Annotated in this window: 49 protein-coding genes and 2 tRNA genes (2 of these 51 only partly in view); 33 read left to right on the forward strand and 18 right to left on the reverse strand. The window is 62.9% G+C overall.

Going from position 1 to position 57,312, the window contains the following annotated elements:
- The 4 genes from ligA to AC07R0_RS08985 all read left to right on the forward strand — a co-directional run.
- Positions 1-244, forward strand: the end of a protein-coding gene (gene ligA, locus AC07R0_RS08970; protein ID WP_495104543.1) for an NAD-dependent DNA ligase LigA. It extends 1,847 nt beyond the left edge of the window; 244 of the gene's 2,091 nt are visible here — the last part of the coding sequence; the start codon falls outside the window, past its left edge; the stop codon is at positions 242-244.
- The gene (gene def, locus AC07R0_RS08975; RefSeq protein WP_495096800.1) at positions 241-780 is read left to right on the forward strand and encodes a peptide deformylase; all 540 of its coding nucleotides are present in this window, start codon (positions 241-243) and stop codon (positions 778-780) included. The genes ligA and def overlap by 4 nt, the downstream gene beginning before the upstream one ends.
- Before the next feature lie 95 nt (positions 781-875).
- Positions 876-1,367 carry a hypothetical protein gene (locus AC07R0_RS08980; protein ID WP_495104544.1) on the forward strand — a complete coding sequence of 164 codons (492 nt, stop codon included), beginning with the start codon at positions 876-878 and terminating at the stop codon, positions 1,365-1,367.
- A gap of 140 nt (positions 1,368-1,507) precedes the next feature.
- Positions 1,508-2,380 carry an NAD(P)-dependent oxidoreductase gene (locus AC07R0_RS08985; protein WP_495104545.1) on the forward strand — a complete coding sequence of 291 codons (873 nt, stop codon included), beginning with the start codon at positions 1,508-1,510 and terminating at the stop codon, positions 2,378-2,380.
- 77 nt (positions 2,381-2,457) lie between these two features.
- Here the strand turns inward: AC07R0_RS08985 and AC07R0_RS08990 are convergent, their stop codons facing one another.
- Entirely contained in the window at positions 2,458-3,348 is an 891-nt protein-coding gene (locus AC07R0_RS08990; RefSeq protein ID WP_495096797.1) for a dienelactone hydrolase family protein, read from the reverse strand.
- Between the two features lie 74 nt (positions 3,349-3,422).
- The gene (locus AC07R0_RS08995; RefSeq protein WP_495076173.1) at positions 3,423-3,980 is read right to left on the reverse strand and encodes a C40 family peptidase; all 558 of its coding nucleotides are present in this window, start codon (positions 3,978-3,980) and stop codon (positions 3,423-3,425) included.
- Positions 3,981-4,228: 248 nt separating this feature from the next.
- Here AC07R0_RS08995 and AC07R0_RS09000 point away from each other — a divergent pair, with 248 nt between their 5' ends.
- The 3 genes from AC07R0_RS09000 to AC07R0_RS09010 all read left to right on the forward strand — a co-directional run bounded on the left by AC07R0_RS09000 (position 4,229) and on the right by AC07R0_RS09010 (position 7,978).
- The gene (locus AC07R0_RS09000) at positions 4,229-5,227 is read left to right on the forward strand and encodes a S1/P1 nuclease (RefSeq protein WP_495104546.1); all 999 of its coding nucleotides are present in this window, start codon (positions 4,229-4,231) and stop codon (positions 5,225-5,227) included.
- A 153-nt stretch (positions 5,228-5,380) separates the two neighbouring features.
- Positions 5,381-6,730 (forward strand): glutamine synthetase family protein, encoded by a 1,350-nt coding sequence (locus AC07R0_RS09005; RefSeq protein WP_495076171.1) that lies wholly within the window; start codon positions 5,381-5,383, stop codon positions 6,728-6,730.
- Between the two features lie 75 nt (positions 6,731-6,805).
- Complete coding sequence (locus AC07R0_RS09010) at positions 6,806-7,978, forward strand: extracellular solute-binding protein (protein ID WP_495076170.1); 1,173 nt, start codon at positions 6,806-6,808, stop codon at positions 7,976-7,978.
- Positions 7,979-8,053: 75 nt separating this feature from the next.
- Here the strand turns inward: AC07R0_RS09010 and AC07R0_RS09015 are convergent, their stop codons facing one another.
- On the reverse strand, positions 8,054-8,608 hold the full coding sequence (locus AC07R0_RS09015; protein WP_495076169.1) for a LuxR C-terminal-related transcriptional regulator: 555 nt from the start codon (positions 8,606-8,608) through the stop codon (positions 8,054-8,056).
- A gap of 77 nt (positions 8,609-8,685) precedes the next feature.
- Here AC07R0_RS09015 and AC07R0_RS09020 point away from each other — a divergent pair, with 77 nt between their 5' ends.
- Both AC07R0_RS09020 and AC07R0_RS09025 read left to right on the forward strand, forming a co-directional pair.
- The gene (locus AC07R0_RS09020) at positions 8,686-9,393 is read left to right on the forward strand and encodes a CoA transferase subunit A (RefSeq protein WP_495076168.1); all 708 of its coding nucleotides are present in this window, start codon (positions 8,686-8,688) and stop codon (positions 9,391-9,393) included.
- Between the two features lie 2 nt (positions 9,394-9,395).
- Positions 9,396-10,034, forward strand: a complete 639-nt coding sequence (locus AC07R0_RS09025; protein WP_495104547.1) for a CoA transferase subunit B — start codon at positions 9,396-9,398, stop codon at positions 10,032-10,034.
- Between the two features lie 3 nt (positions 10,035-10,037).
- On the opposite strand, the gene AC07R0_RS09030 is transcribed toward AC07R0_RS09025, so the two are convergent.
- The 3 genes from AC07R0_RS09030 to AC07R0_RS09040 form a co-directional block, all read right to left on the reverse strand.
- Positions 10,038-11,213 (reverse strand): PQQ-dependent sugar dehydrogenase, encoded by a 1,176-nt coding sequence (locus tag AC07R0_RS09030; protein ID WP_495104548.1) that lies wholly within the window; start codon positions 11,211-11,213, stop codon positions 10,038-10,040.
- Between the two features lie 77 nt (positions 11,214-11,290).
- Positions 11,291-11,364: transfer RNA gene (locus AC07R0_RS09035), tRNA-Gly, on the reverse strand.
- Positions 11,365-11,392: 28 nt separating this feature from the next.
- Positions 11,393-12,838: a gamma-aminobutyraldehyde dehydrogenase gene (locus AC07R0_RS09040; protein ID WP_495104549.1), complete on the reverse strand. Its 1,446-nt coding sequence runs from the start codon at positions 12,836-12,838 to the stop codon at positions 11,393-11,395.
- A gap of 170 nt (positions 12,839-13,008) precedes the next feature.
- Here AC07R0_RS09040 and alaS point away from each other — a divergent pair, with 170 nt between their 5' ends.
- The 5 genes from alaS to AC07R0_RS09065 all read left to right on the forward strand — a co-directional run bounded on the left by alaS (position 13,009) and on the right by AC07R0_RS09065 (position 19,673).
- Positions 13,009-15,633: an alanine--tRNA ligase gene (alaS, locus tag AC07R0_RS09045; protein ID WP_495104550.1), complete on the forward strand. Its 2,625-nt coding sequence runs from the start codon at positions 13,009-13,011 to the stop codon at positions 15,631-15,633.
- Between the two features lie 42 nt (positions 15,634-15,675).
- A complete protein-coding gene (locus AC07R0_RS09050; RefSeq protein ID WP_495104551.1) occupies positions 15,676-16,779 on the forward strand; it encodes an ABC transporter substrate-binding protein in 1,104 nt (367 codons plus the stop codon).
- Positions 16,780-16,794: 15 nt separating this feature from the next.
- Positions 16,795-18,030: a sensor domain-containing diguanylate cyclase gene (locus AC07R0_RS09055; RefSeq protein WP_495104552.1), complete on the forward strand. Its 1,236-nt coding sequence runs from the start codon at positions 16,795-16,797 to the stop codon at positions 18,028-18,030.
- A 75-nt stretch (positions 18,031-18,105) separates the two neighbouring features.
- Entirely contained in the window at positions 18,106-18,738 is a 633-nt protein-coding gene (locus tag AC07R0_RS09060) for a class I SAM-dependent methyltransferase (protein ID WP_495104553.1), read from the forward strand.
- Between the two features lie 71 nt (positions 18,739-18,809).
- The gene (locus AC07R0_RS09065) at positions 18,810-19,673 is read left to right on the forward strand and encodes a dienelactone hydrolase family protein (protein ID WP_495104554.1); all 864 of its coding nucleotides are present in this window, start codon (positions 18,810-18,812) and stop codon (positions 19,671-19,673) included.
- Positions 19,674-19,731: 58 nt separating this feature from the next.
- Here the strand turns inward: AC07R0_RS09065 and AC07R0_RS09070 are convergent, their stop codons facing one another.
- Together AC07R0_RS09070 and AC07R0_RS09075 are read right to left on the reverse strand one after the other, a co-directional pair.
- Positions 19,732-21,246 (reverse strand): methyl-accepting chemotaxis protein, encoded by a 1,515-nt coding sequence (locus AC07R0_RS09070; protein WP_495104555.1) that lies wholly within the window; start codon positions 21,244-21,246, stop codon positions 19,732-19,734.
- A 245-nt stretch (positions 21,247-21,491) separates the two neighbouring features.
- Positions 21,492-23,996 (reverse strand): ATP-binding protein, encoded by a 2,505-nt coding sequence (locus tag AC07R0_RS09075; RefSeq protein ID WP_495104556.1) that lies wholly within the window; start codon positions 23,994-23,996, stop codon positions 21,492-21,494.
- A 254-nt stretch (positions 23,997-24,250) separates the two neighbouring features.
- On the opposite strand from AC07R0_RS09075, the gene AC07R0_RS09080 reads away from it, so the two are divergent.
- The 3 genes from AC07R0_RS09080 (at position 24,251) to AC07R0_RS09090 (ending at position 25,745) form a co-directional block, all read left to right on the forward strand.
- A complete protein-coding gene (locus AC07R0_RS09080; RefSeq protein ID WP_495104557.1) occupies positions 24,251-24,589 on the forward strand; it encodes a hypothetical protein in 339 nt (112 codons plus the stop codon).
- Between the two features lie 152 nt (positions 24,590-24,741).
- Positions 24,742-25,452 (forward strand): response regulator, encoded by a 711-nt coding sequence (locus AC07R0_RS09085; protein ID WP_495096783.1) that lies wholly within the window; start codon positions 24,742-24,744, stop codon positions 25,450-25,452.
- Positions 25,453-25,463: 11 nt separating this feature from the next.
- Positions 25,464-25,745, forward strand: coding sequence for a hypothetical protein (locus tag AC07R0_RS09090; protein ID WP_495096782.1), 282 nt, complete (start codon positions 25,464-25,466; stop codon positions 25,743-25,745).
- On the opposite strand, the gene AC07R0_RS09095 is transcribed toward AC07R0_RS09090, so the two are convergent.
- The 5 genes from AC07R0_RS09095 to AC07R0_RS09115 all read right to left on the reverse strand — a co-directional run bounded on the left by AC07R0_RS09095 (position 25,735) and on the right by AC07R0_RS09115 (position 30,414).
- Positions 25,735-26,622: a pseudouridine synthase gene (locus tag AC07R0_RS09095; protein WP_495096781.1), complete on the reverse strand. Its 888-nt coding sequence runs from the start codon at positions 26,620-26,622 to the stop codon at positions 25,735-25,737. The genes AC07R0_RS09090 and AC07R0_RS09095 overlap by 11 nt on opposite strands.
- The gene (gene trmB, locus AC07R0_RS09100; RefSeq protein ID WP_495096780.1) at positions 26,619-27,341 is read right to left on the reverse strand and encodes a tRNA (guanosine(46)-N7)-methyltransferase TrmB; all 723 of its coding nucleotides are present in this window, start codon (positions 27,339-27,341) and stop codon (positions 26,619-26,621) included. The genes AC07R0_RS09095 and trmB overlap by 4 nt, the downstream gene beginning before the upstream one ends.
- A complete protein-coding gene (gene gluQRS, locus AC07R0_RS09105; RefSeq protein ID WP_495104558.1) occupies positions 27,338-28,282 on the reverse strand; it encodes a tRNA glutamyl-Q(34) synthetase GluQRS in 945 nt (314 codons plus the stop codon). The genes trmB and gluQRS overlap by 4 nt, the downstream gene beginning before the upstream one ends.
- Positions 28,283-28,302: 20 nt before the next feature.
- Complete coding sequence (locus AC07R0_RS09110) at positions 28,303-29,373, reverse strand: NAD(P)/FAD-dependent oxidoreductase (protein ID WP_495076151.1); 1,071 nt, start codon at positions 29,371-29,373, stop codon at positions 28,303-28,305.
- A 99-nt stretch (positions 29,374-29,472) separates the two neighbouring features.
- The gene (locus AC07R0_RS09115; RefSeq protein WP_495076150.1) at positions 29,473-30,414 is read right to left on the reverse strand and encodes a LysR family transcriptional regulator; all 942 of its coding nucleotides are present in this window, start codon (positions 30,412-30,414) and stop codon (positions 29,473-29,475) included.
- 127 nt (positions 30,415-30,541) lie between these two features.
- Here AC07R0_RS09115 and AC07R0_RS09120 point away from each other — a divergent pair, with 127 nt between their 5' ends.
- From AC07R0_RS09120 to AC07R0_RS09135, 4 genes are all read left to right on the forward strand, one after another.
- Positions 30,542-31,243: a pirin family protein gene (locus tag AC07R0_RS09120; protein ID WP_495076149.1), complete on the forward strand. Its 702-nt coding sequence runs from the start codon at positions 30,542-30,544 to the stop codon at positions 31,241-31,243.
- A gap of 32 nt (positions 31,244-31,275) precedes the next feature.
- On the forward strand, positions 31,276-31,686 hold the full coding sequence (locus AC07R0_RS09125; RefSeq protein ID WP_495104559.1) for a DoxX family protein: 411 nt from the start codon (positions 31,276-31,278) through the stop codon (positions 31,684-31,686).
- Positions 31,687-31,744: 58 nt separating this feature from the next.
- Complete coding sequence (locus tag AC07R0_RS09130; RefSeq protein ID WP_495076147.1) at positions 31,745-32,299, forward strand: flavodoxin family protein; 555 nt, start codon at positions 31,745-31,747, stop codon at positions 32,297-32,299.
- 180 nt (positions 32,300-32,479) lie between these two features.
- Entirely contained in the window at positions 32,480-33,355 is an 876-nt protein-coding gene (locus AC07R0_RS09135; RefSeq protein WP_495076146.1) for a pirin family protein, read from the forward strand.
- On the opposite strand, the gene AC07R0_RS09140 is transcribed toward AC07R0_RS09135, so the two are convergent.
- Positions 33,352-34,272 carry a DMT family transporter gene (locus AC07R0_RS09140; RefSeq protein ID WP_495104560.1) on the reverse strand — a complete coding sequence of 307 codons (921 nt, stop codon included), beginning with the start codon at positions 34,270-34,272 and terminating at the stop codon, positions 33,352-33,354. The genes AC07R0_RS09135 and AC07R0_RS09140 overlap by 4 nt on opposite strands.
- Before the next feature lie 120 nt (positions 34,273-34,392).
- Between AC07R0_RS09140 and AC07R0_RS09145 the strand changes: the two genes are divergently transcribed.
- The 3 genes from AC07R0_RS09145 to AC07R0_RS09155 all read left to right on the forward strand — a co-directional run bounded on the left by AC07R0_RS09145 (position 34,393) and on the right by AC07R0_RS09155 (position 38,720).
- Entirely contained in the window at positions 34,393-35,304 is a 912-nt protein-coding gene (locus AC07R0_RS09145; RefSeq protein WP_495104561.1) for a LysR family transcriptional regulator, read from the forward strand.
- Positions 35,305-35,409: 105 nt separating this feature from the next.
- Positions 35,410-38,325: a tetratricopeptide repeat protein gene (locus AC07R0_RS09150; protein WP_495104562.1), complete on the forward strand. Its 2,916-nt coding sequence runs from the start codon at positions 35,410-35,412 to the stop codon at positions 38,323-38,325.
- Complete coding sequence (locus AC07R0_RS09155; protein WP_495104563.1) at positions 38,322-38,720, forward strand: hypothetical protein; 399 nt, start codon at positions 38,322-38,324, stop codon at positions 38,718-38,720. The genes AC07R0_RS09150 and AC07R0_RS09155 overlap by 4 nt, the downstream gene beginning before the upstream one ends.
- 71 nt (positions 38,721-38,791) lie before the next feature.
- Here AC07R0_RS09155 and AC07R0_RS09160 read toward each other — a convergent pair whose 3' ends face one another.
- On the reverse strand, positions 38,792-39,556 hold the full coding sequence (locus AC07R0_RS09160) for a sulfurtransferase (protein WP_495104564.1): 765 nt from the start codon (positions 39,554-39,556) through the stop codon (positions 38,792-38,794).
- 54 nt (positions 39,557-39,610) lie between these two features.
- On the opposite strand from AC07R0_RS09160, the gene dnaE reads away from it, so the two are divergent.
- On the forward strand, positions 39,611-43,150 hold the full coding sequence (gene dnaE / locus AC07R0_RS09165; RefSeq protein ID WP_495104565.1) for a DNA polymerase III subunit alpha: 3,540 nt from the start codon (positions 39,611-39,613) through the stop codon (positions 43,148-43,150).
- A 57-nt stretch (positions 43,151-43,207) separates the two neighbouring features.
- Here dnaE and AC07R0_RS09170 read toward each other — a convergent pair whose 3' ends face one another.
- Positions 43,208-44,860, reverse strand: coding sequence for a SulP family inorganic anion transporter (locus AC07R0_RS09170; protein ID WP_495104566.1), 1,653 nt, complete (start codon positions 44,858-44,860; stop codon positions 43,208-43,210).
- A 128-nt stretch (positions 44,861-44,988) separates the two neighbouring features.
- Between AC07R0_RS09170 and imuA the strand changes: the two genes are divergently transcribed.
- The 5 genes from imuA to sixA all read left to right on the forward strand — a co-directional run bounded on the left by imuA (position 44,989) and on the right by sixA (position 52,954).
- Positions 44,989-45,702 carry a translesion DNA synthesis-associated protein ImuA gene (gene imuA, locus AC07R0_RS09175; RefSeq protein WP_495104567.1) on the forward strand — a complete coding sequence of 238 codons (714 nt, stop codon included), beginning with the start codon at positions 44,989-44,991 and terminating at the stop codon, positions 45,700-45,702.
- Positions 45,662-47,011: a Y-family DNA polymerase gene (locus AC07R0_RS09180; protein ID WP_495104568.1), complete on the forward strand. Its 1,350-nt coding sequence runs from the start codon at positions 45,662-45,664 to the stop codon at positions 47,009-47,011. The genes imuA and AC07R0_RS09180 overlap by 41 nt, the downstream gene beginning before the upstream one ends.
- Positions 47,004-50,177, forward strand: a complete 3,174-nt coding sequence (locus AC07R0_RS09185) for an error-prone DNA polymerase (protein ID WP_495104569.1) — start codon at positions 47,004-47,006, stop codon at positions 50,175-50,177. Before AC07R0_RS09180 ends, AC07R0_RS09185 begins: the two co-directional genes overlap by 8 nt.
- A 216-nt stretch (positions 50,178-50,393) precedes the next feature.
- Positions 50,394-52,487: a polyphosphate kinase 1 gene (gene ppk1 / locus AC07R0_RS09190; protein WP_495104570.1), complete on the forward strand. Its 2,094-nt coding sequence runs from the start codon at positions 50,394-50,396 to the stop codon at positions 52,485-52,487.
- Between the two features lie 5 nt (positions 52,488-52,492).
- The gene (sixA, locus tag AC07R0_RS09195; protein ID WP_495076134.1) at positions 52,493-52,954 is read left to right on the forward strand and encodes a phosphohistidine phosphatase SixA; all 462 of its coding nucleotides are present in this window, start codon (positions 52,493-52,495) and stop codon (positions 52,952-52,954) included.
- A gap of 53 nt (positions 52,955-53,007) precedes the next feature.
- Here the strand turns inward: sixA and AC07R0_RS09200 are convergent, their stop codons facing one another.
- Positions 53,008-53,538 (reverse strand): hypothetical protein, encoded by a 531-nt coding sequence (locus AC07R0_RS09200; RefSeq protein WP_495104571.1) that lies wholly within the window; start codon positions 53,536-53,538, stop codon positions 53,008-53,010.
- Between the two features lie 140 nt (positions 53,539-53,678).
- Between AC07R0_RS09200 and AC07R0_RS09205 the strand changes: the two genes are divergently transcribed.
- Both AC07R0_RS09205 and AC07R0_RS09210 read left to right on the forward strand, forming a co-directional pair.
- Positions 53,679-55,562, forward strand: coding sequence for an EAL domain-containing protein (locus AC07R0_RS09205; protein WP_495104572.1), 1,884 nt, complete (start codon positions 53,679-53,681; stop codon positions 55,560-55,562).
- Positions 55,563-55,618: 56 nt separating this feature from the next.
- A tRNA-Pro gene (locus AC07R0_RS09210) sits at positions 55,619-55,695 on the forward strand.
- Positions 55,696-56,119: 424 nt separating this feature from the next.
- Here AC07R0_RS09210 and AC07R0_RS09215 read toward each other — a convergent pair.
- Positions 56,120-56,962 (reverse strand): hypothetical protein, encoded by an 843-nt coding sequence (locus AC07R0_RS09215; RefSeq protein ID WP_495104573.1) that lies wholly within the window; start codon positions 56,960-56,962, stop codon positions 56,120-56,122.
- Positions 56,963-56,998: 36 nt separating this feature from the next.
- Here AC07R0_RS09215 and AC07R0_RS09220 point away from each other — a divergent pair, with 36 nt between their 5' ends.
- On the forward strand, positions 56,999-57,312 hold the 5' portion of the coding sequence (locus AC07R0_RS09220; RefSeq protein ID WP_495096913.1) for a M15 family metallopeptidase. 532 nt of this gene lie beyond the right edge of the window; only the first 314 of its 846 coding nucleotides appear in the window; its start codon is at positions 56,999-57,001; its stop codon lies off the right edge, out of view.

Raw genomic sequence — 57,312 nt, forward strand, 5'->3', positions numbered from 1 at the left:
CAAGCCCCTGGCCGGCCAGACCTTTGTGCTGACCGGCACCTTCCCCACGCTGAGCCGTGACCAGGCCAAGGATCTGCTCGAAGCCGCCGGCGCCAAGGTGGCCGGTTCGGTGAGCAAGAAGACCCATTACGTGGTTGCCGGCGAGGAAGCTGGCAGCAAGCTGGACAAGGCACTGGCTTTGGGTGTGCCGGTATTGGATGAGGCGCAGATGCTGGCGCTGTTGAATGAAGGAGCTACGCCATGACCGTACACGCCATCTTGAAAATGGGCGATGCGCGCCTGCTGCGCGTGGCCCAGCCTGTGACCCATTTCGATACCGATGAGCTGCATCTGCTGGTCTCCGACATGCTGGACACCATGCGCGCGGCCAACGGCGCAGGGCTGGCGGCGCCGCAGATCGGCGTGGACCTGCAGCTGGTGGTGTTCGGCACGCGCGAGGCCAATCCGCGCTACCCGGACCGTCCGCTGGTGCCGCCTACGGTGCTGATCAACCCTGTGATCACGGCCCTGGGCGAGGTGGAAGACGACGATTGGGAAGGTTGTCTGTCTGTGCCCGGTCTGCGTGGCCTGGTGCCGCGCTGGTCCAAGATCCGCTATACCGGCTTTGACCAGTATGGCGACCCTATAGACCGTACGGTGGAGGGCTTCCACGCCCGCGTAGTGCAGCACGAGTGCGATCACCTCATTGGTCGGCTGTACCCCACGCGCATGCGCGATTTGACGCAGCTGGGTTATACCGAGGTGTTATTCCCTGGCCTGGCGCCTACAGACGACGATTGAGAACCAAACCTAACCGGTAGTTAGTGCCGGGAATCACCCGCTTTTCCGCGATTTACCGGGGCCCGCAGCCAAGCTGTGCAGCCTAAGATGCGCAGATGAAAGCAGTTCTTTGCACTCTCGTGGCTGCCCTGGCGCTGGGCGGCTGTGACACGGTCAGCAACAAGGCCGTTTCCTTTCTTTACTCCAGCACTCCCGCCCTGGCGGTGGTGGATGGCGTGCTGTACCAGGGCACGGCTACCGTGGGGCTAGACCGCACGGGCACGGTGCAGATGGCCTCAACCCAAGCGCCTGTACGGGTGTGTTCGGGCAATTTCCGGTATACCGCGACCACCACCGGTGTGTTGCAGTTGCATTGCGCGGGTGTGCCTACCTCCATGGCGTTCACCGCCATCAGCGATCTGAAGGCCTATGGCTGGGGCGGCAGCGATGCCAGTCCGGCGACTTTCACTTTTGGCATGGCGCCCGAGGACGCTGCTGCCTACTTGCGACTGCCACCTGCGGCACCCGTGCCAGCAGCACCAGTACCACCAGCAGCAGCTGTGCCTGCACAGCCGGCCGCATCGGTGGTCGCAACACCGGTATCCTGAACCCTGCGCAGTGGGTGTTCAGCCCTTGCATCTGGCGCGCGGGCGGGGGATAGTGGGCGCATGGCCGAAGCCTTGCACGGACACAGGCCCGGCAGACCCTAGCGGTCTTATTTTATAAACCTGATTTTCGGAGCAACTCCATGCAATTCAAGCACCTGGGCGTGGTCGGCTATGGCGAGGTGGGCAAGATTTTTGCGGCCGGCCTGGCCCCCCAAGTGGGCGCGGTCAGCACCTGGGATTTGCAGTTCAGTGACAACCGCGTGCGCGATGCCGTGCCGGCTGGCTTGCAGGCCTGTGCTTCGTTTCAGGAGCTATATGCGCAGGCGGACCTGGTGGTGTCGGCCGTGACCGCGTCGAGCGCGCTGGATGTGTCGGAAGACGCCGGCATGTGCATCCGCGAAGGCAGCATCTACCTGGACCTGAACTCGGTTTCGCCCAGCACCAAGAAGCGCTCGGCCAGCATGCTGGCTGCCGGTGGCGCACACTACGTGGATGCGGGGGTAATGGCGTCGGTACCGCCTTACGGCATACGTGTGCCCATGCTGCTGGGTGGCCCCAAGGCCGAGGAGCTGGCCGAGACCCTACGCGGCTGGGGCATGGATGCCAAGGCCGTGTCTGATGAGGTTGGCGTGGCCTCGGCCATCAAGATGTGCCGTAGCGTGGTGGTCAAGGGAATGGAGGCCTTGGTGATGGAGAGCTATGCCGCAGCCCGCCATTACGGCGTGGAGGAGCACATGCTGGCCACGTTGGCCGAGACCTTCCCCGGTATTGACTGGCAGCAGCAAGGTAGCTACTTCTTCCAGCGGGTGGCACAACATGGCAAGCGCCGTGCCGAGGAAATGTTTGAGGCCGCCCGTACGGTACGCGACGCAGGCCTGGACCCGACTATGGCGACCGCTACCGCCCACAAGCAGGATGCCATGGCCCGCCTAGCCCGTGCCAGGCTGTTCGCTGATCTGGGGCCGGATGCGCGCTGGCAGGGCTATGCGGATCGGTTGCTGGGCAAAGAGTGAGTTGCTCTCAAATTGAGAGCTGCTGGCGCAGATAAATCCTGCGCCAGAGCCTTTTTTGAATAGCTCTTTTTGCTGGCTTAGCTGCGCAGGTTTTGGTTGAAAAAGGCCAGCGTCCGCTCCCATGCCAGCTTGGCTGCTGCAGCGTCATAGCGGGGCGTGGTGTCGTTGTTGAAGCCGTGCTGTGTGCCGGGGTACTGGTAGGCGGTATAGGGTACGCTGGCGGCCTTCAGCGCGGCTTCGTAGGTGGGCCAGGATGCGTTGATACGTTCGTCTACCGCGGCGAAGTGCATCAGCAGCGGGGCTTTGACTTGCGCTGCGGCACTGGCGGCAGGTTGGTTGCCGTAAAAGGGAACTGCGGCTCCCAAATCGGGCAAGCGGGTAGACAGCATATGGGCTATGCCGCCGCCGTAGCAGAAGCCTACAACGCCAATCTTGCCGCGCACTTCCGGGCGCGATTTGAGGAATTCGGCCGCGGCGATGAAGTCCTCCGCCGTTTTGCTTTGGTCCAGCTGGCTGAAAAGGGCAACGGCTTTTTGCTCGTCACCGGGGTAACCTCCAAGCGGGGTCAATGCGTCGGGCGCGAATGCAACAAAGTTATCAAGCGCCAGGCGCCGGGCGATATCTTCGATATGGGGATTCAGGCCGCGGTTCTCATGCACCACCAAGATGGCTGGCAGCGGGCCGGTAGCATTCGCTGGGCGCGCCAAATAGCCTTTGATGGTGCCATAGCCCTTGGGGGAAGAAACTGACAGCGTTTCAGTGGTGATGCGCGGGTCGTTGGGGGGGACTTGTTGGCCCAGTGCGAAATCGGGGCTGAGTGCGCCCAGCAACATGGTGGCTGTGACGCCGCCAACTGCGAATTTTTGGGCCTTTTCCAGGAAGCCTCGACGGTCCAGGTTTCCGTGTACGTAGGCGTCAAACAGTATCAACAGTTCCTGGTCGAAATCCTGGGCAGTTTTGCGTTGCATCGAAAGTCTCCAAAATTTGGAGCATATCGGTTTGCAGTATTACGCCAAAGACCGTTAGATATCGCGGGTCTTGCTCAGGGCTTGGCTTCTGCTTCGGGCTGTGGTGTGACGCGGCGGGCGCCATCGAAGCGGCGCTGCCAGTAGGCTTCACGCATGTCCTCCACGCGCACTTGAGAGCCCGTGCGTGGCGAGTGGATGAACTTCCCATCGCCCACATAGATGCCGACGTGGCTGAAAGCGCGTTTCATGGTGTTGAAGAAAACCAGGTCGCCTGGACGCAGTTCGCTCTTGTCGATGCGGTCGGTGGCGGCCGCTTGCTCTTTGGCTCGGCGTGGCAATACCAGGCCCACCGTTTGTTCGTACATGGCGCGCACGAAGCCGCTGCAATCAAAACCGGTCTCTGCGGAGTTGCCACCGCGTTTATAAGGAACTCCCAGGAAACCCATGGCATTCACCACTAAATCGGAGGCCTTGCTGCTCATGCTTTGGCGCACTTGCTCGAGCTGGTCCATGGTGTGGTTCAGCAGGCCTTTGTCGGCCAGGATTTTGTCTATCTCTTCATTGCTGGGTGGGGGAGGGGCGGCGTGGGCGGTGGAGCAGGCGAGCAGTAGAACAAGTATCCATTTTGGCATCCGGCGCAGGTTAGAGGGATTTGGCAGTCAAGTCAAGGCAGAAAGCCTAGCTTTGCAAAGCGGTCTGAAACTTGACGTAACCTTTGAAATTTTTTTGTATGCAGTTGTTCATGCATACTAGTTTTGAGGGCAATATTTTGGGCAGCAAGTGACGCTATGTGCTGCTGTAAATGGCTGCATTGCCCCTTGGGCCGTCATGAAACTTGGACTCCAGTATGCATAACTACAAGAGATGGCTTGGCCCGGCCATGGCTGTTTTGGCCCTGTTAAGCGGCCTGCCGCAACAGGCCCTGGCATGGGGCCATCAAGGGCATATGGTGGTCGGCGCCTTAGCCGACCAATTGTTGACAACCCGGGCCCGGGCGGGCTTGCAGGCCGATCTGGGCCTGTCGCTGGAGCAGGCCGCGCCATGGGCGGATTGCGTGAAAAACGTGGCCTTTGGGCCTAAAGGCTTTGCCTATGCAGCAGATGAGCGGTGGCCGTCACCTGCTTGCACACGTTTTGAGACCCAGGACGGCGTGCGGGCGATGCGGGACTACGTGGCGCGTAACTGGGATGCTTGCGGCCAGCGCGTCGACTGCCACAAGACCTACCACTTCACCGACGTGGCCTACCAGCATCTCCGTTACCGGGCGGACTATGTAGGGGTGAATGGGCACGACTTGGTGCATGCGATACGTGCGGCGGTTGCCATGCTGCAAGGCAAGCCTGTGCCTGCGCCCTTCAACATCGCCAGCCGCGCAGAAGCCTTGCTGTTGTTGGCCCATTTTGTGGGTGACCTGCACCAGCCATTGCATGTGGGTGCCATGTATCTGGATGCAGATGCGCAGCCTGTAGATCCCGACGCCGGGGGCGTAGCTGCCGACGCTGTGTTTGCCACCCGGGGCGGTAACAGCCTGGAGTTGGGCAGCAGCAATTTGCACGCGATGTGGGACGATATTCCGGATACCTTGCGTTCCAGCAGTATTCCGCCCGCTATGTTGCAGGATGCACGGGCCCTGCGCGTCAGTCGGGCCAAGCCGGAGCGTTGGGTGGATGCCTGGGCGCAGGACTCACTCGCGGCGAGCCGGGAGGTTTTTGTGGGTGTGCATTTCAGCCCTGCAGCGTTGCAGAAGGGCGCCCGGGTATGGCAGGCCAGCCTCGACGATGAGGCGGGCTACCGCGCGCGCCGGGAGCAGCTGCAAATACGCCAGTTGACCAAGGCCGGCGCGCGCTTGGCCCAGTTGATAAATGCCCTCTACCCGTGAGCCTGGGCTGTTTCACTTTTAAGCAAAATAGGCCTCTGGCGCACATATTGCGTGCGCGAGGTGCTATAAAAATAAAAGCAATAGACTGCAGCAGGCCGCTGTTTGATTCAATTACAGGAGCATTCGTTTATGGCGGTAGCCAAAAAAGAAAACATGACATTCAACGATCTGGAGCACTGGCTGAACCAGCGCCGCGTGACGGAAGTGGAGTGCCTGGTACCTGATTTGACGGGGGTGGCCCGTGGCAAGATCTTGCCCCGCGAGAAGTTCACCGAAGACCGCGGCATGCGCATACCCGAGGCGGTGGTGGCGATGGGGGTGACGGGCGAACTGCCGTCCCAGGGCCCTTATTACGATGTGGTCAACCCCACAGACCGCGATATGCACCTGCGGCCCGACCCGTCCACCGTGCGTATCGTGCCCTGGGCTTCCGACCCCACGGCGCAGGTGATCCACGACTGCTATGACCGCGACGGCAAGCTGGTGCCATTTGCGCCACGCAGTGTGTTGCGCCGGGTCTGCGATCTCTATACCGCGCTGGACCTCGAGCCGGTGGTGGCACCAGAGCTGGAGTTTTATCTGGTGGCCCGCAACACCGATCCGAACACCGTCCTGCGCCCGCCAGTTGGCCGCAGCGGCCGGGCTGAAACCTCCCGCCAGTCCTACAGCATCGACGCGGTGAACGAGTTCGACCCACTGTTCGAGGAGCTCTACGACTACTGCGAAAAGATGGAGCTGAATGTTGACACCTTGATCCACGAGGCCGGCGCCGGGCAGATGGAGATCAATTTCTTCCACGCCCATCCGTTGGGCCTGGCGGACGAGGTGTTCTTCTTCAAGCGCACGGTGCGTGAAGTGGCTTTGCGCCACGACATGTACGCCACCTTCATGGCCAAGCCCATCGAGGGTGAACCGGGCAGTGCCATGCACGTGCACCAAAGCCTGGTCAGCAAAGCCACGGGGCGGAATATTTTCAGCAACGACGACGGCTCGCCGTCCGAGGCTTTCTTTCATTACATCGGAGGCTTGCAGCGCTATCTGCCCGCGGCCATGGCCCTGGTGGCGCCCTATGTGAACAGCTACCGCCGTTTGTCGCGCAACACGGCGGCGCCCATCAATACCGAATGGGGCTACGACAACCGCACCGTGGGCATACGCTCGCCCATTTCCACGCCACAGGCGCGGCGGATCGAAAACCGTGTGATCGGTGTGGACGCCAATCCCTATGTGGCCATGGCCATGACCTTGGCCTGTGGCTACCTGGGCATGCAAAAGAAGATCAAACCCAAGTCCGAGATGAAGGGGGATGCATATCTTGCTCCCTTCACCTTGCCGCGCAGCCTGGGGGAGGCATTGGACTTGCTACGCAACGAGCCCGATCTGCATGAAATCCTGGGTGAGGATTTCATCACCGTCTACACGGAGATCAAGGAAATCGAGTTTGAAGAATTCATGAAGGTCATTTCGCCGTGGGAACGTGAGCATCTCCTGCTGCATGTGTGATGGTTTTGCTTTATACAATCTGATTTTTTCGGGGTTTCACTTTTTCATCTGTTCCTTTTAGGAGTTTTAAACGCTATGAAACAGCAAGCACTGGTTATTGCTTTGTCAGCCCTTTTCCTGGCCGCCTGCGGCAAAAAAGAAGAGGCGCCTGCGGCACCAGCCTCTGCGCCCGCACCGGCTCCGGTGGCTTCGGCGCCCGCTCCAGCACCAACCAATACCGAAGAAAAAGTGCTGAACGTCTATAACTGGCCCGACTACATCGCGGCCGATATGGTGGCCAACTTCGAGAAAGAAACCGGCATCAAGGTCAACTACCAGACCTTTGAGAACAATGAAGCCCTGCACGCCAAGCTGGTGGCCGGCAATAGCGGCTTTGACATCGTGGTGCCGGGCGCCGTGTTTGCCAAATCGCAAATCGATGGCGGCCTGCTGATGGCGCTGGACAAGAGCAAGATCCCAAATCTGGCCAATCTGGACCCGACCATCATGGAAAAGGTGGCCAGCGTGGACGCGGGCAACGCCCACCTGGTGCCATGGGCCTGGAGCTACACCACGGTGGCCATCAACAAGGGCAAGGTTGCCAAGGCACTGGGCTCCACCCCTTTGCCTGACAATGTCTGGGACCTGGTGTTCAACCCCACCTACACCTCCAAGCTCAAGTCTTGCGGCATTGCCTACCTGGATTCGCCCACCGAGGTGATTCCGCCAGCACTGCACTACCTGGACAAGAATCCGTACTCCGCCGATGTGGCCGACCATAAGGCCGCTGGCGCCATGCTGGCCAAGGTGCGCAAGGACATCCGCTTGTTCTCCAGCACCATGATCGATGACATGGCGGGCGGCAAGGCTTGCGTGGGCCTGGGCTGGGCTGGCGACCTGAACATCGCCAAGGCGCGCGCCATCGAGAATAAGAACGGCAACGACATCGAAGTGCTGTTGCCCAAGAATGGCGGTCTGATCTTCTTTGACAACCTGGCTATTCCGAAGGATGCGCAGCACCCCAACAACGCGATGGAGTTCATGAACTACTTCTTGCGTCCAGAGGTATCCGCGTCCCTGACCAACGAGCTGAGCTACCCCACGGCGAACAAGGCCAGTATCGAAAAGGTCAAGCCAGAAATCGCCAGCGACAAGACCATCTTCGTGGATGCGGACAATATGGCCAAGATGGTGTCGCCCACCAGCTTGAGCAATGAAACCCGCGAATCCATGAGCAACGTCTACACGCTGTTCAAGAAGAGCAAGTAATCTATCGCCCCACCGGCCATGACCAGGCCGCACACCGTGCCAAGCGGTGTGCGGCTTTTTTCATGGGGTTGGTCGTTAGCCCCCGATCAGCCGGTGCGTCAGGTCTGCGGCAGTGGAGGCCTGGTATTTGCGCATCAAACGGGCGCGGTACAGCTCCACCGTGCGATGGCTGATGCCTAGTGCGCGGCCGATTTCCTTGGATGTGAGCCCGCTGATCACATGGGCTGCTACCTCGCGTTCGCGTGGCGTCAGCGCGGCCTGCACGGGGCGGCGTGAAGACAGGTCTTCAAAGCTCCAAATGCCCGCCGCATGCGGTGCGTTGCGGTCAAAGGCGCGGCCCGTGACGTGGCACCAGAAGACTTCACCCTTGAAGCGGCCGCCCACGCGCTGCATGATGCGTTCGTCGGCGTAATGGCCTGTGGCGTTGAGTATCGGGGCAATGCGTGCGCCGATACGCTCGAATTCGGCGGCACTCGGGTAGAGCATCTGAAACGATTGCCCCAGCAACTGCGCGCGTTCCGCGCCAAACATGTCGCATAGATGCTGGTTGCAATCCACGATGCTGCGGTTGCGCGAAACCACCAGGCCGACGGGGGCCAACTCGAATGCCAGACGGTAATCAACATCCATCAGGTGGGCCCTCTACGAAAAACTACGTACATGAATACGTAGTATCGTATGCGCTGATCTTTTAACCGGAGAGCTGTGTGAACAAAATTTTCCCTTCTGCGGCGCAGGCGCTGCAAGGCGTGGTCCAGGACGGCCAACTGCTGGCGGTAGGCGGCTTTGGTCTGTGCGGCATCCCTGAAGCGCTGATTGACGCCCTGCGCGACAGCGGCGTGAAAGACCTGACGGTGATCTCCAACAACGCAGGTGTCGATGGCTTTGGCCTGGGCAAGCTGCTGGAGACCCGGCAGATCAAGAAAATGATCTCCAGCTATGTGGGCGAGAACAAGGAATTCGAGCGCCAGTACCTGGCTGGTGAACTGCAGCTGGAATTCACTCCCCAAGGCACTCTGGCCGAAAAACTGCGTGCCGGCGGCGCGGGCATACCAGCCTTCTTTACCAAGACCGGCGTAGGCACACTGGTGGCCGAGGGCAAAGAGCTGCGCGAATTCGATGGCGAAACCTACGTCATGGAGCGCGCCTTGGTACCCGAGGTGGCTCTGGTCAAAGCCCAGCGCGCCGACAAGTCTGGCAACCTGCAATTTCACTTGACTGCGCGCAACTTCAACCCCGCCGCTGCAATGGCGGGCAAGGTCTGCGTCGTGGAAGTGGAAGAGATTGTGGAAACCGGCAGCATGGAGCCCGACCAGGTGCACCTGCCCGGCATTTACGTGCATCGCATCGTGCTCAATGCGAACCCCGAGAAGCGCATCGAGAAGAGAACCCTCACCGAGAAAGCAGGAGCATAAGCATGGCCTGGACACAAGACCAAATGGCGGCCCGTGCGGCCCAGGAGCTGGAAGACGGCTTTTACGTAAATCTGGGTATTGGCATCCCTACGCTGGTGGCCAACCATGTGCCCGCCGACAAGGAAGTCTGGTTGCAGAGCGAGAACGGCATGCTGGGCATAGGCCCGTTTCCGACCGAAGACCAGGTGGACGCCGATCTGATCAATGCAGGCAAGCAAACCGTGACCACGCTGCCCGGCTCGTCGATTTTTGGCAGCCATGAAAGCTTCGCCATGATTCGCGGCGGCAAGATCAACCTCAGCATCCTGGGGGCCATGCAGGTCAGCGAGAAGGGCGATCTGGCCAACTGGATGATCCCCGGCAAGATGGTCAAAGGCATGGGCGGCGCGATGGACCTGGTGGCCGGCGTGAAGCGCGTCATCGTGCTCATGGAGCATGTGGCCAAGAAGAAAGACGGAACCGAAGACCTGAAGATTCTGTCCGCCTGCACCCTGCCGCTGACCGGCGTCGGCGTGGTCGATCGCATCATCACCGACCTGGCGGTGCTGGATGTGACACCTGCCGGTTTGAAGGTGGTGGAGCTGGCGCCTGGCGTGACTCTGGACGCGTTGCAGGCCAAGACTGGCGTTAAGCTAGTTTGAGTTTCAGGGGCCCAGTCGCAGCAGCTTGCCGCTATCTGTGAGCAGCAGGATGGCCCCGTCGGGTGCTTGCGCCACGTCGCGGATGCGCTCGTGCAGCTCGGTCAGCAGAGCTTCGCGCGCCAGCACGGCGCTGGAGCTGACCGTCATACGCCATAGCGCCTGGCCGGCGAGCGAGCCGGAGAATAAATTCCCCTTCCATTGCGGTATCAGATTGCCGGTGTAGAACAGCAGGCCTGCGGGGGCGATGGAGGTCGGCACCCAATAGGTCAATGGCTCTACATAGGTCGGTGCGTGTACGCCGCCACCGATGCGGCAGGCGTCGCCCACTGGGTCGCCGTAGTTGCAGCCATAGCTTTTCACCGGCCAGCCGTAGTTGGCACCGGCGCGGTCGATGTTGATCTCGTCGCCACCTTGCGGGCCGTGTTCGCTCGTCCACAACTCACCGGTATCTGGATGCAGTGCCGCACCCTGCACATTGCGGTGGCCCAGGCTCCAGATGCCGGGCAGCGCTGGCGGGGTAAACACCGGGTTGTCGGCAGGAATGCTGCCGTCGCGCTGGATGCGCACCACCTTGCCCAGGGTTTGCTGCAGGTCTTGTGCCGGGCTGCCGAGCTGGCGTTCCCCCATGGTGATAAACAGGGTTTTGTCCCGGGCGAACACCAGGCGCGATCCGTAGTGGTTGCTTCCACTGGTCTTGGGCTGCTGGCGGAACACCACGGCTACATCCTGCAGTGCATTGCCCACCAGCCGTCCGCGCGCCACGCTGGTGCCGGTCAAGCCGGCTTCACTACCGCTGCCGGGCTCTGAGAAGCTCCAGTACACCCAGGGTGTCGTCGCAAAATCCGGGTCCAGCGCGAGTCCCAGCAGACCACCCTGGCCGCTGGTGTTGACTGGCAGGATGCCGCTGATGGCCGTGGCATTTTTGAAATCGACGCTGAGTCGCACCAGGCTGCCACCACGCTGCGATACCAGTAGCTCGCCTGATGGCAAAAACACCATGCTCCATGGACTTGCCAGGCTGCTGTTCAAGGTGGTGATTTTTGGCACAACCACCGGTGCCGCGGCTTCGCTGCTACCACCTCCGCAGGCACTGATGCCGAGCCAAATGGCTATGACCACCAGCCAGCGCGATAGCAGCAGGGGCGAAAGATACGGGTGGGGCAGTTCTGGCAAGCGCATGGTGCAGGCTCCCTGGAGCAGCACCGCGTCGGTGGGGTTGGCGCGGGGCCGGTGACGGTCGTCGTGGCTTCAACGACTGGAGCGGGTGATGGGAATCGAACCCACGTATCGAGCTTGGGAAGCTAGCGTTCTACCATTGAACTACACCCGCTGAGGTGACAAGATTATAGGGTGCTAGCCTAGCCGGCGTGCTTCACCATCACGTGGCGCACGCAGCTGTAGTCCTCCAGCGCGTAGACCGACATGTCCTTGCCGTAGCCTGAGTGCTTCATGCCGCCGTGCGGCATTTCCGACACCAGCATGAAATGGGTGTTGACCCAGGTGCAGCCGTATTGCAAGCGTGACGCCACCTGCATCGCCACACCTACATCGCGGCTCCAGACCGAGCTGGACAGGCCGTAGTCGGAATCATTGGCCCAGGCGATGGCCTGCTCGGCATCTTTGACACGGGTGACAGACACCACCGGGCCGAAGACTTCGCTGCGTACGATTTCGTCGTCCTGTAGAGCGCCCGCCACCACGGTGGGCTTGTAGAAGAAGCCTTTGCTGCCCCAGGCGCCGCCGCCGGTCGTGACTTCGACGTGCGGCAATTGCGCGGCGCGGTCGACAAAGCTGGCGACGCGGTCGCGCTGGCGGGCCGAGATCAGCGGGCCCATTTCCACGCCGGGTTCTTGCTGTGTGCCAACCTTGATGCTGGAGACGGCGCTGCTCAGATCTGCTACCAGGCGTTCATAAATTTTTTCACCGGCGTAGATGCGGCAGGCGGCGGTGCAATCCTGGCCGGCGTTGTAGTAGCCAAAGGTGCGCAGGCCTTCGATGACGCTGGGCAGGTCGGCATCATCGAGCACGATCACCGGGGCCTTGCCGCCTAGCTCCAGGTGCGTGCGCTTGATGCCGCGGGCGGCGGTTTCCATGATCTTGCTGCCGGTGGAGACATCGCCGGTCAGAGAGGCCATACGGATGCGCGGGTCGCGGATTAGCGGCGCGCCCACGGTATCGCCGCGGCCACAGACGATGTTGACCACGCCCGGCGGCAAGATGGCGGCCAGTACCTCGCCCAGGCGCAAGGTGGTCAGCGGCGTGTTCTCCGAGGGTTTGAGCACCACGGTATTGCCCATGGCGATCGCTGGGCCGAGCTTCCAGGCGGCCATCATCAGCGGGTAGTTCCATGGCGCGATGGACGCCACCACGCCGAGTGGATCGCGCCGCACCATGCTGGTGTGGCCGGCCAGATATTCACCGCCCAGTGCGCCGGTCAGGTTGCGCAGCGCGCCGGCGAAGAAGCGGAACACATCGGCAATGGCCGGAATCTCGTCATTGCGCGCCGCGCTCAAAGGCTTGCCGCAGTTCAGCGATTCCAGCGAGGCAAATTCATCGCCGTTGACCTCGATGGCGTCGGCGATCTGCAGCAGATAGCCACTGCGGTCGCGCGGCGTCAGTGCGGCCCAGGCGGGGAAGGCATTGCTGGCGGCATCCACGGCCAGGCGCAACTGGTCGGCGCTGGCTTCGCGCACTTCGCATAACACTTCGCCCGTGGAGGGGTTGAGCACGCTTTCCGCGCGGCCCTCGCCGGTGACGGTGGCACCGTTGATCAAAAGCTGGGTCGGAAAGCGCTGTGTAGCCATGGTCTGGATTCCTGTGTGCGGAAGGAAGGTAAGGATGCGCTATTTTGTAGGACTGGCTTGCTGTTGCCCAGCCTCTTTGCCATGGATTTGTAAAACGCGGCGCAGGAACTCCCTGCCGGGGGCGGCGATAATATGCGGCTCCATTGACCATCGCTCCAAGAACTACCGACATGACCCAGCCTGTTTTCACCGTTGCCGATATCCGCAAGACTTTTCTCGACTTCTTTGCATCCAAGGGCCACACGGTGGTGCCCAGCAGTTCGCTGGTCCCGGGTAACGACCCGACGCTGATGTTCACCAACTCCGGCATGGTGCAGTTCAAGGACGTGTTCTTGGGCACCGACAAGCGCCCCTATGTGCGTGCTGCCTCGGTGCAGGCCTGCCTGCGTGCCGGTGGCAAACACAACGATCTGGAAAACGTGGGCTACACCGCGCGCCACCATACCTTTTTTGAAATGCTGGGCAACTGGAGCTTCGGCGACTACTTCAAGCGCGAGTCGCTGAAATGGGCCTGGGAGCTGCTGACCGAGGTCTACAAGCTGCCCGCCGACCGCCTGCTGGCCACGGTGTACGAAGAAGATGACGAAGCCTATGACATCTGGACCAAGGAAATAGGTCTGCCGCCCGAGCGCGTGATCCGCATCGGTGACAACAAGGGCGGCCGCTACAAGTCCGACAACTTCTGGATGATGGCCGACACCGGCCCTTGCGGCCCGTGCTCTGAAATTTTCTACGACCACGGTGACCACATCGAAGGCGGCCCCCCAGGCAGCCCCGGTGAAGACGGCGACCGCTTCATCGAGATCTGGAACAACGTGTTCATGCAGTTCAACATGGCCGAAGACGGCTCGGTCACGCCGCTGCCCGCGCCCTGCGTCGATACCGGCATGGGCCTGGAGCGCCTGGCCGCCATCCTGCAGCATGTGCACAGCAATTATGAGATCGACATCTTCGACGCGCTGATCAAGGCCGCATCGCGCGAAACCGGCGAACAAGACCTGGGCCACAAGAGCCTGCGCGTGATCGCCGACCACATCCGCGCCACCTCCTTCCTGGTCAGCGACGGCGTGATCCCCGGCAACGAAGGCCGCGGCTATGTGCAGCGCCGCATCATCCGCCGCGCCATCCGCCACGGCTACCTGCTGGGCCAGACCCAACCGTTCTTCCACAAGCTGGTGCCCGACCTGGTGGCGCTGATGGGCGCAGCCTATCCGGCCATGGCGGCGCAGCAAGAGCGCATTGCCGAAGTATTGAAGGCCGAGGAAGAGCGCTTCTTTGAGACACTGGCCATGGGCATGGAAATCCTCAATGCAGCCCTGGAAGGCGGCGTGCAGGTGCTGCCCGGCGACGTGGCTTTCAAGCTGCACGACACCTACGGCTTCCCGCTCGATCTGTCGGCCGACGTCTGCCGCGAGCGCGGCCTGTCGGTGGACGAAGCCGGCTTCACCGCCGCGATGGAAGCGCAAAAAGCCAAGGGCCGTGCCGCTGGCAAATTCAAGATGGACCGGGGCCTGGAATACACCGGCGCAGACAACGCCTTCGTGGGTTACGAGAAGCTCGAAGCTACTGCAAAAATCGTAGCGCTCTACGCAGATGGTTCCAGCGTTGCTGCACTAAAAGTAGGTCAAACCGGCACCGTGGTGTTGGACACCACACCGTTCTACTCCGAGAGCGGTGGCCAGGTCGGCGATGAAGGCCTGATCACCAGCGGCTCGGCCCGCTTCGCGGTGGGCGACACCCAGAAGATCAAGTCCGATGTGTTCGGCCACCAGGGCACGTTGGAATCCGGCACCTTGAATGTGGGCGACACGGTGACCGCCAGCGTCAACACCGCGCTGCGCGCCGCCACCCAGCGCAACCACTCGGTCACCCACCTGATGCACAAGGCCTTGCGCGAGGTGCTGGGCACGCATGTGCACCAAAAGGGCAGCCTGGTGAATGCCGAGCGCACCCGCTTCGACTTCACGCACAATGCGCCCGTGACCGACGCGCAAATCCTGCAGATCGAAGCGCTGGTGAATGCTGAAATTCTGGCTAATGCCGCGACCAAGGCCGAGCTGATGGACATCGAATCGGCGCAAAAGACCGGCGCCATGATGCTGTTTGGTGAGAAGTACGGCGAAATCGTCCGTGTGCTGAGCATCGGCAGCACGCAGGAACTCTGCGGCGGCACCCATGTGCAGCGCACCGGCGATATCGGCCTGTTCAAGGTGGTGGGCGAGGGCGGCGTGGCCGCTGGCGTGCGCCGTATCGAAGCCGTGACCGGCGAGGGCGCCCTGGCCTACCTGCAAGACCTGGAGCGCACCGTGACGCAAGCCGCGGGCAGCTTCAAGGTGCAGCCGGCCGAGCTGCAAGCCCGCGTCACGCTGGCCTTGGAGAGCATCAAGTCGCTGGAAAAAGAAGTCGCCCAGCTCAAGGGCAAGCTGGCCTCCAGCCAGGGCGACGAGCTGGTCAACAGCGCGGTGGATCTCAATGGCATCAAGTTGCTGGCTGCCAAGCTCGAAGGCGCCGACACCAAGACCCTGCGCGAGACCATGGACAAGCTCAAGGACAAGCTGAAAACTGCCGTGATCGTGCTGGCCGCTGTGGATGGCGACAAGGTGCAGATCGCCGTCGGCGTGACCAAGGACAGCGTGGACAAGGTGCAGGCCGGCGCGCTGGCCAACTTTGTCGCCAGCCAGCTCGGTGGCAAGGGCGGCGGCAAGCCCGACATGGCCATGGCCGGCGGCACCGAACCGGCCAAGCTGCCAGCGGCCCTGGCATCGGTACAAGCCTGGGTGCGCGAACGGGTTTAACGCCGTACCGTCCTGGGATGTGTTGATCCCAGGAGTTCTATCGTGCAGCGCCTCACCCTGATCCGGCGCCTGGCCCTGTGCTGGGCCTTGCTGATGGCCTGGCCTGCGGGCGCCATGTCGGTGGTTTTTCTCAATCCAGGCAAGTCGGATGAAGCCTATTGGGTGGCTGCGACCCAGGCCATGCAGGAGGCTGCGACCAGCCTGGGGCTGCAACTGGAGGTCCAGTTCGCCGAGCGCGACCATTTGCGCGTGCTGGAGCAGGCGCGTGCGTTGGTAGCGCGGCCCCCGGCCCAGCGGCCGGACTATGTGGTGTTTTCCAATGACAACGCCACTGGGGCGGAGCTGCTGCGCGTGTTCGACGGCTCCGGCATCCGGTGTTTCATGGCCTTCAGTCGTCTGTCTGCAGCCGAGGAAGCGCTGCTAGGCGGGCCGCGCCAGCGCTTCAAGCAATGGTTGGGTTCGCTGGAGCCGCGCGCGGCGGATGCGGGTTACCTGACGGCCAAGGCTTTGCTGGAGCAGGGGCGTGCCGCCAAGGCCCAGGCCCCCGACGGTAAATTGCATGTGCTGGCCCTGGCCGGCGACCGGTCCACGCCCAGCTCGGTATTGCGCAACCAGGGCCTGCTGCAGGCCCTATCAGAAGCGAACGACGCCGTGCTGGACCAGATGGTCTATTCCAGCTGGAAGCGCGACAAGGCCGCCGAGCAGGCCGACTGGCTGTTTGCACGCCATCCAGCGGCCCGGCTGGTGTGGGCCGGCAGCGACCAGATCGCTTTTGGTGCCATGCAGGCGCTGGAAAAGCGTGGTGGGCAGCCGGGCCAAAGCATGTGGTTCAGCGGTGTGAATACCTCGAAGGAGGCGCTGGAGGCCGTCAAGTCCGGCCGCCTGACAGCCCTGGCCGGTGGGCATTTCATGGCCGGTGCCTGGGCGCTGGTGATGCTGTACGACTACCAGCATGGCCATGATTTTGCGGACGAGGGGCTGCAGCTGGAGCGCCCGATGTTCGTCCTGTTCACGCCCGCCTTGGTACAAAAGTTTGAAGAGCGTTTTGGTCAGCGTTACAACAGCATTGACTTTCGCCGCTACAGCAAGGCGCTGAACCCCAAGCTGGCGCAATACAGTTTCGGATTTGCCCAATTGCTGCGTTGATTGCACACTGCATCCATGCCGAACCTACCGTTCCGGTCCCTCGCAGGGCATCTGATCCGCAGCACGCTGGGTCTGGCCCTGTGTTGCATGCTGGCGGTGTTTGTGGTGCAGGTGGGGCTGATGCTGCAGCAGCACAAGGCGCAGTTCCAACAGCTGGTGGATGAGGTCGCCAAGACCAGCGCACCTTTGTTGTCCGTCAGCCTATGGGATATCGAGCCACAGGCCGTACAGCAGCAGGTGGATGTGATCGCCGATCGCCCGGAGGTCGGCTATGTGCTGCTGATGGTGGGCACCGGCCAGCAATTCGAAGCCGGCAACGCGCAGCTTCGTACGGAGCCGGGCAGCTTGCGCATACCCATTCCGGCGCCGCAGGGTGGCAAAGTGATAGGCGAACTGCGGCTGTGGGCTAATCCCCAGTTCGTGGTGAACGAGGTACGGCGTACGGCCTTGAGCGTGCTGGCCGGCTATGGCCTGTTCACCGTGCTGATTTGTGGTTTGATCTCCTACATGCTGCGCCGCGAGTTGCAGCGGCCCTTGCAGCATCTGGCACAGTTTGCCCGCGAGCTGACGCCCGAGACTCTGGTCGAGCCGCTGGCGCTGGACCGACCGCAGCGTGCGCGTATCGATGAAATCGACTTGGTGGCCCATGGATTTTCCAAGCTGCAAAACGGTTTGCGCGAGCACATCGCCAACCTGGACCAGATGGTGGCCGAGCGCACCCAGCAGCTGCAAACCCTGGTGGAGGCCAACCACCAGCTGTCCATTACCGACGCACTGACCGGTTGTTTCAACCGCCGTCATCTGGAAGAGCGGATGCACGGCGAGCTGGAGCGCGCGCGCCGCTATGGGCGGCCGTTTTCGGTGATCTGCATGGACCTGGACCACTTCAAGCAGATCAACGACCGGTTCGGCCACGCCTGCGGTGATGCCGTGTTGCGCGCCACGGCAGAGCGTTTACGCGGCGTGTCGCGCAGCCAGGTGGATTGGGTGGTGCGCCTGGGCGGCGAAGAGTTCCTGATTGTGCTGCCCGAGACCGACGAGACCGCCGCCTTGCATACCGCCGAGCGCCTGCGCCACTTGCTGGAGTCCGAGCCCGTGCGTTTCGACGGACAGTCCATTTCCATGACCGCCAGTTTCGGTGCTGTGCAGGCCCGGCCAGAGGAAGATGGCAGCGCCTTGATCCTGCGGGCCGATGCCCTGCTGTACCAGGCCAAGGCCGCTGGTCGGAACCGGGTATTTCCAACACGGTAGGCCGAAGCAGACTGCCTACTGGTTGTTACAGATAGAAGCTAGCCAGGTCACAAAGGGCGTGACTATGATGCGCCGATGCTCGTACCTTCTTGGTTAGAAACGGGGAAATTTCACGCGTCGGCGCTGCGTGGCCGCCTGCGCCGTTGGGCGTTTCCCAAGCCGTTGCCCCAAGACGGGGTACTGCGTTTGCATCTGGGCTGCGGGCCTGTCGATCATCCAGGCTTTGTGAACATTGATGGCATTGACCGACCGCATGTGCATTTTGTGCAGTCCCTGACACGGCTGCGGCGTTTCAAGGATGGCAGCGTGGACTTTGTGTATTGCTCCCATGCCGCCGAGCATTTTCCGCGCGACCGTACCGTGGGGATTTTCAAGGAGTGGTGCAGGGTGCTGGTGCCCGGCGGGCGCTTGTGCATTTCGGTGCCGGACTTCGACCGCATTCTGGAGATGTACCAGCGCAGCGGCCAGGACATGGAAGCTATTTTGCCGCCGTTGTTTGGGGGCCAGGACTATCCGTTCAACTTCCATTTCACGGCGTTTAACCAGCAGTCCTTGCGCAAGGTTTTGCTGCAGGCCGGATTTTCTTCGGTGCAAGCTTGGCAACCGGGCAGTGATGCCTTTCATAATCTGCCTGACTGGTCTGCTCGCTCGATTGCGGTGGCAGGCCATCCGGTACCTATCAGCCTGAACCTCGAGGCCACCAAATAGGGCCTGCGCCGGCGACGCCGGCATGCGTTCATCATTTCTTCTTTTTATTGCTATTTAATTCGTAGCTACTTATGCATATTCCATCGGCGCTGAAGCGCTTGTTTTTAGTATCTCTGTGTGCGGCCACCCAGGCAGTCACCGCTGCCCCGGGGCAGGAAGTTCATTTCAACAGCCTGGACGGAACCCGTTTGCGTGCCTGGCTGTTTCTGCCCGACACGCCGGGGCCTGCGACCCGCCCTGCGGTGGTGGCCGTACACGGCTGTGGCGGCTTGTATGCAAAGGGCGGCAAGCTGAATGCCCGGCACCAGGCCATGGCCGATATGCTGCTGGGCCAGGGCTATGCCGTGCTGTTCCCCGACAGCCTGACATCGCGCGGTGAGGATTCGCTGTGCAATCAGAAAATGGCCCAGCGCGACATCACACAGACCCAGCGGCGCAGCGATGTTCTGGGCGCGCTGGCCTGGGTGGCGGCCCAGCCCTGGGCCCGTCCCAAGGCCATTGCGGCCCTGGGCTGGTCGCATGGCGGCAGCGCCGTGTTGGCTGCCACCGACCGCCGCCAGCCCGAGGTGGCGGCACAGCCCAACATCTTTGCAGCTGCGATTGCCTTTTACCCAGGCTGCGCTGCCGCCACCAAGGCCGGCTACCAGCCGAACACCCGCTTGATGTTGCTGCTGGGTGAGAGCGACGACTGGACACCTGCAGCGCCGTGCATCGCGCTGGGGCAGGCGGTGGGGGCCGAGCTGCATGTGTACCCCGGCAGTTACCACGAGTTTGACAACCCCACAGGCGGTGTGCGCCTACTGCGCAATGTGCCCAATGGCGTGCGCCCCGGCCAGGGTGTGCATGCGGGCCGCAATCCCGCAGCTCGGGAACAGGCCTATGCCAGCGTACGCGAAGAGTTACGCCAGACCCTGGGTGCTGTTGCTATCAAATAAGTAGCGTGTTGCGCAGGTTCTACCTGCGCTGGAGGCCTGTGGGACTGTTGGTGGTTTGTCAGGCAACAACCAGGTTCTTGTAGACCCCGCAGCCCACGGCCAAGTCATCGACCAGCTGGACGAAGGACATCTTGGTTTGAACCCGCCCGGTACTGGGGTTGGTGATGTTGTATTCCACCCAGCCGGGCTCGCGTTCTGCCTGGGCGTAGATGGCGTGCAGCAGGCCGGCGCCGTCGATGCCAGCAATGTCCTGGACCCGCGTGCCGACCTTGGCAGGGTTGCCGCCAAAGGCGCGGTAGTTGCCGCTGCGGTCCAGCGCGAAGACGTACATGTCCCGGTCATGGAAACCCTGGGCAGGTTGGGTCAGATCGCGCAGAAATCCATCGGTAGAACCACTGCGGTGCCGGTGCGCCACGGCCCGCTCGACCAGGGCCATGGCTTCTTCGGCCGAGCCCTGCTGCAGCTTGAACAGTGCCACGGTTTCCACCAGGGTGGAGGCGCGACTTTCCAGTGTGGACGCCTGGGTGACGGCGTGCTCCACCATGTGCGCGTTTTGCTGGGTGATTTCGTCCAGTTGGCGCACGGCGCTGGTGATCTCGCTCAGGCCGGTGCTTTGTTCGGCGCTGGAAACAGAGATGTGCGCCATATTGCTGGCCACGTCGCGGATGCCGGACACCACCTTGTTCAGTGTGCTGCCCGCACTGCGGATTTTTTGCACGCTGGTGGCCACCTGGCTGCTGGAGGTGCCGATGAGCAGGCGGATCTCCTTGGCTGCGCCGGCCGAACGCTGGGCCAGTGAACGCACCTCGCTGGCCACCACGGCAAAACCTCGGCCGGATTCACCCGCGCGGGCGGCTTCCACGGCGGCGTTCAGGGCCAGGATGTTCGTCTGGAAGGCCAGACCGTCAATCACACCCACGATCTCGTCCATGCGCTGGGCGCTGCCTTGTATGGCCTCTACCGAGGCGATAGCATCGGCCATGGTGGTGCTGCCCTGGTCGGCTGCGTCGCGCACGCTGGCGGCCTGGGTATTGGCCTGGCTGGCGGTGTGTGCGGTGGTCTGCACGGTGCTGGATAGTTGCTCCACGCTGGCAGCGGTTTGCTCCAGGTTGGCCGCCTGCTGCTCGGTGCGGTCGGACAGGTCACGGTTGCCGCTGGCCAGGCTTTTGCCCGCATAGGCGACGAAAGCCGCGTTGCTGCGCACATTGGCGACCATGGCCGATACCGTAGAGCCAATTTGCTGCGTGGCGTTGGCCAGCGCGGCCAGTTCGTCGCTGCCACGTACTTGCAGCTTCAGGCGCAAGTCACCCTTGACCAACTGGGCCATGGCCTGCTGTACCTGCTGCAGGTCTTGCGCCAGGCTGTGGTGAAAACATAGCAGTGCATAGGTCGATACCAGCAATCCGGACGCGCATAGCCAGGGCATGGCGCTGGAGGCCGAACCCAGGAATGCATTCAGCGTAACGCCGACAGGCAGGGCCAGTAGCACCGCGGCCAGCAGCAGCACCTTGCCCAGCAAGGGCAGGCGCCGCATCAGCTGTGCACCCGGGGAAAGAACGGCTTGGAAAAGCATGGTTTTTTGTCTCGTAGATAGTTGTTGTCGTGCTTGTTTGGCCCCGGCAGAGCCGGACCAGACGCTAGTGCCGTTTTAGGGGCATGGGCTTACACAAAACTGTCAACCCGATGTTACGGGGGCACGCAGGTGTCCCGCAAGCTGGTTTACTATCAAAAGCGTAGCTGCTGGTGCAGGTTTCGTCTGCGCCAGAGTGGTTTTTTCTTGCTTTAGTTGCAGCAGGCTGGCGGTCTTGGGTCTGCGCGTCAAAGAGTCTGATCGTCCAGGCCGAAGGCCAGTGCTTCCACGTCTTCGTGGCGCAGGCCCGCGCCCAGGGTCTTGAGCCGGTCGAACTGGGTGGCGTCCAGTAGCTGGCGGGCCATGTGTTCGGCACATTCAGCGCAGCGGGCTTCGTTCACTTCGCGTGACTTGCCGTGTGCGGCATGCACCTTGTCGGCATAGCCCAGCAGACAGACGGCGGTCTGTGGGCGGTTTTCCAGTGCCGCCAGCAGAGCCAGGTTGTCGGCGGCATACACCTGGGCATCAAAGTGCAGCACTTGTGGCCAGCAGGCCTGCGCTAGCGCGCGGGCCTGGGCCGTATCGCCCTTGGCCAGCCAGGCCCCAGTGAGGTGCAACTGCACCAGCAGCAGGGTGGCCATGTGCCGGGTGTTGGCCAGGCGCTGTTGTAACGCCAGGTAGCGGGTGATGGAGGCATCCACGCGGCCGGCGGCCAGCTCCATGTAGGCGATGATGTCCTCGCCGCGCAGCAGTGCCTCGGAATAGCCGGCCAGTGCGTCCAGTGTGGCTTTTTGCAGCAACTGCTCGATGGCCTGGTCAAACGCACCGGCAACGAAATTGCAGGTCAGCGATGCAAACAGGCCGTAGCTGCGCACAATGGGCGGCCAGGCCGGGTCTTCAATGGCCCACATCTCGGACAGCACCTCGCGCTGTTCCTGGCGCTGCTCGGGTCCGTAGGTGAGTGCATAGACCAGTGCGGCCAGCGCGTGGTACAGGTTGCGCTTTTCGCCGGGTTGGGCGCGGTACAGGGTGCAGGCGCGGCGCGCCAGGCGGCAGCCCAGGGCGGGTTGCCGGTAGGCCCAGAAATAGGCTGCACGGCTGGACCAGCGGGCCTGCAGGCCGGTGGGCAGCTTGTCCGTGACCAGTGGTGCGGTGGCTTCCCAGACGTAGCGGCGTTCCCGGCGGCGGTCGCTGCTGAGCGCCTCGGCCAGGCCCGGGGCGATGGCCACGGCACTTTGAGGGTCGTTGTGCAGGGCCCAGTTCAGCGCCTCGCGGCCATTGCCCAGGTCGGGTGCCAGCGCGGCATACCAGTCGTCTATGCGCTGCTTGCCGCTGAAGAAGTCAATGTCGGCCTGCTCGAACAGATGGCGCATGGCCAGCGCATGGCGTTGGCGCAAAGTGGGCTCTTCGCTGGCGGCACCGAGCTGCTCCAATGCGTAGCTGCGCGGCGTGTCCAGCAGGTGGTAGCGCGGCACCTGTTCGTCGTGGTTGGTGCGCTCTGCAATTACCAGAGAGCGGTCCACCAGCGCGCCCAGCACGTCCACGACGGACCATTCGTCCAGGTTGTCGTCGGCCACCACCTGTTTGGCCATTTCCAGCGAAAAACCACCAACGAAGACGCCCAGCCGGCGGAACACGGTTTGCTCCATGCCATCGAGCAGGCTGTAGCTCCACTCCAGCGCCGCGCGCAGGGTTTTTTGCCGCGCCGGAGCACGCCGGCTGCCGCCATTGAGTAGGCGCAGGCGCTGGTTCAGGGAGTTGGCCAGGGGCGCCAGGCCCAGCAGGGGCACGCGGGCCGCTGCCAGCTCGATAGCCAGCGGCAAGCCGTCCAGGCGCCGGCATATCTCCACCACCGTGTCCAGGTTTTCGGGGCCCAGAGTGAAACGCCGGTCCGCCGCCTGTGCGCGCTGCGCAAACAGGGCCACGGCGCCGTATTCGCGGGCCTCTTCCAGAGCAGTCAGGCGGTCGGGCAGGGCTAGCGCATCCAGCCGGTAAACCCATTCATCGGCCAGTTTGAGTGGCGCTTGGCTGGTGACCAGCACCTTGAGCTGGGGCGCTGCCTGGTGCAGGGCCTGCAGTATGCGGGCGACTTCGTCCAGCAAATGCTCGGCATTGTCGATGGCAATCAGCATGGACAGCGGGCGTACCGCCTCCATCAAGCCTTTGAGCGGGTCACCGTGGCCCGACTGCAGCCCCAGCGCGCCGGCAACGGTGCTGGCGACGAATTCGGGTGCGGTTTGCGGCGCCAGATCGACCCAGGCCACGCCATGCTGGTGGGTACTGCGCCGCTCGTGCAGCAGCCACTGCGCCAGCAGCGACTTGCCTATGCCGCCCGCGCCCACGATGGTCAACAGGCGGTGCTGGGTCAGCAAACTGCCCAGATTCGACACGTCGGAGGCGCGACCGATCAGCGGTGTCAGCACCGAGGGTAGGTGGGTGACCGCAGGCGCTTCGGCGGCGCTATTGCTCATGGGCGGCGGCGCGGGGGGTATCGGCGTGCTGGGCGCACCGCTGGCCTCCAGGGCAAAGCGGTAGCCGCGCCCCGGAATGGTGACGATGGCCTGTGGGCCCAACAGCTTGCGCAGCGTGGAAACCTGGGCCTGCAGATTGTTTTCTTCTACCACCAGCCCGGGCCAGGCCATGTCCAGCAGTTCGTCCTTGGTGACGACCCGGTCGCGGTGCTCTACCAGGGCCATCAACACGTCAAAGGCACGTGCTCCCGGATTGGTGGCCGTGCCGTCTACAAGAACCATGCGCTGGGATGGCCGGACCTCGAATCGGCCAAAACGGTAGCTATTCAACAACTAAGTACCTGCATACAAAAAATAGGTCTCTGGATGGCACCCTGCTGCCACGGAGGCGGGGGCGCCGGGAAATCGCGGATGGGCCGGGTTTCAGAAGTTTTCAGATCGGTTTCAGGCAGATCAAGGACGTACAAACCGGTTCGGAGGACAGTCCACCCCTGTCACGGCAGCGACATGTTGCCTGATTGTCAAGGACAAAACGCATGACCTCCGAACCATTTACAACTCGTGACAGTGGATTTCCAGAAACTTTCGGTGATTCTTCACAGTTTCAAGCCGATCCACATCCCGCCCCCCATTACTTTGACCGTCCTGGCCTGGTGTGGATTCTGGTCTGCGTGCTGTTTGCCACTGCGGCGGCGCGCTGGTTGCCACATCTGGCCGAGCCTGCCGGCATGCGCACTGCGTTGGTAGCCATGGGCTGGAGCACCGCCGCATCCGCACAAACGGCGAGTCTGCCACAGGATGCAGGTACCGGCGGCGCAGCGCGGAAGGCCCCTGTGCACGAGGGTGTTACGGCAGCTGTTTTTCGTCAATATTAGGGATGCGAAGCATGCTCAGCCTACCTAAGATGGATCGCATCACAGGCCTTGTAAACGGCTTGCATCTACGGCCACAACACGGCCATTCAGCCCATTTTGAACAACGTTGGCGGTTTACGTTTCCATCGATCTCGGGCTTAGGGAGTCTATTTATGTTTGCCAAAAAACCGATCAGTGTTTTGATTGCCGAAAGCAACCCCGAGGTATTGCTCAAGTTCGCGGCCGCTATCGAGCAGGACCAGGCGCTGAGCCTGGCCGCTGCTGTATCCACCGGCACTGCCGCAACGGTGGTGGTTGAGCAAAGCATGCCCGATGTCTTGTTGCTGGACCTGGCCTTGACCGATATGCCGGCGGTGGACGTTATCCGCCATATGGCGTGGCACCACCCCGCCACCGAGGTACTGGTACTCACCCAATTCGGCAACGATGAGCAGGTGTTGGCCTGTATCGAAGCCGGTGCCAGTGGCTATTTCTTCAAGGATGCCGCAGAAGATGATCTGGGTAGCTGTATCCATACTTTGTGTGGCGGCGGTGCGGCAATCAGCCCAGGTATGGCACGGCGTGTGCTTGGTCGGTTTCGTCTGCGCGCAGGGGTGAGCAGCGTGTCTGCCTGGTCCATGTCCCTGGCGGACTCCATCCACCCGCTGTCGGAGCGCGAGGCTGATATTCTGCGTTGGGTTGCGCGTGGGATGTCGCTGGAGCAGATCAGTGAATTGGCCGGTTGCCCGTCGCAAACCCTTTTGTGCCACGTGAAGACGGTGTACGGCAAATTGGCCGCGCAGGCCCGGGGCGATGCATTGGCTTTTTGCCATGAATCGGATGCCCGGCAGGACGGCATGGTTTCCTTGCAGCATATTGGTTGACAGGAGTGAACATGCGCACCACAACGGTTCGTCCCAAACCCATGCCCCGTATCCGTGCAAAGAACGGCCCCTGGTGGTCGTTGCTCGTCTGGCTGCTGTTTTCCGTTGCGTTGGTAGCTGTGGGCATTTTGTTGACCCCTGACTCGGGCGTTGCCTATGTCGATGAGAGCCTGCCTGCAACGGCGGCCCATTCCGCACCCGGTGCGGCCGATGCTGCCGTCCCCATGGCCAGCACGGTGTTACTGCCCAACGAGCCCGCAGGCACACCGGTTGTCTGGGCGCCTAAACTTTAAGTTCTCGGCTGCTGCTGAATTGCCGCGCCTGCCCGGTAATGGGGTCGGTGAAGGCAATGCAGCGCGCCAGCAACTGCAGCGGCGTGCTGAAATCGCCGTCGGCCACCGGAACCAGCTCGGGGTACCAGTGGTCATTGCGAATGGGAACGCCCAAGGCCGCCATATGGATGCGCAACTGATGGGTGCGCCCGGTCGTAGGGCTGAGCTGGTAGCGGGCCCATTCGCCCGTGGCCTCCAGCAGGGCAATGTGGGTTTCCGCATTGGCTTCGCCGGGCACTTCGCAGTAGCGAAAAAAGGGTTCACCTTGCACGATACGGCTACGCCGCACGGCAGGCAGTTCTGCGCGCCAGGGGGCGACGGCCTCGTAGGTTTTATGCACCTGGTGCTGCCGGAATAGCGCGTGGTAGGCATCGCGCTCAGCCGGGTGGATGCAAAACAGGGTGACGCCGGCGGTTTCCCGGTCCAGCCGGTGCAGAGGTGCCAGGCTGTCCAGGCCTAGCGCCTGCTTGAGGCGCACCAGCACGGTTTCCTGCACATAGCGTCCACCCGGTACCGTGGGCAAAAAATGTGGTTTGTCTACGGCAACCAGATGCGCGTCCTGGAACAGCAACGTGTACTCAAAAGGAATGCGGGGCTCTTCCGCCAGGTGGCGGTAGTAGTACAGACGGGTATACGGGCGGTAGGCTGCGTCGGGCAACACCGGCTGGGCCTGTTCGTCCAGCACCAGGCCGTCTTGCATGCGCTGCAGCCACACTTCGGGCTGTACCGTGGGGAATCTATCCGCCAGGAAATCGATAGTGCGGAGCCAGTCTCCGCCGGGCAGCCCCACGCAGCTGGGGCCTACGCCGTCCCGGGTGGGGAGGTGGGCAGGTATCAAACCCGTTGGAACACCAGGTCCCACACGCCATGGCCCAGCTTGATGCCGCGGTTCTCGAACTTGGTGAGCGGTCGGTAGTCGGGTTTGGGGGCGTAGTCGGCGGCCGTGTTGCGCAGCAGCGGCTCGGCTCCCAGTACTTCCAGCATTTGCTCGGCGTAGTTTTGCCAGTCGGTGGCGCAGTGCAGATAGCCGCCGGGCTTCAGGCGTGCGGCCAGCTTGGCCACCAGCGGCGCCTGCAGCAGGCGGCGCTTGTTGTGCTTCTTCTTGTGCCAAGGGTCGGGGAAGAATACGTGGATGCCGTCCAGGCTGGCCAGTGGCAGCATGTGGTCGATGACGTCCACGGCGTCGTGCGAGACGATGCGGATATTCGGTATGGATTGTTCGCCAATGCGTTTCAGTAGCGCGCCTACGCCGGGCTGGTGCACTTCGCAGCACAGAAAGTCCTTCTCTGGCAGCACGCCGGCGATGTGGGCCGTGGCTTCGCCCATGCCAAAGCCGATTTCCAGGATGTGCGGGGCACTGCGGCCAAAGGTGGCGTCCAGGTCCAGTGGTGCGGCGCGGTAGGGCAGCAGGAATTGCGGGCCCAGGGTTTCGAAGGCCTTGGTCTGCCCGGTGGTCGTGCGACCGGCGCGGAGCACAAAACTCTTGATGGTCTTGGGATGGGGCACGGCCGGGCGGCCTGCGTCTGCGGGGGGGATAGGGTTTGTTGCGTCGTTCACAGGGTGGGATTGTAGAGAGCGCGCCAGCCCTCCACCCAGGCCGCCAGTGCATCGGCACAGCCGCTGCCTACGGCCGGCAGGCCCAGTACCTGGGCTGCTGCCTGCAAGGCGGCCAGCGGTGCGGTCAGGTCCAGCGGCTGGGCGCCGTTTTGCTTGGACAACTTTTCGCCATTTGGGCCGCACACGAGCTTTGTGTGCAGGTACTGCGGCGTGGGCAGGCCCAGGGCCTGTTGCAGATGGATCTGGCGCGGCGTGTTGTCGGCCAAGTCCTGGCCGCGCACCACATGGCTAATGCCTTGGGCGGCGTCGTCCACCACCACGGCCAACTGGTAGGCCCACAGCCCGTCGGCACGGCGCAAGACGAAGTCGCCTACCTCGGTGGCCAGGTTTTGCTCCTGTAGACCCAAGCGCCTATCGTGCCAGGCTAGGCTGGTGTTTGCTATGGTATTCGTAGCGGCTAGCGCAGGTATTTCCTGCGCTAGAGGGTTCTTTTCTTTAAATGCATCGGTACGCATACGCCAGGCCCGGGCGGGCCGGCCCTGCAGGCCTGTGCGGCAGGTGCCGGGGTAGACCAGCTCGGCATGGCGCTGGCGCGGCTGGCCGTGTGCGGCGCAGGCCGCTTCTATGTCCTTGCGGGAACAGGCGCAGGGGTAGGCCCAGCCGCTGTGCACCAGCGCGTCCAAAGCCTGCTGGTACAGCGCGCCGCGTGTGGATTGGGTGACTGGTGGGGCGTCTGGCACCAGGCCGCAGGCAGCCAGCTGCTGCAGTATCAGCGCGCTGGCGCCGGGGATGCAGCGCGGCGTGTCCACGTCTTCTATGCGCACCAGCCAGGTACCGCCATGTGCCCTGGCGTCCAGCCAACTGGCCAGTGCGGCCACCAGCGAGCCCGCGTGCAACAGGCCGGTAGGCGAGGGCGCGAAGCGCCCGGTGTAGGTCGGCAAGCTATCCGTCAAGCGACTGGTTAAGCAATAGCGAGCGCCATTTCCAGGCCGGAGATGAACGCGTCCTCCACCCGGTGGCCAATGCACCAGTCGCCGCAGGCACCAATGTCGGACTTGTCATCCCACAGATGGCTTTGGCCCAGGGGTTGCACGGTTTGCGCATAACGCCAGCGGTGTACCGCGGAGAAGTTGGGCTCGGCGCGGATGCCAGTGACCTCGGTGAAGGCTTTCAGCAGCTTGGCCTGCACGCGGGCGCTGTCGTCTTCCAGGTGTTCAAGCGACCACGCAGCGCTGGCCTGCACTGTCCAGCGCTCCACGCCGCCACGTCCGGGTTTGCTGGACTCGCGTGCCAGCCAGGCAATACGGTGGTGGTTGCTACGGGCGGCATTCCACTGTGGGCCCAGGTGCGCCATGGTGGGCTGTACGGCTTGGGGGAAAGCCAACATCAGAGTCCAGCAGGGTGCGACCTGCACGCGGCGTATGTCGCGCACCAGGCGTGCGGCCTGGGCAGATTTTTGCAGCAGATCTTCAGTTTGTGGGTGTGGCATGGCCAGCACGACCGCATCGAAGCCGGAGAACACGTGCTGGGCTTCGGGCGATCCTGGCATGCCGGTGGTGCGCAGCTGCCATTGCTTTTTGTTCAACGGATCACGTTCGATGCGGGTGACCTGGGTTTCCAACTCCAGGCGCTGGTCGTCCAGCAAAGGCTTGGCCCAGTGCTTGGCCAGGGCATTCATGCCCGGTGTAGGAACCCAATGCGGGTCGCGCGATGGAAGGGCGGCAGCAGCGACGCGGCCAAAGGTGTCCAGCACCCGTACCGAGCTGGCGCTCCAGGGGCGGCAAATGCCTTTGGCGGTCTCCAGCGCCAGGGCAAAACGTGGGTCGCGCACGGTGAAATACTGGGTGCCGTGGTCGAAGGTGCCGAAGCTGCTGCTGCGGGTGGACATGCGCCCGCCCACGCCACGGCTTTTGTCAAACAGGGTGACGTTGTGGCCAGCCTGCATCAGGGTTCTGGCGCAAGTGATACCGGCTATGCCTGCACCCACAACGGCGATCTGGCGCGGAATAAAGGGAGAGCTGGTCTTTGTCATGTTGGCTTTCTTCTTGGAGTGGATGTTAGAACGTACGCACGCATTCGCAGTCAACCAACCCCACTGTACAACTGTTGCGCAGGCGGTCTGTGGAACTGCTCAATTGCTGGCCTGGCGGTCCAGCAGGGCCTTGCGCGTGGCCGGACTTTTCAGCTGCTGCAGCCACCATTGCAGGGCGCGTCCTTGGGTGCCACCGGTGTCGGCACGCCAGGCATAGCTGATGTGGATGACGCGGCTGGCGCGTTCCACCTCACGGCTCACCAGACGCCCGGTTTCCAGGTACGGGCGGGCCAGGCTTTCGGGTAGAAAGCCACCGCCCAAGCCGCGTAAATGGGCATCCAGCTTGGCACGCATGCTGGGTACGGTGAATACGTCCTGCCCGCCCAGCAGGCCAAAGGTGAGGGCGTTGCCGCGCTGGGCGGAGTCGGCCACGGCCACGGCGCGGTGCTGCTGTATCAGCACGTCGCTGAGGGGCTCGGGCGCGTTGGCCAGTGGGTGGTGCGGCGCTACGGCGTAGATGAAGCGCATTTCCCCCAGGCGTTCGCCCAGGATGTTGGAGTTGGTGTTGGTTTCCATCGCCACGCCGATGGACAGGTCTGCAATGCCTGAGACCAGAGCTTCCAGCGTGCCGTACAGCACTTCTTCGCGGATCTTCAGCCGGGTGGGTGGGTTCAGGGCAAAGAAGGCTTCACACAGCTCCAGCACGGTGCTGCGCGAGATCACGCTGTCCACCGCAATGGTCAACTGCGGCTCCCAGCCGGTGGCCACGCGTTTGACGCGGTTGGCCACCGCCGAAATATCCTCCAGCAGGCGCTGGCCTTCGCGCAACAGCTCGGCCCCGGCGACGGTGAGCTTGGCCTGGCGCGAGCTGCGGTCGAACAGCAGTACGTCTAGCGCGTCTTCGATCTGCCGTACCCGGTAGGTCAGAGCGCTGGGCACCATGCCCAGGCTGCGCGCCGCCGCCGCGAAGCTGCCCTGGGCCTGGATGGTGACCAGCATGGACAAGGCTTCGGGCGTCAGTACATCGCGTGCGTTTTGCATGGTTCGTTATTTTTCATTGAAATTTTTCGAATGATGCCATCAAACGATGTGGACGGCCAGAAGGGTGCTCGGGCCTAAAGTTCAGTCCATGGATTCGACAGCCGAATCCCACTATCAGGAGATGAAAGTGCTCACGATTCGCAAATCACAAGACCGTGGCCATGCAGACCATGGCTGGTTGAAGTCCCACCACAGCTTCTCGTTTGCCGGCTATTACGACCCGGAACACATGGGCTGGGGCAATTTGCGCGTCATCAACGAAGACACCATCACGCCGGGTTCGGGCTTTGGCACCCATGGTCACCGTGATATGGAAATCATCAGCTATGTGCTGCAGGGCGAGCTGGCCCACCGGGACACCATGGGCAACGTCAAAGGCATTCCGCCCGGCGATGTGCAGCGCATGAGTGCGGGCCGTGGCGTGCAGCACAGCGAGTTCAACCATGCGCCGGATGCGTGCACGCATTTCCTGCAAATATGGATCACCCCCAACGTGACCGGCATCCAGCCCAGCTACGAGCAAAAGACCTTTGCGGACTGCGAAAAGCGCGGCGTTTTGCGCCTCGTGGCATCGCCTGACGGCGCCAACAGCTCTGTGACCATCCATGCCGATGCGGCGGTGTATGCGGGCTTGTTCGATGGCGATGAATCTGCGACCCTGGCGCTGGACCCGGCGCGCAAGAGTTATGTGCATTTGGTGCGCGGTGCGCTGGAGGTCAACGGCAAGCCGCTGGTCACCGGCGACGCGGCACTGATCGAGAGCGAATCCTTGTTGACGCTCACCCATGGCAAGCAGGCCGAAGTACTGGTCTTTGACCTGGCTGCCTGAATTTTTAAATCTGTTTATTGAAAGAAAACACCATGTTCAAAACTTTGCAAAATCCTCTGAGCTTTATTGGCCGTCTGTTGCTGGCCGTCCTGTTCCTGCCGGCCGGTATCGGCAAGATCACGGGCTTTGCCGGCACTGTGGGCTATATCAGCTCGGTGAACATGCCATTCCCTACGCTGAGCGCGCTGTTCGCCATCCTGTTTGAAGTGGGTGGTGGTCTGGCCTTGATCTTCGGCCTGGGTACCCGCTGGGCGGCACTGGCCTTGTCGGTTTTCACCCTGGTGGCCAGCTTCTTCTTCCACGCGTTTTGGGCCGTGCCGGCCGAAGCCGCGATGGTGACCCAGCTGCTGTTCATCAAGAACATCGCCGTGGTGGGTGGCCTGCTGACCCTGGCCGCCTGGGGTCCTGGCGCTTGGAGCCTGGATGCCCGCAGCGGTAATTGAGCTCCGTTACAGTATTTCTCGTGTGCCCTGTGTTTAACTTTTCAAGAAAGAAACTTGTATGACTAAGACTGTTGTTGTCTACCACTCTGGCTATGGCCACACCCAACGCGTTGCCCAGGCTGTGGCCGAAGGCGCGAATGCCGAGCTGATCGCTATCGATGCTGAGGGCAATGTGTCCGAAGCGGGCTGGGCCATGATCGGCGCAGCAGACGCCATCATCTTCGGCACGCCCACCTACATGGGTGGCCCGAGCTGGCAGTTCAAGAAGTTTGCCGATGCCTCCAGCAAAGCCTGGTTCACCAGCGCCTGGAAAGACAAAGTGTTTGGCGGCTTCACCAACAGCGCCAGCTTCAGCGGTGACAAGCAAGTCACCCTGATCTATCTGCAAACCCTGGCATCGCAACAAGGTGGCATCTGGGTCAGCCTGGGCCAAATGCCCAGCAACACCAAGGCCGCTACCCGCAATGACCTGAATAACATTGGTGGTTCGGTGGGCGTGCTGGTGCAGTCGCCCTCGGATTCCAGCCCCGCAGAAATGTCGCAGGGCGACCTGGACACCGCCAAGAACTACGGCAAGCGCGTAGCTGACATCACCGCCAAGTTCAAGGCATAGGTTGTTGAACACCCCCAGGCTGCAGTGCTGCGCACTTTTCGCCAACCCCCTTGCAGGGGGCAACACCAGCAGCCTGGCGTAGCCAGTTCTGCGGTGTTTCTGGTGAGCCTGCGTTGTGTCTGTAGCACTGGGGTAATAAGCCTGTTTCATTGATCTCTATTGACCGACAGGAGCCGACCCATGAGCATCGAACATCAATTAACAGGCCACACCAAGGATTTGGGCGGTGGCTTCATGGTGCGCCGCTTGCTGCCATCGGCACAGCGTCAGTCGGTCGGTCCATTCCTGTTTTTTGACCATTTCGGTCCGGTCACCATTCCGCCTGGTGGCGGCCATGCGGTGCGTCCGCATCCGCACATTGGCCTGGCCACGGTGACCTACTTATTCGAAGGCGCGATGCTGCACCGCGACAGCCTGGGCGTGGTCCAGCAGATCGAGCCGGGCGCCATCAACTGGATGACCGCCGGGCGCGGCATCGTGCATTCCGAGCGCCCGCCGCCGGCCCTGGCCGAGTCCACCTACGTCAACCACGGCCTGCAGCTGTGGGCCGCCTTGCCCCAGGCGTTTGAAGAGGTGGAACCCAGCTTCAGCCACACGGCGGCGGCCGATATTCCCGAGCTCACGCTGGGCGATGCCGATATACGCGTGCTGGTGGGCCAGGCCTGGGGTCTGCGTTCGCCCGTGCCCACATTCGCCTCCACCCTGTACCTGGATATTGCGTTGTCCGCTGGCGGTAGTTTTGAATTGCCGCCGCTGGAGCAGGAACTGGCGCTGTACTGCGTGGATGCCGAGCTGGAGGTGGATGGCACCGTGCTGCCATCACACACCTTGGCGCTGCTGGCCTCCGGCGTGACTACCACCATCCGCAGCACGGCAGCCGCGCGCCTGGTGGTGCTGGGCGGTGACGCGCTGGACGGCCACCGCTTCATTAGCTGGAACTTTGTCTCCAGCCGCAAGGAGCGCATTTTGCAGGCCCAGGACGACTGGGAGGCGCAGCGCATGGGCCAGGTGCCGGGCGATACGGAATTCATCCCGCTGCCGCCGCGCCGTCCTTAAATCGTAGACACGCTCTTGGGCTTGCTCAGCCCCCAGGCCACACCCGCCAACGCCACCAGGCCTCCCACGGCGTGGTAGCTGTGCAGCTCTTCCCCCAGCAGCGCCCAAGCCGCCAACGCCACCAGCACCGGCAGCAGGTTCATGGTCAGAGTGGCGCGGGCCGCACCCCAGAACTTGATGCCAGTCATCCAGAAAAACGGTGCGCCTATGGAGGCCGGAATGGCTGCGTACAGCACCAGCGGCGCATTCGCTGCGGTGATGGGCGATATGCTGCTGCCCAGCCAGAACGGCAGCAGGCACAAGATGCCCATGGCAATCTGCGCATACAGCTGCTGCCAGGTCGAAAGCGGCAGGTTCCAGCGCTTCAGCAGCACGCCATACAACGCATTCGACGATACGGCCAGCAGCATCCACACATCGCCCACCTGCACCGAGCCCTGTAGCAAGGCCCACGGCGCGCCGTGCGTGGTCAGCACCAGCAGGCCCAGCAGGGAAGCGGCTATGCCCACCAGCTTGCGCGCGGACAGGGCTTCACCTGCGATGGCGCTCGCCAACAGCGCCGACAGCAGTGGCATGCAGGCCACGATGGCGCCCATATTCACCGCGGTGGTGGTCCTGGCGGCTTCGTAGGCCAGGCTTTGGTAGGTGGCCATGCCCAGGCCGCCCAGTACGGCCAGCTTGGGCAGGTGCTGCAGGATGACGGTGCGGTGCTGCCAGGCGGCGCGCCCGAGAAACGGTGTCAGTATCAAAAACGCCAGCAACCAGCGGTACAGGGCGATGGATGCCGGAGCAATCACCGCAGCCGCTGCCTTGGTGACGATGGTGTTGCCGGTCCACAGCAACACGGCCGCCAGCGGCGCAAGTGCGGCGCCCTGGAAGCTGCTGAAAGAGGCGGGAGCGGAAGAAGATGTAGCCATACGGTTACCTTGTGGGTATCAAGTTGGGTCTATTTTTTAGTGTTTCGATGCATCAATAAAGTGCAACATTCGATCTATACCCATGCAAGCTGTGCATGCATGCGGGAGAATCACCGCACCATGGACCTGAACCATCTGATCGATCTGGACGCCTTGCTCAGCGAGGGCAGTGTGGCCGGCGCGGCCAAGAAGCTGCACCTCAGCGCACCCGCCATGAGCCGGCGCCTGGCGCATTTGCGCCATGCCCTTGGCGACCCGCTGTTTGTGCTGGCCGGCCGCCGCCTGGTGCCCACGGCCAGGGCACTGGACTTGCGGGAACGGGTACAGGCCGCGATGGAAGATGTACGCGGTATTCTGGCTCCGCCAGTGGTGGACTTCAGCCGCCTGGAACGCACGCTGACGCTGCGCGCCAACGATGGCTTCATCGGCGCCTGGGCACCTCGGCTGCTGGCGCGCACCCTCGCCGAGGCGCCCGGTGTGCGCCTGCGCTTCGTGCCCCGCACCGATACGCATATGGAGCAGCTGCGCAGCGGCGAGATCGATCTGGACCTGGGCGTGCTGCATGCGCCCGCGCCGGAAATCAAAAGCCAGCTGCTGATGCGGGTCGGCTTTGTCGGCGTGGTGCGGGCCGGGCATGCGTTGCAGCAGCTGGTCGAAGTGGATGTGGCAGCCTTCACCCGCTGGCCGCATGTGACGCCGTCGCGGCGCGGGCGCGCCCACGGCTCCATCGACGAGGCTCTGCAGGTCGTGGGAGCGCAACGCCAGGTGGTGGCGGTGGTGCCGGGTTTTCAGACTGCGTTGGCCATGGTGCAGGCCTCGGACTGCATAGCCGTGATGCCGGAGCCCTTTGCGCTGTGGAACGCCGGGGCCGGCCAGTTTTTCATTTTTGCGCTGCCGGTGCAGACCCAGGGCGTGGACATTGCCCTCAACTGGCACCCGCGCATGCACGGCGACCCGGTGCACTGCTGGCTGCGCGAGCATGTGCGCGCGGTCACTGCCATCGCCTGGCCTGCCGAAATTTATACGAAATAGGCCTGCAACGCAGAAATTACCTACGCAGGAAGCTCATATTTTTATAGCGATAGGCTGCGGGAAATCCGCTATCCCAAACCGGCGCCCGGCTCCATAATCCGCGCCATGGGCCACACCGCAAGCATCTTTGGCGACGGCAATACCGTTGTCCAAATCGAAGGTGACAACAACATCGTGCAGCTGGGCCGCGCGCATCTGGTGCTGACGCGGTTCGAGGCGCAACGCAGGCTGGACACCCCCCTGAACCGGCTCACCCCCTACGCACGCTCCACACCCCTGCTGGGCCGCGATGCGGAAATGGCCAGCCTGCGCAGCTTTTTGCAAGACGCCAGACCCATCAGCGTGCGGGTCATGGTGGGCAGCGGCGGCAGCGGCAAGACCCGGCTGGCGCTGGACCTGTGTGACAGCCTGGCGCAAGAGGGCTGGAACACCGGCTTCATCACCGGCGCCGAGCTGGATCGCTTTGTGGCCCAGCAAAACCTCAGCGCCTGGCGTTGGCAAAAACCCACCCTGGTGGTGATCGACTACGCCGCCGCCAAGGCCGAAACCCTGAAGCTCTGGTTGTCCGAGCTGGCCGACCACAGCCAGTCTTCGTCTCGTCCTTCGCATCCGCTGCGCCTGCTGCTGCTGGAACGCCATGCGGACCCTCAGGGTGGCTGGTGGCAAACCGTGTTTGGCGGTGATGCGCGCCAGTACGCCCGCCAGGCCCTGCTGGACCCGCCTGTGCCAGTGGAAATCCACCGCCTGGTGGAGCAGCAGGACCGGCTGGCGCTGCTGCGCAATATGCTGGACCAGCAGGCCATCTGGTTGCCGCTGGACGGGCCTGTGCTGCAGGCCCAGTTGATGGCCGCGCCATGGGGCGGCGATCCCTTGTTTCTGATGATGGCCGCCATGCACATGGCCAGGCTGGGCCATGCCCAGGCCTTGTCCCTGGGGCGTACCGACCTGGCGATGGCGGTGGCTGGCTGGGAGATACAGCGCCTGCAAAAACTGGCCCAGGCGCAGCACCTGGACCCGGCTTGGGTGCTGCACCTGGCCGCCTGCGCCACGCTGGCCCAGGGGCTGGAGCACAAGGCGTTCATTGCCTTCGCGGTGGCGGAGAAGGCCGTCTCCGGCTGGGAGGGCGCACCACCCGCCGTGGCCAAACTGCTGGAGCAAGCCCTGCCGCAGCCCGGCGGCATAGCCCCCGTTACCCCCGACCTGATTGGCGAGGCCCTGGTGCTGCAGGTGCTACGCGATGACCCGGACGCCGTGCAGCGCTGCTATGCCGCCCTGGGCCATAAGGTGGCCGAGGCCGCAGTCCGCTGCGCGCAGGACTTTGCCGCCGAGTCACCGCTGCCGCTGCAATGGCTGAATGCCATGGTGGATGCGGCCCAGCAGGATGTGCCTGCGCTATTGCAGCTACTGTTCAGCCTGCCCATGGGGAGCGTGGTGCTGGGCGATGTCAGCCTGCGGGTGGCGCAATGCCTGCAGACCCAATGTGCAGACGACCCCGCTGCGAACCCTGGACTGCAGGCGGCGGCCTTGCTGAGCCTGTCTCTCGCACAGTCACAGGTGGGGCAGCCCGAAGCCGCTTTGCTGGCCGCGCAACAGGCCGAGGCGCTGTACCGCAGCCTGGCGGAGCAGCAGCCAGACCTATTCACCGCCGACCTGGGCCGGGCCCTGAACAACCTGGCGTTCATGCAAAGCAATCTGGCGCAGGCGAAGGCCGCTGTGCGGGCGGGGCTGCAGGCCGTGGCTCTGTACGCCGGCCTGGTGGCACAGCAACCCGAGGCCTTTACGCCAGACTGGGCCGTGGCCCAGCTGAACCTGGCCAAGGCGCAGATCGAGATGGGGCAGCTGGGGGCGGCTCTGCACGCAGTGAATCAATCCATTATTTTGTACCGCGGCCTGGTGGCGCAGCAGCCGGATGTGTACGCCCCGAATCTGGCCAGGTCGCTGAACAACCTGGCCTATATCCACAGCCAGCAGGGCCAGTCGCAGGCGGCTTTGCAGAGTGCTCTGGAGGCGGTGGAGCTGTACCGTGCGCTGGCCGCACAGCGGCCCGACCTATTTACCTCGGAGCTGGCGTTTTCGTTGTTCAATCTGACCAAATCGCAGGTCGAGCTGGGCCAGTTTCAAATGGCTTTGCCCGTGGCCCAGGAGGCCCTGGATTTGCACCGGCAACTGGCCCAGCAGCGGCCCGAGGTGTTTTTGTCGCTGCTCGCACGGTCGCAGACGAATCTGTCTTACATCCACAGCGCATTGGGCCAGCATGCAGAGGCTCTGCAGTCGGCGCAGCAAGCGGTGGACACCTACCACCAGCTGGCATTGCAGCGGCCCGAGGTGTTCCAGCCCGACCTGGCCATGGCCTTGCTGAATCTGACCAAATCTCAAGTGGAGTCCGGCGAGCCTGCCGCCGCCCTGCAGTCGGCGCAGGAGTCCGCCGACCTGTATCGCAGTCTGGCCCTGCACGCACCGGATGTGTATACCCCTGAGCTGGGCAAGGCGCTGAGCAATCTGGCGGGGATGCAGCTGGCCAATGGCTTGGTTGACGCCGCCGTTGAAACAGCGCAGCAGGCGACCGTGTTGCACCAAGGGCTGGAGGTGGCGCGGCCTGGCGTGTTTTCTGCGGACTGGGCCAGAGCGCTTTTCATCCTTTCCCGTGCCCATGCCACGCAGGAGCAGTTTGGTGCGGCCCGGCAGGCGGCGCAGCAGTCTGTGGATTTGTACCGTCCCCTGGCGGTGCAGCTGCCCGATCTGTATGGCCCCGACCTGGCCCGGTCGCTGTATCTGTTGGCCGTGTGCATCCACAGGGAAGAGGGCGAGGACGCCGGTGGCGCCCTGGCAGTCGCCCAGGCGGCGGTGCAGGCCCTGTTGCCGCATTTTCTGCAGCGGACCGAGGCCTATGTGGAGCTGATGCAGCCATTGTTGAGCGACTACTTTGCGCTATGCCAGGCCGCAGACCAGGAGCCCGACCAGGCGCTGTTGGCGCCGCTGCAGCCTTTTTTTGCCCAAACCGATGAGGAAGCACCGCCATGATCGATCCCGCAACCCTTTCCGCCCTGGTCAGCAGCACCGTGGCGCTGCTGTCACCCTTGCTGGCCAAGGCCGTGGACAAAGGTGCAGAGGAACTGGGCAAGTCGGCCATGGGTGCTTTGCTGGACAAGTTCAAGCAGCGCCTCGGTGGTACGCCGGCCGAAAAGCCGCTGCAAGACCTGGCCAAGCAACCCGAAGATGCCGACAACCAGGCAGATCTGCGCAAGCAGCTCAAGGCGGCGGTACAGGCCGACCCGGCCTTGGCGGCATTCCTGCAGCAGTGGCTGGAGCAAGGCCGCCAGCAGGCACGGGCCCTGGGCATTACGCAGACCGCCACGGTCACAGGCAACGACAACAAAACGGTGCAGATTGCCGGCTCGGGCAACTCGGTGTCGTGAGTGTTTTGCTATTTAATTGATAGCTGTCAGCGCAGGTGTATTCTGCGCTGGCGGCCTAAAAGGCTTGAAGCCTAGATTTTCGCTGCAGCCAGGTCGCTGGCCGACAGATCGGCCTCCAGCGTGCGCCGCTCGTCAAATACAAAGCAGCTGCCGTGGTAGTGGCTGCCATCGGTTTCCTCGAAGTATTTAAGGATGCCGCCTTCCAGCTGGTACACATGCTCCAGCCCTTGTTCGCGCATCAGGATGGCGGCTTTTTCGCAGCGTATGCCGCCGGTGCAAAAGCTCACCACGGTCTTGTCCTGCAGCTCGGCCTTGTGTTCCAGCAGGGCAGGGGGGAACTGACTGAACTTGTCTATGCGCCAGTCGATAGCATCGTCAAACGTGCCGTGGTCCACCTCGAAGGCGTTGCGCGTGTCCAGCGTGACCACAGGGCGACCTTCGTCGTCCACGCCCTGGTCCAGCCAGCGTTTCAGCGTGGCCGCGCTGACGGCGGGTGCACGGCCGTCCGGGCGGCTGAAGTCGGGCTGGATGGTTGGGCAGTCCATGCGGATGATTTCGTTCTTTACCTTCACCAGCATCTTCTTGAAGGGCTGGGTGGTCGACCAGCTTTCCTTGGGCGCCAGGTCGGCAAAGCGCGGGTCTTGCTGCAGGCGGGCCACAAAGGCACGCACGGCGGCCTCGGGCGCAGCCAGGAACAGGTTGATGCCTTCGCCGGCCAGCAAGATGGTGCCCTTGAGCTGCAGCTCCAGGGCCCAGGCGTGCAGTTGCTCACGCAAGGCTGCCGCGTCTGGCAGGGGGACGAATTTGTAGGAGGAGATGTTCAGGATGGAGTTCACCCAGCGATTTTAAGAGCCTGCTTTCAGGCCTGGCCCGCGACCTAAAATGGTCGGATGTTTGTCCATCTCCGCCTCCATACCGAATTTTCCGTCGTTGACGGCACCAACCGCATCGACGAAGTCGTCAAAGCCGCCGCCAAGGACCAGCAACCCGCGCTGGCGATTACCGACCTGAGCAACCTGTTCGGCGCGCTCAAGTTCTACAAGGAAGGCAGGGGCAAGGGCGTCAAACCCATCATCGGGGCCGAGATATTCCTGGAAGGCCAGGGTCTGGACCTGACGGCGCTGAGCCGCGTGATCGTGCTGGTGCAGAACAAGCAGGGCTACCTGAACCTGTCCGAGCTGCTGGCGCGGGGCTTTACCCAGAATATTGTGAAGAACCAGGCGGTGATCAAGCTGGCCTGGCTGCAGGAGTTGAACGAGGGGCTGATCTGCCTCTCGGGCGCGCAAGCCGGCCCGGTGGGCCAGGCCCTGGTGCAGGGCGATACCGCGCGGGCCGAAGAGGCAGCGCTACAGTTTGCCGCGCTGTTCCCCCAGCGCTTTTACCTGGAGCTGCAACGCGCCGGCCGGCCGGACGACGAGGCCCAGGTGGTGGGCGCGGTGCAACTGGCGGCGCGCCTGCAGCTGCCGGTGGTGGCGACCCACCCGGTGCAGTTCGGCGAGGTGGATGACTACGACGCCCACGAGGCCCGGGTATGCATTTCCGAAGGCGAGATTCTGGGCAACCAGCGCCGGGTGCGCCGCTTCACCCGCGAGCAGTATTTCAAGACCACGGAGCAAATGCTGGCCCTGTTTGCCGACCTGCCTTCTGCCGTGGCCAACACGCTGCAGATCGCCAAGCGCTGCAACCTGAGCCTGGTGCTGGGCAAGCCGCAGCTGCCGGACTTCCCCACGCCCCTGGTGGATGGCGTGCGCATGACACCCGAGGACTATTTCCGCTACGCATCGCACGAGGGGTTGAAAGAGCGCCTGCTGCACTTGTACCCTGATGAGGCCAAGCGCGAGGCCGAGCGCCCGCGCTATGTGGAGCGGCTGGAATTCGAGCTCACCACCATTTTGAAGATGGGCTTCCCGGGCTACTTCCTGATCGTGGGCGACTTCATCAACTGGGCCAAGAACAACGGCTGCCCCGTGGGGCCGGGCCGGGGCTCTGGTGCCGGTTCGCTGGTGGCCTATGCGCTGAAGATTACCGACCTGGACCCGCTGCAGTACAAGCTGCTGTTCGAACGTTTCCTGAACCCGGAGCGGGTGTCCATGCCTGACTTCGACATCGACTTCTGCCAGAGCAACCGCGATCGCGTGATCGATTACGTGAAGGAAAAATACGGCAAGAACGCCGTGAGCCAGATCGCCACCTTCGGAACCCTGGCCGCCAAGGCGGCCATCCGCGACGTGGGCCGTGTCATGGACATGAGCTACAACTTCTGTGATGGCATCTCCAAGCTGGTGCCGGGCAAGCCCGGTATGTCGTACACGCTGGCCTATCCGCCCGAACCCAAGAAGGACGGCGACAAGAACAACTACGCGCTGGAGCTGGAGCCCCTGCTGTACGAGCGCGTGCGTACCGAAGAGGACGTGAAGACCGTCATCGAAATGGCGCAAAAGCTGGAGGGTATGACCCGCAACATCGGCATGCACGCCGGGGGCGTGCTGATTGCCCCGGGCAAGCTCACCGACTTCTGCCCGCTGTACCAGCAGCCCGGCAGCGAGTCGGCCGTGAGCCAGTACGACAAGGACGACGTGGAGGCCATCGGCCTGGTGAAGTTCGACTTCTTGGGCCTGGCCACGCTGACCATCCTGGAGATCGCCAAGGAGTTCATCATCCTGCGCCACCCGGGCCAGGAGAACTTCGCCTTCGAGAACATCCCGCTGGACGACAAGCCCACCTACAAGCTGTTCTCCGACGGCAAGACCGAAGCCGTGTTCCAGTTTGAAAGTCGCGGCATGCAGGGCATGTTGAAAGACGCCAAGCCCAGCCGACTGGAAGACTTGATTGCGCTGAACGCGCTGTACCGTCCAGGGCCTATGGACCTGATCCCCAGCTTCGTGGCGCGTAAGCACGGCCGCGAGGAAGTGGAGTACCCGCACCCGGCGGTGGCCGAGATGTTGAGCGAGACCTACGGCATCATGGTCTACCAGGAGCAGGTGATGCAGACTGCGCAGATCCTGGGCGGCTACTCGCTTGGCGGCGCGGACATGTTGCGCCGCGCCATGGGTAAGAAGAAGGCCGAGGAAATGGCCGAGCACCGTGAGAAGTTCCGCGCCGGTGCCCTGGCCACCCACAACATCCCAGAGGCCAAGGCCGACGAAATCTTCGACTTGATGGAGAAGTTCGCGGGCTATGGTTTCAACAAGTCGCATGCTGCTGCCTACTCGCTGCTGGCGTACCACACGGGTTGGCTGAAGGTGCATTACCGCGCCGAATTCTTCTGCGCCAACTTGACGGTGGAAATGGACGACACCGACAAGCTCAAGCTGCTGTTTGAGGACGCGGTGAAGATGGGCCTGAGCTTCGAGCCGCCCAACATCAACCTGGGCCGCTACCGCTTCGAGCCGGTGACCGACAAGCTGATCCGCTACGGCCTGGGCGCCGTGAAGGGCTCGGGCCAGCAGGCGATTGAGGCCATCGTGGCGGCACGCGAAGCCGGTGGGCCGTTCAAGAGCCTGTTCGACTTCTGCGTGCGGGTGGACAAGTCCAAGCTGAACAAACGCACGGTGGAAGCACTCATCAAGGCCGGCGCCTTTGACGCTATCGAGATCAACCGCGCGGCGCTGATCGCCTCCATCGACCGCGCCTTTGCCTTTGCGGCGGCCACGCTGGCGAATGCCGACCAGGGCGGCCTGTTCGACATGCTCGAAGACGACAGCCACGGCTCCAGCACGCAGGAGCCGGACCTTGTCGAAACCCCGATGTGGGGTATCAAGGAGCGGCTGACGCTGGAGAAAACGGCAGTGGGCTTCTACCTGTCGGGCCATCTGTTCGATGAGGTGCGCAAGGAGGTGCGCCGCTTCGCCAAGCGCGAGATTGCCGATGCAGTGGACAGCCGCGACATCGTCATGCTGGCCGGCATCATCAGTGACCTGCGCGTTATCAACGGCCAGCGCGGCAAGCTGGGCCTGTTCCGGCTGGACGACGGCTCCGCAATGATCGACGCCCGCGTCAGCGATGCATTGATGCAGGCCAACAAAGACCTGTTCAAGGACGACGAACTCATCATCGCCATGGGCAAGGTGCAAACCGACCGCTTCGGCGGCGGTGGCCTGCAGATGAGCATTACCGAAGCCTGGAGCCTGGCCACCGCGCGTTGCCGCTACGCTAAGTTCCTGCGTCTGCAGCTGCCACCGAACGCCACCGGCTCCGGCCTGGACATTGCCAAGCTGGTGAAGGATTTCCCGCCGGTACGTGAAACCACCGAACAGGGCGACGTGGTGCATGGCCTGCCGGTGCGCCTGTCGGTACAGCGCCAAACCCCGCAGGGCGTGGCCGTGGCCGACCTGTTGCTGGGCGACAAGGCCCGTTTCTTCCCCACCGATGCGGCACTGGCCCAATGCCTGGCGCAGGCGGCGCAGGCCGTGGTGGCCTATGAGGAATAGGGCGTCTGGTGCAGTTTGCTATTAAATGAATAGCTTCTGCCGCAGGTATTGCCTGCGCTAGCGGCTGTTTCTATCTATAGCCGCATGCACCGCATCGGCCACGCTCCAGAAGCAGACGGTGCTGGCGCTAGGGCCGGGCCCGCGTAGCAGCAACTCGCGCACGCTTTCTTTCACCCGGGCCAGCAGCAGGCGGTGGCCTGTGCGCAGGGCCCAGCTGTGGAACTCTGCCAGGGTCTCCACGGCGGTGCTGTCCAGGTCGGTGCTTTCCTCCAGGCTGAGCACGATGGTCAGCGGCGCCGCCTGGGCTTCGGCCAGCCGGCGCACCTCGGCCAGGATCTGCTCGGCGTTGGCAAAGAACAGCGGTGCCTCCGGGCGCACCACCAGTACGCCAGGGTGCAGCCGGGCTTCCGGGTGGCGGGCCGCATCGATGAAGTCATGCGTGCCCGGCAGCTCGCCCAGCACGCTGACCCGCGTTTGTGAAAAGCGCCGCACGGCCGCCACGATGGACAGCAGCACGGCCAGCAGCATGCCTTGTAGCACCCCCAGGGCGATGACGGCCAGCACGGCGCAAATGGCCAGTACCTCGTCCCGCCCCAGGCGCCACAGGGTCAGCAAGGGGCGCGGGTTGAGCGCATGCGTCAGGGCCGACACAACCACCGCGGCCAGCACTGGCTGCGGCAGCAGGGCCAGCCAGGGGCCAGCCAGCAGCACCAGCACAAAAATGACCAGGGCGGCCAGCAGACCGGCGGACTTGCCTTGCGCTCCAGCATCCTCGTTGGCCGCGCTGGCAGAGAATCCGGCGCCCACCGGCAAGCCCTGGAAGATGCCCGACGCCAGATTGGCCGCGCCCAGGGCCGCCAGCTCGCGGTTGGGTTCCACCACGTCGTTGTGCTTGAGCGCCAGCGTACGTATGGAGCCCCAGGACTCGGCGTACAGAATTACCACCAGCGGGACCGCCAGCTCGGCCACACGCAGCCAGGCGTTGTGGTCCAACGTCGGCCATGCCAGATGGATGTGGCCCATGTCAATGGTGCCCACCAGGGGCACGCCGTGCGCTGGCAGGTCCAGCAGCGCAGCGGCCGCCATGCCCAGCAGCATCACAGCCAACGCGGCGGGAAACAGGGCAATGCGTTTCAGCAGCCGCAGGCAGACATAGGCGCCGCAGCCCAGGCCCAGCGTCCAGGGGTTCCAGGCCGGTAGGTCCCGCAGCAGCTGCCACAGAATCTGGGGGGCGCTTGTGCCATGCGCGGCCACGCCCGCGATATGCGGCAGCTGTTTGATGACGATGGTCACGGCCAGGCCAAAGGCAAAGCCGCGCAGCACCGGCCGCGAGATGAAGGCCGCCAGATGGCCTATGCGGGCGGCCGCACTCAGTGCAAACAATGCGCCTACCAGCAGCACCATGGCCGATGACAGCATCAGCGCGCTGGCGGTGTTGAAGCCCGCGGCCACCAGCGTGGCAACCGCGGCGGCCAGGATGGTGGCAGACGAAGAAGTGGGCGACACGATGGCATACCGGCTACCGCCCAGGGCGGCATAGGCCAGCAGCCCGGCCACGCTGGACACAATGGCGTGCTGCGGCGCCACACCGGCAATGCCCGCGTAGGCAATGGCTTCGGGGATCAGCAAGCCGGCCACGGACAGACCGGCGACCGCATTGCGCAGTGGGCTGCCGGGTAGGGGAGGGATGGCTGGTTCCTGCGGGCCCATGGAGTGTGTCTTTCTGTGTGCGGAGCGCCATTACACACCAGCAGCACACCTGGGCCTGAGAGGCTTCCACAAGCTGCCAGTCTATTCAAAATACTGTATATTTAAACAGTTAACTGAGAAAACACCCCATGCCCGGCAACACCGTTCCCTTTCTCGACACCGTCTGGCGCGCCAGCGAGTTGAGCCTGGGCGCCACGGCCACCGTGTCCAGCGGCCATGCGCTGCTGGATGCCGCCTTGCCCGGCAGCGGCTGGCCCTGCGGCAGCCTGACGGAAATCCTGCAGGCCCAGCACGGCGTGCACGAATGGCGCCTGCTGCTGCCGGCCCTGCGGGCGGTGGTCGGCACGGTGGTGCTGGTGGGCAGCCCGCTGCTGCCGAATATGCCGGCGCTGGCCTGCCAGGGCCTGGCCATGGATGCGCTGCTGCGCATCGACGCCGAGCGCGCGGCAGACCAGCTGTGGGCCACCGAGCAGGCGCTGCGCTGCCGCGATGTAGGCGCTGTGCTGGTCTGGCTGGCCCATGCACGCTCCGACCAGCTGCGCCGCCTGCACATGGCCGCGCAAAGCGCCAACCAGGCGCAGGCACCGCTGGTGTTCGCGTTCCGCCCGCTGCTGGCGCAAGACGCGTCTTCGCCCGCGCCGCTGCGTATCCGCATGGGCAGTGCGCCCGGGCACCGGCTGGAGATCAGCGTCCTGAAGCGCCGTGGCCCGACGCTGGACCGCCCCTTGCTGTTGCTGCCGGCGCTACCGCCGGCGCTGGTGAAGCCGGCACGGGTGCCGGCGCCTTTTTTCGCCCCGCTCCATGCTGTGGATCGCCCTCGCACCCCTTCCACCACCGCTTGAGGCGAAAGCCGAAGCGGAGGCGGCGCCGGACCCGATCGCGGACACCGGCGCGCTGCTGCAGGCCCTGGCCTGGGCGATGCTGCAGTTCAGCCCGCGCGTCTGTCTGGTGGAGCAGGCGGTACTGCTGGAGGTAGAAGCCAGCCTGCGCCTGTTCCACGGCAAGCGCGATCTGGTGCGGGCGGTGCAGCAGCAGGCTGCGCTGTGGCAACACTGCCATCTGGCGGTGGCGCCTACTGCGTTGGGCGCATTGGCATTGCTGAAGCAGCACAGTGGCCCGCTGGCGGGCTGCAAACCGCAGACCTTGCAGAGCACGCTGGACAGCTTGCCGCTGCATTGCCTGGCGGCGCTGGCCCGCCATCTGCCGACCCTGCAGCGCCTGGGCTGCCGCAGCCTGGGCCAGGTGCGGGCGTTGCCGCGCGCGGGCGTGTCGCGGCGTTTTGGTGCCGGCGTGCTGGATGCACTGGACCGGGCGTACGGGTTGAAGCCGGAAATCTACCCCTGGGTGGCGCTACCCGAGCAGTTCCGCCTGCGGCTGGAGTTCAGCGGCCGCATCGAGGTGGCGCAGGGCATGTTGTTTGGCGTGCAGCGCCTGCTGCTGCAGCTGAAAGCCTGGCTGCAGGCGCGGCAAAGCGGCGCTATCGGTGTGCGTCTGCACTGGGAGCACGATATGCAGCGCCGTAGCGAGGCGGCGGCCGGGTCTATGGAAGTCCGCACCGCCGAGGCCACGCGCGATACATCCCACCTGGCCAAGTTGCTGGCAGAGCATTTGGCCCACACCCCGCTGGCCGCACCGGTGGTGGCCATCACGCTGGAGGCGCTGGGTGTGGAGCGGCTGCAGGTCGGCAGCCAGAGCCTGCTGCCGGGGGACCAGGTGCGCGGTGAGTCGCTGCAGCAGTTCATCGAGCGTGTTGCCGCCCGGCTCGGGCCGCAGCAGGTGCTGCGTGCCCAGGCCGTGGCCGACCACCGGCCGCAGCACATGCAGACCTGGGCCGCGGCCAGCACTGCGGCGGCCGGCAAGCCAATCACGCCGGACCCGGCCCAGGCCTCGCACCCGCCCTGGATACTGCGCAGCCCGCTGCCGCTGGGCATGGACGGCCACCGGCCGGTGTACCAGGGCCCGCTAACCCTGCTGGCCGGGCCGGAGCGTATTGAGTCCGGCTGGTGGGATGGGCAGGGGGACGGGCACGGGGGCGACCTGACCTTGCGCGACTATTTCATCGCCCACAGCGCGACATCGGGCCTGCTCTGGGTATACCGCGAACGTCTGCGCGGTGCGATGGGCTGGTATCTGCACGGTGTGTATGGATAGCCGCGCCACCTCCAACACCACGGCCTTGCCGGGTTATGCCGAGCTGCACTGCCTGAGCAACTTCAGTTTCCAGCGCGGGGCCTCGCACCCGCAGGAGTTGGTGGCGCGCGCCCTCAAGCTGGGTTACACGGCTTTGGCGATCACCGACGAATGTTCGGTGGCCGGCGTGGTGCGAGCCCATGTGGCGGCGCGCGGCACGCCGCTGCATCTGCTGATCGGCGCCGAATTCACACTGCAGGGGGAGGGCGGCGGTACGCTGGTACTGCTGGCGCGCAACCGGCGTGGTTACGGCCAGCTGTGTGAATGGATCACACGGTGCCGCGCTGGCAGCCGCACCGAAAAAGACCCTTACCGCCAGGATGCCGCGCATTGGGATGCCCACGCTGGCGCATTGAATGAATGCCTGGCTTTGTTCGCACCGCAGCGCCGGATGGATGAAATGGATGTAGACCACATCAGCGCCCGCGCCGAGTGGCTGCAGCGCCTGTTTCCGCAGCGCAGCTGGATCGCGGTGGAATTGCTGCAGCGCATGGACGATGCGCGCTGGCTGCACACGCTGCAGCAGGTCGGCCAACGCAGTGGCTTGCGCCTGGTGGCAGCCAGCGGGGCATTGATGCATGTGCGTTCGCGCAAGCGCCTGCATGACGTGATCACCGCCGTCCGGTTGGGCCGACCAATCGCTGAGTGCGGTTTTGCGTTGGAGCCGAATGCCGAGGCCCATCTGCGCACCCGCGTGCGGCTGGCCGGCCTGTACCCGATCGAACTGCTGCAGGAGAGCCTGCTGGTTGCCGCGCTGTGTACCTTCAACCTGGATGAGCTGCAATACGAGTACCCGCATGAGGTGGTGCCGCAGGGCCACACGCCGGCCAGCTTTTTGCGCCTCAGCGCGCTGGCCGGTGCGGCCCAGCGCTACCCGGGCGGCGTGCCGGACGGTGTGCTGCAGCGGCTGGAGCATGAGCTGGCGCTGATTGGCGAGCTGCGCTATGAGAAGTATTTCTTGACCGTCTACGACATCGTGCGCTTTGCGCGCAGCCAAGACATCTTGTGCCAGGGCCGGGGCTCGGCTGCCAATTCGGTGGTGTGCTACTGTCTGCATGTCACCGAGGTGGACCCGATGCGCAGCAGCCTGCTGTTCGAGCGCTTCATCAGCCGCGAGCGTAACGAGCCGCCGGACATCGATGTGGACTTTGAGCACGAGCGGCGCGAGGAGGTCATCCAGTACCTGTACATCCGCTTCGGTCGGCACCGCGCGGCACTGACGGCCACCGTGGTTAGCTACCGCTCGCGCAGCGCGATCCGCGACGTGGGCAAGGCACTGGGCTTGCCGCTGGACATGCTGGAGGCACTGGCCCACAACCATGTCTGGTGGGACGACCCCGAGGCTATGCCCGAGCGCCTGCGCGAAATCGGCGCCGACCCGGCCGCCAAGGCCATCGCGCTGCTGCTGGAGCTGGCACCGGCTCTGGTCGGCTTTCCGCGCCATCTGTCGCAGCACACCGGTGGTTTTGTGCTGACCGGCGACCGACTCACCTCCACCGTGCCGGTGCGCAACGCGTCCATGCAAGAGCGCACCACTATCGAATGGGACAAGGACGACATTGACGCACTGGGCCTGCTGAAGGTGGACGTGTTGGCACTCGGCATGCTGACGGCTATGCACCGCTGCCAGAACTTCATCCGCCAGTGGCGCGGCTATGCCTTTACGCGGCAGCACATCAAGGACGGTGACGACGCCACTTATGACATGTGCTGCGCCGCCGACACCATAGGCGTGTTCCAGATCGAATCACGGGCCCAGCAGAGCATGCTGCCCCGGCTGCGGCCGCGTGAGTATTACGACCTGGTGGTGCAGGTGGCCATCGTGCGGCCCGGGCCGATACAGGGCGGCATGGTGCATCCGTATCTGCGGCGGCGGCAGGGGCTGGAGCCCGAAACTTTGCCGAATGAGAAGCTGCGTCCGGCGCTGGAGCGCACGAAGGGCGTACCGATCTTCCAGGAGCAGGTGATGCAGATCGCGATGATCGCCGCCGGCTTCAGCGCCGGCGAGGCGGACGAGCTGCGTCGCGCCATGGCCGCCTGGAAGCGCAAGGGCGGGCTGGAGAAATTCCACCAGCGCATCATGGATGGCATGGCTGCGCGTGGCTACGAACCTGAGTTCGCCGAAGCCATCTTCCGTCAGATGCAGGGCTTTGGCGACTATGGCTTCCCTGAGAGCCATGCCGCCAGCTTTGCGCTGCTGGTCTACGACAGCGCCTGGATGAAATGCCACGAGCCGGCCTGCTTTCTGGCGGCCATGCTGAACTCGCTGCCCATGGGCTTTTACGGCCCGTCGCAGCTGGTACAGGACGCGCAGCGTCACGGTGTCGAGGTTCGGCCGGCGGACGTGACGCATAGCGACTGGGACTGCACGCTGGAGAGCGGTGGGCCGCTGCAGCCGGGCCGGTTGCCGCAACCTGCGGTACGTCTGGGGCTGCGCCTGGTGTCTGGCGTGTCGCAGAAGCCGATGCAGCGTCTGATGGAGGCGCGTGCCGCCCAGCCGTTCCATAACACCGAAGACCTGGCCCTGCGCGCCCAACTGGATGCCGCCACGCTGAACGCGTTGGCCCGTGCCGATGCGCTGGCCAGCCTGTCGGGCCATAGGCGCCAGCAGGTGTGGGACGCGTCGGCCCTGCACGCCACACCAGCGTTGCTGCGCGATGCACCGGTATATGAGGATCTGCTGGCGCTGGAGGCAGCCCCTGAGTCCGAAGAAATCGTTTGGGACTACGCAGCGCTGGGCATGACGCTGCGGCGCCACCCGGTGGCCCTGCTGCGGCCGTATTTGCGCAGCAAACGCCTGCTCTCGGCCGCAGAGCTGTTTGCGCTGCCCGAGGCGGCGACGGGCCGCGTGGTGCGCGCCTGCGGCCTGGTCACTGTGCGGCAGCAGCCGGGCACGGCCAAGGGCATTGTGTTCGTGACGCTGGAGGACGAAACCGGCAGCGTCAACGTGATCGTGCGCAAGAGTCTGCGCGATAGCCAACGGACGCAGCTGCTGCACTCCCAATTGCTGGCGGTCTACGGCCAGTGGCAACGCGTGGGCGAAGTACGCCACCTGCTGGCGCAGCATTTGCGCGACGCCAGCCATCTGCTGGGTGAACTGACCACCAGCAGCCGAGATTTCCATTGATGCTTATACAAAAAATGCTATCAAAATGATGGCGCCTAGCGCAGACAATACCTGCGCTAAAAGCATAAATGGCTATGCTGTTTTTGCTATCAAAAATATTGCAGAGGCTAGTGCTTTGTGTCGTCATTGGATTGACACATTACTGTCATCAAATGAGGGGACACTTGCGATTAGCATCGCGCGCCGCGTGCCTTGTATAGCCTCTATAAAGACCTGATGTCTCAGCATAAAAAACCTCCCGCTGCTTCCGCCAATTTGCCTGCCGTGCCCTTGCTGGACCGCGACCACAGCATCCTGGCCTTCAACGAGCGGGTGCTGGACTGGGCGGTGCGCGCCGACGTGCCTCTGCTGGAGCGTTTGCGCTATCTGTGCATTGTGTCGTCCAATCTGGACGAGTTTTTTGAGGTGCGGGGTGCACCGCATCTGATCGCCGCGCAGAACAACGACTACCAAGGCGTCTACAGCGTCCATTCCTTCAAGAAGCTGGCTGCTGCGGCACACGACCTGGTGGCGCGCCAATACGCTTTGTACAACCAGCATCTGATGCCGGCCTTCGAGAAAGAGGGCTTCCAGATCATTTCGCACGGCGAACGCAATCCCGAGCAGCGACGCTGGGTCAAAGCCTACTTTGACCGCGAGGTACGCCCCCTGCTGATGCCGGTGGGCCTGGACCCGTCGCACCCGTTTCCCCAGGTGGCCAACAAGTCGTTGAACTTCATCGTGCGGCTAACCGGCGAAGACGCTTTTGGCCGCGAGAACGACATCACCATCGTCAAGGTGCCGCGCGTACTGCCGCGCTTCATCCGCATGCCAGATGCGGTGTCGGGCAAGCGCGTTCTGTTTGTGTCGTTGTCCAGCGTGATCCGGGCCCATCTGCAAGAGATGTTTACCGGGCGCACGGTGGGGCAGTTTTCGCAGTTCCGCGTCACCCGCCATTCCGACCTGGCGGTGGACGAAGACGAGGTACGCGACCTGCGCACCGCGTTACGCCAGGGGCTGGAGATACGCCACTACGGGCAGGCTGTGCGTCTGGAGGTGTCGGCGGACTGTTCGGAATACCTGTCGGCCTTTCTGCTGAAACAGTTCAAGCTGCCCGAGCAGGCGCTGTACCGCGTGCATGGCCCGGTGAACCTGGCGCGCCTGACGCAGCTGATCGATCTGGTGAACCGGCCGTCCATGCTGTTCCCGCCTTTCCATGCCAGCTGGCCCCAGCAGCTGACGCAGGGGCAGTCATTTTTCGACCGGTTGAAGCAGGGCGATGTACTGATCCACCAGCCGTTCGAGAGTTTTGACGCGGTGCTGGCCTTTTTGCGCGAGGCCGTCAACGACCCGCAGGTGCTGGCCATCAAGCAGACTATTTACCGCACTGGTGCTGATTCCGAGCTGATGGCCTTGCTGCGCGAGGCTGTGCGCCGCGGCAAGGAAGTCACCGTGGTGCTGGAGCTGAAAGCCCGTTTCGACGAAGAGGCGAATATCAATTGGGCCGAGATGCTGGAATCCATCGGCGCCCAGGTGGTGTATGGCGTGGTGGGTCTGAAGACCCACGCCAAGATGCTGCTGGTGACGCGCCGCGAGGGCAAGCAGCTGCGCCGCTACGGTCATTTGTCCACCGGCAACTACAACCCGCGCACTGCGCGGCTGTACACCGACCTGAGCTATCTGACGGCCGACCCGGCCCTGACCGGCGACATGGAGCATGTGTTCGTGCACATTGCTGGCTTGAGCAAATTGCCCCGCTTGCAGCGCCTGTGGCTGGCTCCCTTCGAGCTGCACGATAAATTGATCGACAAGGTGCGCGCCGTCGGCAAGGCTGCAGCCCAGGGCGTGCCGGGCCGCATCGTGGCCAAGATGAATGCGCTGACCGACGAGCACCTGATCGCGGCCCTGATGCTGGCAGGCCAGCAGGGTGTGAAGATCGACCTGGTCGTGCGCGGTGCCTGCATGCTGCCCGCGCAGGAGCCAGGCAGTACAGAGAATATTCGCGTGCGCTCTGTCATCGGGCGCTTTCTGGAGCATTCACGGGTGTTTTATTTCCGCAGCGCCGAGCAGGAAGATTTGTACCTGTCGAGCGCAGACTGGATGAACCGCAATATGCTGCGCCGTATCGAGCTGGCCTGGCCGGTGACCGACCCGCAGCTGCGCCAACGTGTGATTGATGAGTGCCTGGTGCCGTATCTGCTGGACCAGCGCGATGCCTGGGACATGGTTGCGGGCGGCCAGTATGTGCGTGTGCAGCAGCCAGAAGGTCATGGCGCGCAGGCCGCGCTGATGGGGCGTTATGGCCTTCACCGACGGGCGCACGACGCGTAAACACCATGGATCTGGTCTTGTGGCGCCATGCCGAAGCTGAAGAGGGGAGTGAAACCCTGGGCGACATGGACCGAGCCCTGACCTCGCGCGGTAGCAAGCAGGCCCAGCGCATGGCGCAGTGGCTGGACCGCCATTTGCCCGAGAGTACGCGGGTGCTGGCAAGCCCCGCGCGCCGCACGGAGCAAACCGTGCAAGCCCTGGGGCGTCGCTACAAGCTGCGTCCGGACCTGGCTCCGGGCTGTTCGCCAGAACAGTTGTTGGCTGCAGCGCAGTGGCCCGACAGCAAGTCTGCAGTGCTGCTGGTGGGGCATCAACCTACCCTGGGGCAGACGATTGCCCAATTGCTGGGCCTGCGGGAGTTGGAGCTGCCGGTGCGCAAGGGTGCGGTGTGGTGGCTGCGCCGGCGTGAGCGGGACGGCCAGGCGCAGACCGTAGTTGTATCCGTGCAGGGGCCGGAGACAATTTAGTTCACCTTCCAGCGCCACGGCATGGCAGCCTGGACGCCAAATGCGTCGCCGAATCAGGCCTTTTTGGCGACCTTCTTGAGGGTTTTTTTAGCGGCTGCCGGCACATCTGCGCTGGCGGCTGCAGGGCGGCCGGTTTTGATGGCGGGTACGGCTTGCAGGGCGGTGCGCAGCGCGCTGTCCGACATGGCGGCCAGGGCCTTGATGCCGGCTCGCAGCAATTCACTTTTCTTGGCGGGTTGTGCCAGTTTGATAGTGCGTTGCTTCAACTCGTCCAGCACCACATATTCGGCTTTGGGAATGGTGAAGCTGTCACGTACCAGCTTGGGCTTCTTGACCTTGGTGGGCTTGCTGGCAGCAACTGCCTTGGGCTTGGCAGCGGCGGCAGCCACCGGGCTTTTCACAGTCTTGGTTTTTACGGCCTTTGCCTTGGGGGCGGGCGCTTTGGCTGCGCTGCTAATCTTGACGGCAACCGTTTTGGTGGCGGCCGGTTTGGCAACAGGAGACTTTTCAACCGCAGGCGCGGTTACTGTTGCGGGCAAGGTGGGGGCTGCGGTGGTGCTTGCAACTTTGGGGCTGATAGTCATCAAAAAAATCCTTTAAACGATTTATATAGTTTATATGGTTTTTGATGATTTGCAAAAAAACAATAGCAGATGCACCCCGTTTCATCGCTCTGTCACAGCACTGTATTAACTTGAACGATTGTCATGACCGGTGGAGTGGAATGGTGAATGCTTCTATGGTGGATGCGCCGAGTTTGAGTCTGGGCTATCAGCCGGAGCGTGTGCGCCTGGGGCAGGGCGTTTTGGCTCAATTGATGCGTGCCAATGCCTTGCACTCGGTGTTTCAGCCCATCGTGGACTTGCGTAGCGGCAATGTTTATGCGCATGAAGCCTTGATCCGCAGCTCGCCAGGTGCTGCGTTGCTGGGGGCCGATGCGCTGTTTGCTGCAGCACGCTCTGAAAATCTGCTGTTCGAGTTTGAGCTGTATTGCGTGCGCGTTGCGCTGGAAGGCTGGGGGCGCCTGCAGGAGCCTGGGCGTCTGTTTGTCAACATCAGTGCCGATGCGCTGGTGGAGGTGGTGAGTCGCCAGGGCTGCCAGAAACTGATCGATACGGTGCGTGGTTATGGAGTCTTGCCGCGCATGCTGGTGCTGGAGTTGACCGAGCATGAGCGCGTCAATGATATGGCGCAACTGATTGGCGTAGCCCGCGAGGTGCGCGCGGCGGGCATGTCTTTGGCGCTGGATGATTTTGGCGATGGCCGCTCCAGCTTACGCCTATGGTCACAGGTCAAGCCCGAGATTGTGAAGATCGACAAGTACTTCACCAAGGAAATTTCGCAGCACGCTGACAATCTGCAAACGCTGCAAGCCTTGAAGCAGATCGCCACTATTTTTGGTACCCAGTTGGTGGCTGAGGGCATTGAAACTGAAGATGATTTGCGGGTGCTGCGTGACCTGGATCTGGCCTATGGCCAAGGCTATTTGCTGGGGCGGCCTGCTGCGTCGCCACGGGTGAAAGCCAAGAACGAGGCCATCCAGGTATTGAGCGACTCGCTGGTGTCAATCTTCCCGGCGTCGGGACGGGTTTCGCGTTCGGGCGTGCTGCGTGGACTCGCCGTTCAAAACGCACCCTGCGCCGGCATCCACACTACCAACGACCAGTTGTCGGCCATGTTTCTGCGCCATCCCGAGTTGCATGCGATTGCTATCGTGGACCAAGAAAGACCTTTGGCTTTGGTGAACCGGCACCAGTTCATGACCCATTACGCCACGCCGTACTACCGGGAGGTGCACGGCCGCAAGCCTTGTTTGCTGAACGCCAACCATGCGCCGCGCCTGGTGGAGCGTGACCACAACGTGGATGAGCTGGTGGGCATCCTGACGTCCCAAGATCAGCGCTATCTGACCGAAGGCTTCATCGTGACTGAAAACGGGCGTTATTTGGGATTGGGAACCGGCGACCAACTGGTGCGCTCGGTGACCGAGGTGCGGCTGGAAGCCGCGCGCCATGCGAATCCGCTCACTTTCTTGCCGGGCAATATTCCTATCAGTCAGCATATAGAGCGCCTGATGGAAGCCGGAGCCGACTTTGTGGCCTGCTATGCCGACCTGAACCATTTCAAGCCTTTCAACGACCATTATGGGTACTGGCGTGGCGATGAAATGATCCGCCTGGTGGCTAAGCTTGCCTTGTCGCACTGTGACGCCAAGCGCGACTTTGTGGGCCATGTGGGTGGTGACGATTTCATTTTTCTATTCCAAAGCAATGACTGGGTACAGCGCTGTGAAATCATCGTGCAGGAATTCAGTGAGCGGGCCTTGGCCCTGTTTGACGATGCTGCACGCCTGCAAGGCGGCATTTACGCCGAAGACCGCCAAGGCATACCCCGTTTTTTCCCTTTCACCACGTTGTCGATTGGGGCCATCCGCATACGGCGCGGCCAGTATGCGCAGGCCGAAGATGTCGCCAATGCCGCTGCGTTGGCCAAGCATGATGCCAAGATGCAAGGCACAGGGCTGTTTATCCGTGACGCAGCGGTACACCCTGCTGCAGAGGCTGTGGCACGGGCCGCGCAGCGTGCAGATTTGATGGCGAATGTGTGAATAAATTCGCCGGGCTCCAAATCAGCCCAAAAGTCGTTGTAGAATAGAAGACTAGTCGGGGCGTAGCGCAGCCTGGTAGCGCATCTGGTTTGGGACCAGAGGGTCGAAGGTTCGAATCCTTTCGCCCCGACCATTAATAGCAAGGGTTAGTAGGTGAAAACCTACTAACCCTTTTGCTTTTGTACTGTCGTTTGCGGGATTTGCATATCTCTTCACCATTGTCGTGGGCTTGCGACTGCGCCCGCGGTGTCGTATCTATTCTTGGATCTCTGTTCAATTCAGCCAGCCATGCAGCTGCTCGTCTGGATTGCGCTGACAGCAATGGTCCTTCAGAGAATCTTGTTTGCTATTAAGTTGATAGCTATCTGCGCAAGTTTTGTCTGCGCAATTGATTGATTTTCCTTACAGCTATTGTGTGGCGCCCAGCAGAAGACGTTTGTTGCGCGGAGTACTGCAGCTCGTTAGTCCCTATGCCCGTAGCGCTTGGTACCGGGAGATGGTTCAGCGGTTTTCAGATTTGCAGATATGTCGCTATATGGGCTTGTCGCAGACCTGACTTACTTGGCCTTGCATGCCGCTTCAGTTGTATGTCCTGCACATATGCGCTTTTGACACAGTTTGGCTTCGGTTCCACCTAGGCGTTTGCAACGCTTGATGAGTGCGGCCGTGCTGTCCCCTGCACGGCGTTCCACGATGTCTTGTGTGGGCTTTTTTGCAACTCGTTTGGAGGGACTTTGTGCGGCCTGTGGCTCTACTTCGGTATGGGCCACCAGGGCTGAAATCAAACTGACGTCGTTGTCGATTGGGTCCATGGATTTGGAGGGCAGTGGCGGGATGGGCTTGCTGCGTTCTACTGCCACTTTGACGGGTTCTGCACGTTGGGTCGGTTGTGCCGTTACATGTGGCTTGACGGGGGCGGTAATTGGCGTCGAACCTAATGCAGCACTAATCGTGTTGCTTGGTACTTGGACGCCAGCTTCCAGCAGGTTTGTAAGCGGATCCAGATGGCTGTCCTTTGCATTTGAGGTAGTTGGACTGGAGGAATTTTCATCAACATTGATGATGGTTGCTGCTGGCGGTGCAGCGGCCAGTACGGCTTCGGGCACCGCTGGCGCAGAGGGCGCAGTCGTTGCAATAGGCGGTGTTGTGGCCGGGGTGTATTTATCTATCGCTGGTGCATTTGATCCCGTGCGGTTGATGAGCCCCCACGCAGCCGTAATGGCAACGCCACCAAGCAATAGCCAAACCAAACTTTTCTTCCCCAAGTTTGAGGAGGAATTCTGACGCTCCTTTGCGGAGACGCTACCAAGAATACGCGCGTGCTCCTTGTCATTTGACTCGGTTGCAGAGAGAAGACTGGGCCGACTAGGGCTGGACTTGGGCTGTTCAGGGTGCTGCAAAATGCATGTTCCTCATTGATCTACATTGCAAGGCTTTTGGTGCTTTTCGTCACTCTTGGTGTGTGCTTCTTATTGGCTTGCTTTATTGCCTGGATGATTCTATTCACGTCAGGACGCGATACGGTGCTACGGCAAGTTGAAGGCATGGCCGCAAAGTGCGTGCACAGCATACATCGTGGGCTGCGTTCTAAAGACCGTGCTGTGGGTCAGTTGGGACTGTCTTTCCATGCTGCACTAGTGGGACTGGCGCGCAGCTTTCAACGGCATTCTTTGCTATGGGCCGGAGGGCTTTTTTTAATCTTGCTTCCGCCATTTGTGGCATTGCTTTTCAGTGACAAATCCATGTTGCA

This window comes from Rhodoferax sp. GW821-FHT07F03 (genome assembly GCF_059418745.1).

Coding starts and splice junctions, on each gene's coding strand:
- def (WP_495096800.1), top strand. CDS start 241: ATGACCGTACACGCCATCTTGAAAATGGGCGATGCGCGCCTGCTGCGC.
- AC07R0_RS08980 (WP_495104544.1), top strand. CDS start 876: ATGAAAGCAGTTCTTTGCACTCTCGTGGCTGCCCTGGCGCTGGGCGGC.
- AC07R0_RS08985 (WP_495104545.1), top strand. CDS start 1,508: ATGCAATTCAAGCACCTGGGCGTGGTCGGCTATGGCGAGGTGGGCAAG.
- AC07R0_RS08990 (WP_495096797.1), bottom strand. CDS start 3,348: ATGCAACGCAAAACTGCCCAGGATTTCGACCAGGAACTGTTGATACTG.
- AC07R0_RS08995 (WP_495076173.1), bottom strand. CDS start 3,980: ATGCCAAAATGGATACTTGTTCTACTGCTCGCCTGCTCCACCGCCCAC.
- AC07R0_RS09000 (WP_495104546.1), top strand. CDS start 4,229: ATGGCTGTTTTGGCCCTGTTAAGCGGCCTGCCGCAACAGGCCCTGGCA.
- AC07R0_RS09005 (WP_495076171.1), top strand. CDS start 5,381: ATGACATTCAACGATCTGGAGCACTGGCTGAACCAGCGCCGCGTGACG.
- AC07R0_RS09010 (WP_495076170.1), top strand. CDS start 6,806: ATGAAACAGCAAGCACTGGTTATTGCTTTGTCAGCCCTTTTCCTGGCC.
- AC07R0_RS09015 (WP_495076169.1), bottom strand. CDS start 8,608: ATGGATGTTGATTACCGTCTGGCATTCGAGTTGGCCCCCGTCGGCCTG.
- AC07R0_RS09025 (WP_495104547.1), top strand. CDS start 9,396: ATGGCCTGGACACAAGACCAAATGGCGGCCCGTGCGGCCCAGGAGCTG.
- AC07R0_RS09030 (WP_495104548.1), bottom strand. CDS start 11,213: ATGCGCTTGCCAGAACTGCCCCACCCGTATCTTTCGCCCCTGCTGCTA.
- AC07R0_RS09040 (WP_495104549.1), bottom strand. CDS start 12,838: ATGGCTACACAGCGCTTTCCGACCCAGCTTTTGATCAACGGTGCCACC.
- alaS (WP_495104550.1), top strand. CDS start 13,009: ATGACCCAGCCTGTTTTCACCGTTGCCGATATCCGCAAGACTTTTCTC.
- AC07R0_RS09055 (WP_495104552.1), top strand. CDS start 16,795: ATGCCGAACCTACCGTTCCGGTCCCTCGCAGGGCATCTGATCCGCAGC.
- AC07R0_RS09060 (WP_495104553.1), top strand. CDS start 18,106: ATGCTCGTACCTTCTTGGTTAGAAACGGGGAAATTTCACGCGTCGGCG.
- AC07R0_RS09065 (WP_495104554.1), top strand. CDS start 18,810: ATGCATATTCCATCGGCGCTGAAGCGCTTGTTTTTAGTATCTCTGTGT.
- AC07R0_RS09070 (WP_495104555.1), bottom strand. CDS start 21,246: ATGCTTTTCCAAGCCGTTCTTTCCCCGGGTGCACAGCTGATGCGGCGC.
- AC07R0_RS09075 (WP_495104556.1), bottom strand. CDS start 23,996: ATGGTTCTTGTAGACGGCACGGCCACCAATCCGGGAGCACGTGCCTTT.
- AC07R0_RS09080 (WP_495104557.1), top strand. CDS start 24,251: ATGACCTCCGAACCATTTACAACTCGTGACAGTGGATTTCCAGAAACT.
- AC07R0_RS09085 (WP_495096783.1), top strand. CDS start 24,742: ATGTTTGCCAAAAAACCGATCAGTGTTTTGATTGCCGAAAGCAACCCC.
- AC07R0_RS09090 (WP_495096782.1), top strand. CDS start 25,464: ATGCGCACCACAACGGTTCGTCCCAAACCCATGCCCCGTATCCGTGCA.
- AC07R0_RS09110 (WP_495076151.1), bottom strand. CDS start 29,373: ATGACAAAGACCAGCTCTCCCTTTATTCCGCGCCAGATCGCCGTTGTG.
- AC07R0_RS09115 (WP_495076150.1), bottom strand. CDS start 30,414: ATGCAAAACGCACGCGATGTACTGACGCCCGAAGCCTTGTCCATGCTG.
- AC07R0_RS09125 (WP_495104559.1), top strand. CDS start 31,276: ATGTTCAAAACTTTGCAAAATCCTCTGAGCTTTATTGGCCGTCTGTTG.
- AC07R0_RS09130 (WP_495076147.1), top strand. CDS start 31,745: ATGACTAAGACTGTTGTTGTCTACCACTCTGGCTATGGCCACACCCAA.
- AC07R0_RS09135 (WP_495076146.1), top strand. CDS start 32,480: ATGAGCATCGAACATCAATTAACAGGCCACACCAAGGATTTGGGCGGT.
- AC07R0_RS09140 (WP_495104560.1), bottom strand. CDS start 34,272: ATGGCTACATCTTCTTCCGCTCCCGCCTCTTTCAGCAGCTTCCAGGGC.
- AC07R0_RS09145 (WP_495104561.1), top strand. CDS start 34,393: ATGGACCTGAACCATCTGATCGATCTGGACGCCTTGCTCAGCGAGGGC.
- AC07R0_RS09150 (WP_495104562.1), top strand. CDS start 35,410: ATGGGCCACACCGCAAGCATCTTTGGCGACGGCAATACCGTTGTCCAA.
- AC07R0_RS09155 (WP_495104563.1), top strand. CDS start 38,322: ATGATCGATCCCGCAACCCTTTCCGCCCTGGTCAGCAGCACCGTGGCG.
- dnaE (WP_495104565.1), top strand. CDS start 39,611: ATGTTTGTCCATCTCCGCCTCCATACCGAATTTTCCGTCGTTGACGGC.
- AC07R0_RS09170 (WP_495104566.1), bottom strand. CDS start 44,860: ATGGGCCCGCAGGAACCAGCCATCCCTCCCCTACCCGGCAGCCCACTG.
- imuA (WP_495104567.1), top strand. CDS start 44,989: ATGCCCGGCAACACCGTTCCCTTTCTCGACACCGTCTGGCGCGCCAGC.
- AC07R0_RS09180 (WP_495104568.1), top strand. CDS start 45,662: ATGCTGTGGATCGCCCTCGCACCCCTTCCACCACCGCTTGAGGCGAAA.
- AC07R0_RS09185 (WP_495104569.1), top strand. CDS start 47,004: ATGGATAGCCGCGCCACCTCCAACACCACGGCCTTGCCGGGTTATGCC.
- ppk1 (WP_495104570.1), top strand. CDS start 50,394: ATGTCTCAGCATAAAAAACCTCCCGCTGCTTCCGCCAATTTGCCTGCC.
- sixA (WP_495076134.1), top strand. CDS start 52,493: ATGGATCTGGTCTTGTGGCGCCATGCCGAAGCTGAAGAGGGGAGTGAA.
- AC07R0_RS09200 (WP_495104571.1), bottom strand. CDS start 53,538: ATGACTATCAGCCCCAAAGTTGCAAGCACCACCGCAGCCCCCACCTTG.
- AC07R0_RS09205 (WP_495104572.1), top strand. CDS start 53,679: ATGGTGAATGCTTCTATGGTGGATGCGCCGAGTTTGAGTCTGGGCTAT.